The organism is Streptomyces sp. NPDC057565, assembly GCF_042801455.1.
In the GTDB taxonomy this organism is placed as follows: domain Bacteria; phylum Actinomycetota; class Actinomycetes; order Streptomycetales; family Streptomycetaceae; genus Streptomyces; species Streptomyces yanii.
The window spans coordinates 56,109-98,613 of the sequence record NZ_JBHVFU010000029.1 but is presented as its reverse complement, the minus strand read 5'-3'; the positions used below and the strand labels follow the sequence as shown (position 1 = coordinate 98,613).

Annotated in this window: 42 protein-coding genes and 2 pseudogenes (1 of these 44 running past the window's edge); 14 read left to right on the top strand and 30 right to left on the bottom strand. The window is 69.9% G+C overall.

The genetic code is table 11. The features are described from left to right. Positions 1-117: 117 nt before the first annotated feature. Together ACFU8W_RS33770 and ACFU8W_RS33765 are read right to left on the bottom strand one after the other, a co-directional pair. Positions 118-2,762, bottom strand: a pseudogene (locus ACFU8W_RS33770) (GNAT family N-acetyltransferase). A gap of 42 nt (positions 2,763-2,804) precedes the next feature. Next, entirely contained in the window at positions 2,805-3,131 is a 327-nt protein-coding gene (locus tag ACFU8W_RS33765) for a hypothetical protein (RefSeq protein WP_384045417.1), read from the bottom strand. Positions 3,132-3,315: 184 nt separating this feature from the next. On the opposite strand from ACFU8W_RS33765, the gene ACFU8W_RS33760 reads away from it, so the two are divergent. The 4 genes from ACFU8W_RS33760 to ACFU8W_RS33745 all read left to right on the top strand — a co-directional run bounded on the left by ACFU8W_RS33760 (position 3,316) and on the right by ACFU8W_RS33745 (position 5,298). After that, entirely contained in the window at positions 3,316-3,705 is a 390-nt protein-coding gene (locus tag ACFU8W_RS33760) for an Lrp/AsnC family transcriptional regulator (protein ID WP_384045414.1), read from the top strand. A gap of 96 nt (positions 3,706-3,801) precedes the next feature. Next, positions 3,802-4,311, top strand: a complete 510-nt coding sequence (locus ACFU8W_RS33755) for a DUF3995 domain-containing protein (RefSeq protein ID WP_384045409.1) — start codon at positions 3,802-3,804, stop codon at positions 4,309-4,311. After that, positions 4,301-4,807: an RNA polymerase sigma factor gene (locus ACFU8W_RS33750; protein ID WP_384045406.1), complete on the top strand. Its 507-nt coding sequence runs from the start codon at positions 4,301-4,303 to the stop codon at positions 4,805-4,807. The genes ACFU8W_RS33755 and ACFU8W_RS33750 overlap by 11 nt, the downstream gene beginning before the upstream one ends. Further along, positions 4,804-5,298 carry a hypothetical protein gene (locus ACFU8W_RS33745; protein ID WP_384045402.1) on the top strand — a complete coding sequence of 165 codons (495 nt, stop codon included), beginning with the start codon at positions 4,804-4,806 and terminating at the stop codon, positions 5,296-5,298. The genes ACFU8W_RS33750 and ACFU8W_RS33745 overlap by 4 nt, the downstream gene beginning before the upstream one ends. A gap of 4 nt (positions 5,299-5,302) precedes the next feature. On the opposite strand, the gene ACFU8W_RS33740 is transcribed toward ACFU8W_RS33745, so the two are convergent. The 6 genes from ACFU8W_RS33740 to ACFU8W_RS33715 form a co-directional block, all read right to left on the bottom strand. Further along, complete coding sequence (locus ACFU8W_RS33740) at positions 5,303-6,868, bottom strand: APC family permease (RefSeq protein ID WP_384045399.1); 1,566 nt, start codon at positions 6,866-6,868, stop codon at positions 5,303-5,305. A gap of 247 nt (positions 6,869-7,115) precedes the next feature. Then, positions 7,116-8,576 carry an aldehyde dehydrogenase family protein gene (locus ACFU8W_RS33735; RefSeq protein WP_384045396.1) on the bottom strand — a complete coding sequence of 487 codons (1,461 nt, stop codon included), beginning with the start codon at positions 8,574-8,576 and terminating at the stop codon, positions 7,116-7,118. Further along, positions 8,573-10,312, bottom strand: coding sequence for an amidohydrolase family protein (locus ACFU8W_RS33730; protein ID WP_384045393.1), 1,740 nt, complete (start codon positions 10,310-10,312; stop codon positions 8,573-8,575). Before ACFU8W_RS33730 ends, ACFU8W_RS33735 begins: the two co-directional genes overlap by 4 nt. A 218-nt stretch (positions 10,313-10,530) precedes the next feature. Continuing rightward, on the bottom strand, positions 10,531-11,652 hold the full coding sequence (locus ACFU8W_RS33725; RefSeq protein WP_345517600.1) for an LLM class flavin-dependent oxidoreductase: 1,122 nt from the start codon (positions 11,650-11,652) through the stop codon (positions 10,531-10,533). A 113-nt stretch (positions 11,653-11,765) separates the two neighbouring features. Continuing rightward, the gene (locus ACFU8W_RS33720; RefSeq protein ID WP_384045390.1) at positions 11,766-12,551 is read right to left on the bottom strand and encodes an SDR family NAD(P)-dependent oxidoreductase; all 786 of its coding nucleotides are present in this window, start codon (positions 12,549-12,551) and stop codon (positions 11,766-11,768) included. Positions 12,552-12,562: 11 nt separating this feature from the next. After that, complete coding sequence (locus ACFU8W_RS33715; RefSeq protein WP_384045387.1) at positions 12,563-13,510, bottom strand: LLM class F420-dependent oxidoreductase; 948 nt, start codon at positions 13,508-13,510, stop codon at positions 12,563-12,565. A 20-nt stretch (positions 13,511-13,530) separates the two neighbouring features. Here ACFU8W_RS33715 and ACFU8W_RS33710 point away from each other — a divergent pair. Next, positions 13,531-13,731, top strand: a pseudogene (locus tag ACFU8W_RS33710) (hypothetical protein); the annotation flags it as partial. Positions 13,732-13,805: 74 nt separating this feature from the next. On the opposite strand, the gene ACFU8W_RS33705 reads toward ACFU8W_RS33710, so the two are convergent. From ACFU8W_RS33705 to ACFU8W_RS33690, 4 genes are all read right to left on the bottom strand, one after another. Beyond that, entirely contained in the window at positions 13,806-14,567 is a 762-nt protein-coding gene (locus ACFU8W_RS33705; RefSeq protein ID WP_384045384.1) for a class I SAM-dependent methyltransferase, read from the bottom strand. A 321-nt stretch (positions 14,568-14,888) separates the two neighbouring features. Beyond that, positions 14,889-15,701 carry a M23 family metallopeptidase gene (locus ACFU8W_RS33700; protein WP_266984565.1) on the bottom strand — a complete coding sequence of 271 codons (813 nt, stop codon included), beginning with the start codon at positions 15,699-15,701 and terminating at the stop codon, positions 14,889-14,891. Between the two features lie 364 nt (positions 15,702-16,065). Beyond that, positions 16,066-17,988 (bottom strand): AMP-dependent synthetase/ligase, encoded by a 1,923-nt coding sequence (locus ACFU8W_RS33695; RefSeq protein WP_384045381.1) that lies wholly within the window; start codon positions 17,986-17,988, stop codon positions 16,066-16,068. Positions 17,989-18,137: 149 nt separating this feature from the next. Then, entirely contained in the window at positions 18,138-19,415 is a 1,278-nt protein-coding gene (locus ACFU8W_RS33690; protein WP_384045379.1) for an acetyl-CoA C-acetyltransferase, read from the bottom strand. 76 nt (positions 19,416-19,491) lie between these two features. Here ACFU8W_RS33690 and ACFU8W_RS33685 point away from each other — a divergent pair, with 76 nt between their 5' ends. Next, positions 19,492-20,820 carry a 3-oxoacyl-ACP reductase gene (locus ACFU8W_RS33685; protein WP_384045376.1) on the top strand — a complete coding sequence of 443 codons (1,329 nt, stop codon included), beginning with the start codon at positions 19,492-19,494 and terminating at the stop codon, positions 20,818-20,820. A 6-nt stretch (positions 20,821-20,826) separates the two neighbouring features. Beyond that, a complete protein-coding gene (locus ACFU8W_RS33680; protein WP_384045373.1) occupies positions 20,827-21,690 on the top strand; it encodes a MaoC/PaaZ C-terminal domain-containing protein in 864 nt (287 codons plus the stop codon). 10 nt (positions 21,691-21,700) lie between these two features. Here ACFU8W_RS33680 and ACFU8W_RS33675 read toward each other — a convergent pair whose 3' ends face one another. Further along, positions 21,701-22,336, bottom strand: a complete 636-nt coding sequence (locus ACFU8W_RS33675) for a TetR/AcrR family transcriptional regulator (protein WP_384045424.1) — start codon at positions 22,334-22,336, stop codon at positions 21,701-21,703. 242 nt (positions 22,337-22,578) lie between these two features. Between ACFU8W_RS33675 and ACFU8W_RS33670 the strand changes: the two genes are divergently transcribed. Continuing rightward, on the top strand, positions 22,579-23,769 hold the full coding sequence (locus ACFU8W_RS33670) for an alpha/beta hydrolase family protein (protein WP_384045370.1): 1,191 nt from the start codon (positions 22,579-22,581) through the stop codon (positions 23,767-23,769). A gap of 49 nt (positions 23,770-23,818) precedes the next feature. On the opposite strand, the gene ACFU8W_RS33665 is transcribed toward ACFU8W_RS33670, so the two are convergent. Next, positions 23,819-24,220 (bottom strand): MerR family transcriptional regulator, encoded by a 402-nt coding sequence (locus tag ACFU8W_RS33665; protein WP_384045367.1) that lies wholly within the window; start codon positions 24,218-24,220, stop codon positions 23,819-23,821. Between the two features lie 28 nt (positions 24,221-24,248). Here ACFU8W_RS33665 and ACFU8W_RS33660 point away from each other — a divergent pair, with 28 nt between their 5' ends. After that, on the top strand, positions 24,249-25,058 hold the full coding sequence (locus ACFU8W_RS33660; protein WP_384045364.1) for a methyltransferase domain-containing protein: 810 nt from the start codon (positions 24,249-24,251) through the stop codon (positions 25,056-25,058). An 84-nt stretch (positions 25,059-25,142) separates the two neighbouring features. Here ACFU8W_RS33660 and ACFU8W_RS33655 read toward each other — a convergent pair whose 3' ends face one another. The 5 genes from ACFU8W_RS33655 to ACFU8W_RS33635 all read right to left on the bottom strand — a co-directional run bounded on the left by ACFU8W_RS33655 (position 25,143) and on the right by ACFU8W_RS33635 (position 29,674). After that, entirely contained in the window at positions 25,143-26,492 is a 1,350-nt protein-coding gene (locus ACFU8W_RS33655) for a dicarboxylate/amino acid:cation symporter (RefSeq protein WP_384045361.1), read from the bottom strand. Positions 26,493-26,910: 418 nt separating this feature from the next. Next, positions 26,911-27,204, bottom strand: coding sequence for a DUF4229 domain-containing protein (locus ACFU8W_RS33650; RefSeq protein WP_345517588.1), 294 nt, complete (start codon positions 27,202-27,204; stop codon positions 26,911-26,913). A gap of 101 nt (positions 27,205-27,305) precedes the next feature. Then, positions 27,306-27,830, bottom strand: coding sequence for a GNAT family N-acetyltransferase (locus tag ACFU8W_RS33645; protein ID WP_345517587.1), 525 nt, complete (start codon positions 27,828-27,830; stop codon positions 27,306-27,308). 121 nt (positions 27,831-27,951) lie between these two features. Then, positions 27,952-29,115, bottom strand: a complete 1,164-nt coding sequence (gene mqnE / locus ACFU8W_RS33640) for an aminofutalosine synthase MqnE (protein ID WP_345517586.1) — start codon at positions 29,113-29,115, stop codon at positions 27,952-27,954. A 103-nt stretch (positions 29,116-29,218) separates the two neighbouring features. Continuing rightward, positions 29,219-29,674 carry an Lrp/AsnC family transcriptional regulator gene (locus tag ACFU8W_RS33635; RefSeq protein WP_037697429.1) on the bottom strand — a complete coding sequence of 152 codons (456 nt, stop codon included), beginning with the start codon at positions 29,672-29,674 and terminating at the stop codon, positions 29,219-29,221. A 132-nt stretch (positions 29,675-29,806) separates the two neighbouring features. On the opposite strand from ACFU8W_RS33635, the gene ACFU8W_RS33630 reads away from it, so the two are divergent. Then, positions 29,807-29,941, top strand: a complete 135-nt coding sequence (locus tag ACFU8W_RS33630; RefSeq protein WP_266984549.1) for a hypothetical protein — start codon at positions 29,807-29,809, stop codon at positions 29,939-29,941. Between the two features lie 23 nt (positions 29,942-29,964). On the opposite strand, the gene ACFU8W_RS33625 is transcribed toward ACFU8W_RS33630, so the two are convergent. Beyond that, positions 29,965-30,636 (bottom strand): UbiX family flavin prenyltransferase, encoded by a 672-nt coding sequence (locus tag ACFU8W_RS33625; RefSeq protein ID WP_345518421.1) that lies wholly within the window; start codon positions 30,634-30,636, stop codon positions 29,965-29,967. Between the two features lie 134 nt (positions 30,637-30,770). Between ACFU8W_RS33625 and ACFU8W_RS33620 the strand changes: the two genes are divergently transcribed. Then, positions 30,771-31,379: a rhomboid family intramembrane serine protease gene (locus ACFU8W_RS33620; RefSeq protein ID WP_345517585.1), complete on the top strand. Its 609-nt coding sequence runs from the start codon at positions 30,771-30,773 to the stop codon at positions 31,377-31,379. Here the strand turns inward: ACFU8W_RS33620 and mqnP are convergent. Continuing rightward, entirely contained in the window at positions 31,369-32,286 is a 918-nt protein-coding gene (gene mqnP / locus ACFU8W_RS33615; protein WP_384045354.1) for a menaquinone biosynthesis prenyltransferase MqnP, read from the bottom strand. The two genes, ACFU8W_RS33620 and mqnP, sit on opposite strands and share 11 nt — an antisense overlap. Further along, on the bottom strand, positions 32,283-33,740 hold the full coding sequence (locus ACFU8W_RS33610) for a menaquinone biosynthesis decarboxylase (protein WP_327245798.1): 1,458 nt from the start codon (positions 33,738-33,740) through the stop codon (positions 32,283-32,285). The genes mqnP and ACFU8W_RS33610 overlap by 4 nt, the downstream gene beginning before the upstream one ends. 89 nt (positions 33,741-33,829) lie before the next feature. Between ACFU8W_RS33610 and ACFU8W_RS33605 the strand changes: the two genes are divergently transcribed. The 3 genes from ACFU8W_RS33605 (at position 33,830) to ACFU8W_RS33595 (ending at position 35,420) form a co-directional block, all read left to right on the top strand. Continuing rightward, a complete protein-coding gene (locus ACFU8W_RS33605; protein ID WP_266984542.1) occupies positions 33,830-34,234 on the top strand; it encodes a PLD nuclease N-terminal domain-containing protein in 405 nt (134 codons plus the stop codon). Between the two features lie 181 nt (positions 34,235-34,415). Next, entirely contained in the window at positions 34,416-34,859 is a 444-nt protein-coding gene (locus tag ACFU8W_RS33600; RefSeq protein WP_384045350.1) for a nucleoside deaminase, read from the top strand. Positions 34,860-35,000: 141 nt separating this feature from the next. Further along, positions 35,001-35,420, top strand: coding sequence for a hypothetical protein (locus tag ACFU8W_RS33595; RefSeq protein WP_384045347.1), 420 nt, complete (start codon positions 35,001-35,003; stop codon positions 35,418-35,420). Here the strand turns inward: ACFU8W_RS33595 and ACFU8W_RS33590 are convergent. From ACFU8W_RS33590 to hemL, 8 genes are all read right to left on the bottom strand, one after another. Next, the gene (locus tag ACFU8W_RS33590; protein WP_384045344.1) at positions 35,387-35,926 is read right to left on the bottom strand and encodes an SRPBCC domain-containing protein; all 540 of its coding nucleotides are present in this window, start codon (positions 35,924-35,926) and stop codon (positions 35,387-35,389) included. The genes ACFU8W_RS33595 and ACFU8W_RS33590 overlap by 34 nt on opposite strands. A 52-nt stretch (positions 35,927-35,978) precedes the next feature. Then, positions 35,979-37,067, bottom strand: a complete 1,089-nt coding sequence (ccsB, locus tag ACFU8W_RS33585) for a c-type cytochrome biogenesis protein CcsB (protein ID WP_345517579.1) — start codon at positions 37,065-37,067, stop codon at positions 35,979-35,981. Beyond that, complete coding sequence (locus ACFU8W_RS33580; protein WP_384045341.1) at positions 37,064-38,809, bottom strand: cytochrome c biogenesis protein ResB; 1,746 nt, start codon at positions 38,807-38,809, stop codon at positions 37,064-37,066. Before ACFU8W_RS33580 ends, ccsB begins: the two co-directional genes overlap by 4 nt. Before the next feature lie 5 nt (positions 38,810-38,814). Continuing rightward, positions 38,815-39,537, bottom strand: a complete 723-nt coding sequence (locus tag ACFU8W_RS33575; RefSeq protein WP_345518419.1) for a cytochrome c biogenesis protein CcdA — start codon at positions 39,535-39,537, stop codon at positions 38,815-38,817. Positions 39,538-39,583: 46 nt separating this feature from the next. Beyond that, positions 39,584-40,195 (bottom strand): TlpA disulfide reductase family protein, encoded by a 612-nt coding sequence (locus ACFU8W_RS33570; RefSeq protein ID WP_345517577.1) that lies wholly within the window; start codon positions 40,193-40,195, stop codon positions 39,584-39,586. 67 nt (positions 40,196-40,262) lie between these two features. Then, complete coding sequence (locus tag ACFU8W_RS33565; RefSeq protein ID WP_384045337.1) at positions 40,263-41,510, bottom strand: hypothetical protein; 1,248 nt, start codon at positions 41,508-41,510, stop codon at positions 40,263-40,265. Between the two features lie 209 nt (positions 41,511-41,719). Beyond that, positions 41,720-42,433 carry a histidine phosphatase family protein gene (locus tag ACFU8W_RS33560; protein ID WP_384045334.1) on the bottom strand — a complete coding sequence of 238 codons (714 nt, stop codon included), beginning with the start codon at positions 42,431-42,433 and terminating at the stop codon, positions 41,720-41,722. Continuing rightward, positions 42,430-42,505: the 3' portion of a glutamate-1-semialdehyde 2,1-aminomutase gene (gene hemL / locus ACFU8W_RS33555; RefSeq protein WP_384045331.1), read on the bottom strand. It continues 1,232 nt past the right edge of the window; the window shows 76 of its 1,308 coding nt (coding positions 1,233-1,308); the start codon falls outside the window, past its right edge; it ends in the stop codon at positions 42,430-42,432. The genes ACFU8W_RS33560 and hemL overlap by 4 nt, the downstream gene beginning before the upstream one ends.

Genomic DNA, 42,505 nt, shown 5'->3' with positions numbered 1-42,505 from the left:
TCCTCATCCGCCAGAACCACCTCGACCGTCGGCCGACCCATACGCGCCATGAACCCAGCCTACTTCTGCAATGAAATAAAGACTCAAGACACTAGCTTGTTGTTCAACCTCGCAGCACTAGGCGGCCCGGCTCAGAAAGGCGAGCCGGGCCCGCTTCTCCGGCTTCTCGATCTCCGGGCCGAGCTCGAAGCCGGCCCGGACCAGCCGGGCGACCGCCTTCTCGTTGCGGGCGTCGGGCTCGGCGACGATCCGCCGGTGGGCGGGATCGCTGAAGACGTAGCCGATGAGTACGGAGAGCAGCACGCCGGTGAACCCCGGTTCGGTGGTGCCGGTGGGGCCGACCAGCAGGTGGACTCCGTGGTCGCCGGGCTGCACGTCGTAGCACTCGCCGAGCGGGTCGGCGTCCGGTTCGTACGTCTGGAAGAGGGCGACGGGTTCGCCGTCGCGGTGGACCAGATAGGCGTGGTGCGTGGTGAGCGAGTCAAGGAACTCGTAGGTCTCCAGGACCTGTTCACGGCTGTATTCGCCCATGCCCCAGAAACGGGCGCGTTCCTCGGTGACCCAGGTGTGGAGCAGGTCGAGGTCGCCTGCCGGGTCGACGGGGACGAGGCGGACGGAGCCGAAGCCGTCGGCCTCCCGCTCGTACACACGGGGCTCGGCGCTGGTCTCGGCGCTCATCTCGGGGTCTCCTCTTCTCGGTGCAGCAGGTTCCAGTCCGTGACGACGGGGACGAGTTCTCCCCGTACCCACAACGGGAGTTGATCGCGGTGGTGGGGGTCCCCCGGGACCCCGGACGCCCCGAGCGGGACCACCCACAAGCTGTCCTCGCGCCGCGCCAGGTCCCATACGTAGCGGGCGGCCGGGCCGCGGGCGCTGTGGTCGGTGACGCCGGGGACGCTGGACGTGGACAGGACGCAGTCGTGGTCGCCCGCGAGCCCCGGCCAGGTCTCTCCGGGGTGCGTGCCGGGCAGCGCCTGCCAGGGCGCGAGCCGGTGCACCTCGCCCCAGGGACGGGGTATTTCCTCACCCGCGACCTGCTCCACGGCGCCCGTGACCACCGCCAGCCGTTCCGCGTGCGTCAGCGGTCCGCCGGTCCCCGTCAGCAGCCCCTCCAGCGCGTACGCGATCCTCGGCACCGTCGCGAGCCAGGGGCGGAAGAGATCCGGGTACGGATCCGAGTGCGCCGACCCGTTCAGCGGAGCGAGCGCCGGGTGGGCGGCCAGCCGGTGCACGACCTCCGCGCGCAGCGCCGCGTACAGCGTGGCGTCCGTGCTGTCGGCGTCCATCCGCCGGTCCCAGCGCAGCAGCCGTTCGCGCAGCCGTACGGCCTGCGGGCCGGGCACCGACACCTCTTCCAGCAGCCCCAACAGGGGGCGGGCGGAGGCGAGATGGGTGTCCATGTGGATGTTCGCCATGTCCTTGGCGGTCCAGTGGGCCGATTCGTCGAGCAGTTCCCGTATCCGGTCGGCCCGGTGCGGGGGTGCGAACTCGATGCCGAGCGGGGCGGCGATCTCCCGCTGGTTGGCCATCACCGCCGCGCCGAGGACATCCGCGCGCGGCATCGGCGCGCGGCGGTCCCGCCAGGTGTATGCGGCGTCCCAGGCGGGCACCGTACGCAGCCGATTCTCGCGCGGGCGCACGGGTACGTGTCCGGCGACCCGGTGCAGGGTCGCGCCCGCCGTGTCCGCCGCCAGGACCACATTGACCGGCTCCACCCAGCGGTCGAGCGCGGTGTCGAGCTCGGCGACCGTGCGGGAGCGGAGCATCGCGGGCAGGGCGTCGAAGCCGAGCTCGCCGGTGACGCGGGGCGGGTGGCGGAGACTGACGGCTTCCTCGCCGGTGTCCGGGCCGCCGATGATCACGGGCCCGCGGCAGGTCTCCACGACCTCGACGGTCACGGCGTCGGCGCCCGCCACGTCGATGGTCTCGGTGTGGGCGGCGGCCGGTTCCCAGCCGTCGGGGCCGAGCGCCTCGACGTCACCGGCCGGTGTGCGCCGCAGCCGTTCCCGGTAGAGGTCCTGGTAGTCGGCCATGGCGTTGGTGATCGCCCAGGCGACGTGCCCGGTGTGGCCGAAGTGGGCCAGACCGGGCACGCCGGGGACCGCGAGGCCCACCACGTCGAACTCGGGGCAGGCGAGACGGATCTGCTGGTAGACGCCCGGGTCCTCGATGAACCGGTGCGGGTCGCCCGCGATGATCGGTGCCCCGGTGGCGGTGCGCTCAGGGGTGACGAGCCAGCCGTTGCTGCCGGAGGTACCGGGGCCGTCGGTGGCGAAGAGCTCGATGGCGTCGTCGCCCAGTCGGCGGGCGACCTCCTCGCGCCAGAGCTTGGTGGGAAAGCCCGCGAACAGGATGTGGGTGGAGAGCCAGACGCCGAGCGGGGTCCAGGGCCGCCAGGTTCCCGGCGCGAGGCCGACAGCGGCGAACTCGGGCGCCCTGTCCGCCCCTTCCGTCAGGCCCGCGTTGACGCCGTCGACGTACGACCGCACCCAGTCCGCAGTCCGCGGTGCGGCGCATTCCAGACGCTCGAAGCAGCGTCGGGCGGTGTCGTCCAGCCGGACCCGGCGGGCGAACCGGTCCCATTCGACGGCGTCCGTACCGAGGAACGCGGCGGTGGTGCCCTGCGCCCGGTGCCGTTCGACCTCGATCTGCCAGGCGCGGTCCAGAGCGGCGTTGCGGCCCTGGGCATGGGCGAGTTGACGGATTCCCGGCGCGCGCAGGTGGGGTATGCCCCAGTCGTCCCGGTAGACCTCGTTGCGCATGCCGTTCCCGCCCTTGCTCGACTCCCCCGCTCAGAATTTAGGTTAGCCTAACCTAAATCGGGGCCCTGAGTCGCTGGCGCACGGCCCGCCCGTCACGCCGCTCCGGCTGTCGGCGTCGGTCCTGCACCTTGGGCCGACGCCGGCCAGCGGGCCGACGACCGGGGCACGGGACTTCCAGCCCTCGGTGGCGTAATGGGCGATGCCTCCGGACGATTCGGGGAACATCGCGGCGAGCTCGGTGTAGATCCAGTTGGTGGCCGTGGCCAGCACCATGGAGACCGCCCACAGGACGATGGCGCCCCAGGCGCCGAGACCGCCGATCGACGCACCGAGCGAGGCGACGAGGGCGGCGGGCATCGTCAGCGACATGGCGAAACCGTCGTACCAGCGCATGCGTTTGGCGAGGGCGGGCTGCTCCTGCCCGGTGCCTGCGGTGTCCTCGGACGATCCAGACCCGTGCGGACCAGCCGCACCTCGAAGGCATGGTCGCCGTCCGGGGATCCGGCCGGTTCCGGGGCGGTGAAGCGTTCGGTGTGGACCGGGCCCGTGTGCAGTGCGCGCACGGCGTCGAGCAGGCCGCCGGGGCCGCACGCGTACACCGTCGCGTCCGGCGCCGCGGCGGATCGCCGCCTTCGCCGACCCGGGCCACCTGCGCACCGGCCGACTGGCGCTGCTCTTCCTCCGGGTCGCCCCCGCCCACCACGACGCGGTGGTGGCCGCACTCTGCCGTCACCCGGAGATCAGCCACGTCTCCACGATGCTGGGCAGAGCCGATGTCTTCGCCCAGGTTCTCGTCCAGGACGACAACGAGCTGTGGAGGTTCCTGCAGAACCAGGTGCGCCCGTTGGAAGGGGTCCTGGGCACCGAGGCGGTGCTCGAAGTGGCCGTCCACAAGCTGTGGTTCAACGGCCGGGTGCCGCTGTCACCGACCTCCGCGCCATGAATCGCCACGCATCGCACTGACTGGGGAACGAATCCCCGGTCCGGCTCCTCTGTGGGGTGACGCATCCCGTCACCCGTTCTTCGCAGAGGAGCCGTCATGCGCCCGACCCGCCCCACCGCCACCGCGCTCGCCACCGCCATCGCCACGGTCCTGACCACGGACGCCCTGCTGCACCTCTTCTGGTCCACCGGCGCCACCTGGCCCGCTCAGGACGTCACGACACTCTCGTACGCGGTACTGGGCGCCGACGTTCCGTTCACCCCGCCGGTCCTGCTTCCCCTGGCCACCATGCTGTTGACCGGATCCGCACTGGTCGTGGCCCGCGCCCGGCTCGGCCGCCGCACCCGCATCGGCCGTCTCCTGCAGGCCGCCACACTGGCCGTCGGCTGCGGTACGGCGGTCCGCGGACTGGCGGGCGTCGCCTGGGCGTTCGGCGTACGGGCGGGTCTCGACGAGGGGGCGGGAGACACGTTCTACTGGCTCAACCTGGCCCTGTACACGCCCCTGTGCCTGGCCATGGCCCTGGCCGCGTTCCGCCTGGCGGCAACGGACGGCTCCACGAAGAACGAGACCGCGACGGAGGAAGCCCCCGCCCGTGTCCGATGACCACGACCGCGCGGTGCTGCTGGTGCGCGCCGCCCAGCGCGGCGACACGATCGCCATGAACGAACTCCTCGACCTCCTCATCCCGTACGCGGGCCGCATCTGCACGCCCATCGCGCTCGCCGACGGACCGGACGCCGTGCAGGAGACCCTGGTCGCCGTCTTCCGCGGTCTGCGGACGCTGAAGGAACCGGCCGCGCTGTACGGCTGGGTGCGCGCGATCGCCTGCCGCGAAGCGGTCCGTGTCGCCCGCCGCGCCGCCCGCGCCGTCCCCGCCGACCTCACCTCGCTGCCCGGCCGCGGCGACCCGCAGCTGGCCGCCGACATCGACGACACCCTCGCCCGGCTCTCCCCCGAACACCGCGCGGTCCTGGTCCTGCGCGACATCGAGGGCTTCGACGAACAGTCCGCCGCCGCACTGCTCGGCCTGCGCGTAGGCACCGTGAAGTCACGTCTGCACCGGGCCCGGGACTCCTTCAGGAAGGCATGGTCGTCATGACCGACAACCACCCCGCCCCGGGCTCCGTCCCGCGGCCCGTCGAAGCCGCCCTCGACCCGGTCCGCCGCCTGCACGCCCTCGCGGCGGGTGTCCGCGGTGCCCGTGTCACCACCCGCGAGGTCGCCGCCCCGTACGACACGATCGCCCCGATCCTCGCGGACCTGGACGGCGAACTGGCCCGCCTGGTCCCGGACATGCGTGGCCTGCGCCTGACCCGCGCGGACGGCGACCGGATCGAGGCCGTGGCCGTGGGCCGCCTCGGCCTGCGGGCCCGTTTCGACGGCATCCGCCGCCCCGGCTGGGTATGGCTGCAGAGCCGCTTCCTCCTGATCGGCATGGCGGCCACCCCGTCCGCCACCGCCCCGGATCACACCCTGGTGGCGTTCACCGGCGGCGTACGCGTCCCGGGCCACGCGGCTCTGCTTCCCGTGGCCGTGGGGCGGGCGGGGCGACGGGTGCTGGAACGGCTGGAGGAGCGGGTGGTGGGGTGACCGCTCAGTCCTCGACGACGAGCGCCGGGGTCTCCTTCGTCAGCACCTCGCCGCGGAAGAACGAGGGGCTCCTGCGCTGCATCACCACCATCAGCACCACACCGAGCAGCAGCAGCCCCACACCGATCACGAACACCGAACCCACCCCGAGGACCGACGAGCCGGAACCGTACGCCGGGTCCCACATGTCGTAGAGGGTCTTGCCGAAGACGGCGGTGAGCAGGATGCCGCCGACCACCGGGAAGAGGCCCTTGAAGACCAGGTCGCGGGCGGAGCGGGTGAGTTCGGCGCGGAAGTACCAGGCGCAGGCGAACGCCGTCAGCGCGTAGTAGAAGCAGATCATGAGGCCGAGCGCGTAGATCGTGTCGACCAGGACGTGCTCGCTGACCAGGGTCATGACCGTGTAGAAGACACCGGTCGCGACGCCCGCCGTGACGGTTGCCCTCCCGGGCGTCTTGAAGCGCGGGTGGACCCGGGCGTACGAGGCGGGCAGGGCCTCGTACGTGGACATGGCCAGCACCGTGCGCGCCACGGGGATGAACGTGGTCTGGAGGCTCGCCGCAGCCGAGGCGAGGACGGCGACGAACAGCAGGATGCCGAGGCCAGGACCCATGATCGGGCCGGCCAGCGCGGCGAAGACGTTGTCGGAGGTGTCCGGGTTGGCCAGGCCGAGACCGGTGGTGCCGGAGCCGACGGCCATCTGGGCGGCGACGCCGGTCGCCAGGTAGGAGCCGACCAGGACGACCATCGCGATGAGTGCGGCGCGGCCGGGGGTCTTCTCGCTGCCGGTCGTCTCCTCGTTGGCGGTGAGGCAGGTGTCCCAGCCCCAGAACATGAAGATCGACAGCGACAGGCCCGCGGTGAAGGCGGCGAAGGACTGCACCGCGAACGGGTTCAGCCACGACCACGAGAAGTGGACCGACGACGCGAAGTCCCCGCTCGTCCCCTTCTGCACCGCCATCGCCACGAACAGGGCGAGGACCACGAGTTGGAGCCCCACCAGCGCGTACTGGATGCCCTTCGTGGCTGTCATCCCCCGATAGCTGATCGCCGTGGCGACCGCGATCAGGATGAGGCAGGTGAGGATGTGGACGGGCTTGTTGTCGTCCAGGGCGGCGATCGAGTCGCTGCCGGTGATCTCGCCCGCGAGCAGCCAGAAGTACGAGGTCGCCACGCCCGCCAGGTTCGACAGGACGATGATCGTGGCGATGACCAGCCCCCAGCCGCACATCCAGCCGACGCGCGGGCCGAATGCCTTCACCGTCCAGGTGAAGGAGGTACCGCAGTCCGGCATGACCTTGTTGAGTTCGCGATAGGCAAAGGCGACCAGCAGCATGGGCAGGAAGCCGGCCAGGAAGACGGCGGGCATCTGGACGCCGACCTCGCCCGCGGTGGAGCCGAGGGTGGACGTGAGGCAGTAGACGGGGGCGACGGTCGAGATGCCGATGACGGCGCTGCCCATCAGGCCGACGGAATTGCCGCCCAGGCCCTTGCCGCGAACACCGCCGTCGGCCGGGGCGGTGCCCCGTCCCGTGTCTCCGGCCTGCGGCCGCACGTCCAGCTGACTCATGAAAAGGACGGTATGCGCTGCGATATCCACATCCGGAGTGCGAGACTCCGGTGGGCCAACCTTGGATTGGGCGACCAATAACCACTAAACGCAGATGAATTAAACACGAGTACAGCAGATCGCCACTCAATCAATGGCTGGGGCTCGATCGAGTCATCGTGCGAGAACCGCAGCACTGTCCGGTTTATGTTGATTCGAAAATTTCCCACGGTTGTCCGTTATCCGGACAGCCGCCCCGCCCCGATGCTCAGCCGGGCCAGACGATCGCCTGGAGTTCGCTGTACGCATGCAGCGCGTACGAACCCACGTCGCGCCCCACCCCGCTCCTCTTGAACCCGCCGAACGGGGCCTCCATGTTCCGGCCGATCGTGTTCACCCCGACCCCGCCCGCGCGCAGCCGCCGCGCCACCCCGAAGGCCCGCGCCACGTCCCCGGACCAGACGTAGTCGATCAGTCCGTAGTCGCTGTCGTTGGCGAGTGCGATGCCCTCCTCCTCGTCGTCGAAGGGGACGACCACGACGACCGGGCCGAAGATCTCCTCACGGACGACCCGCATGTCGTTGGTGCAGTCGGCGAGGAGTGTCGGTGCGACATAGAAGCCGCGGTCGTGTCCTGCCGGTCGCTCGCCGCCCGTGACGACCCGGGCGCCCTCCTTCCGGCCCAGTTCGACGTACGACTCGATGCGGTCGCGGTGGGCGGCGGAGATGACCGGTCCGACGACCGTCCCCTTCGCCGCCGGGTCGCCGACCGGCAGATGACCTGCGTACGCGGTGAGCCTCTCGATCAGCGCGTCGTGGACGCCCCGCTGGACGAGGACGCGCGTCGGAGCCGTGCAGATCTGGCCGCTGTAGAAGGAGAACGTCGTGCCGATGCCCGCCGCCGCCGCGTCCAGGTCGGCGTCGTCGAGGACGACCGCGGCGCCCTTGCCGCCCAGCTCCATCAGCTGTCGCTTCATCCCGCGCCCGCACACTTCGGCGATGCGCTGTCCGACGGCCGTGGAGCCGGTGAAACTGACCATGTCGACGTCCGGGGAGTCGACGGCCGCCTCACCCGCCGCGGGGCCCGAACCGGTGACGACGTTGACGACGCCCGCCGGCACGCCCGCCTCCGCAAGCGCCTCGGCCATCCGGTAGACGGAGAGGGGGTCCTGCGGGGCGGGCTTCACGACGACCGTGTTGCCCATGGCGAGCGCGGGGGCGACCTTGCCGGCCGGATTGGCCCAGGGGTTGTTGTACGAGGTGATGCAGGTGACGACGCCGACCGGCTGGCGTACGGCGAGTGCGCCGAGGACGCCTGCCCTGCCCATCGGTCCGGCCTCGTTGATCTGCGGGGGGATCGCCTCCTCGACCGGTTCCAGGGCGCCCCTCGCATACCGCCGGAAGCGGGCGGCGCCGACGGCGACCTGCATGGACCGGGCCGTTCCCGTCGTCGCGCCGCTCTCCGCCCGCGCGAGTGCGGCGTTGGCGGCGAAGTCGCGCTGCATCAGATCGGCGGCGCGGTCGAGGATCGCCGCACGCTCCTCGGGGCGGGTGCGGGACCATGCGGGGAAGGCTCCGCGGGCCGCGGCGGCCGCCGCGTACACCTGCGCGCGGCTCGCCTCGGGTGCGAGACCGACGACGTCCTCCGTGGCCGGGTTGATCACCTCGTAGTGACCGTCGTCGGGTTCGGTCCACTCGCCGCCGATGAAGAGGCGCTGGGGTGTGGTCACTGGGTGCTCACCGTCCGGGTGTCGCGGCCGGAGCGGAGCACCGTGCCGGGGACCGCACCGGTCACCTTGTCGTCGCGCAGCGTCTCCACGCCGTTGACGCGGACCGACACGATGCCGATGGCCTTGGAGTCGAGGCGCGGGCTGTCGCCGGGCAGATCGTGTACGAGGGTGGCGGGCCCGGCGTCGATGCGTTCGGGGTCGAAGAGGACGAGGTCGGCGTGGAAGCCCTCCTGGATCCGGCCGCGGTCACGCAGCCCGAACAGCCGGGCGGGGTCGTCGGTGAGCATTCTGACGGCGGCGGCCAGGGAGACGAGTTTCCGGCCGCGCAGGCAGTCGCCGAGGAAGCGGGTGGTGTACGGGGCTCCGCACATCCGGTCCAGATGGGCGCCCGCGTCGGAGCCGCCGAGCATGACGTCCTCGTGTTCCCAGGTCTGCTGCCGCAGCGCCCAGGAGTCCGGGTCGTTGTCGGTGGGCATGGGCCACAGCACCGTACGGAGCCGGTCGGCGGCGCAGATCTCGACGAGGCAGTGGAAAGGGTCCTGGCCGCGCTCGGCAGCGATGTCACGGACGACGCGCCCGCTGAGCCCCTCGTTCGCCGCGCTGTACGTGTCGCCGATGACGTACCGGCCGAAGTCGGCGAGGCGGCGGAAAACTCCTGCCTCCTTGCTGTCCGCGCGGCGGAGCATCTCGGCGCGGGTGCCTGCGTCGCGGAGCCGTTCGATCCGCTCGGGGACGGGGAGGGAGAGGATCTCGCCCCAGCCGGGGATGAGATTGAGGGCGCAGAAGGTGCCGAGCGACATGTTCATGGGGGTGAGGATCGGCATGGTGAGGGCGACGATCCGGCCGCCCGCGCGGCGGGCCCGTTCGCTGGGAACGAGCTGGCGCGGTACCCGTTCGGGGACGGCGGCGTCGATGGTGAGGACGTTCCAGTTCAGGGGGCGTCCGGCGGTCGCGGTCATGTCGACGAGGAGGTCGATCTCGTCGTCGGAGAACTGGTCGAGGCAGCCCGCGACGATCGCTTCGAGCTGGGTGCCTTCGTGTTCGCCGACGGCTCGGGAGAGCGCGAGGAGTTCTTCGGGGAGGGCGTGCCGGGAGGCGACGGGCCTGCCGTCGCCGTCGGAGTGGGTGGCGGACTGGGTGGTGGAGAGCCCCCACGCGCCGGCCTCCATGGCGTCGTGGAGGAGGCGCAGCATCGCGTCGAGCTGGGCCGGGGTGGGCTGTCCGCCCACAGCGTCGGCACCCATGACGTGCCGTCGCAGGGCGCAGTGACCCACCATGAACCCGGCGTTGACCGCGATGCGTCCTTCGAGGGCGTCGAGGTACTCGCGGAAGCTGGACCAGGACCAGTCGACGCCTTCCTCCAACGCCTTGAGGGCCATGCCCTCGACCTTGGACATCATGCGGCGCGTGTAGTCGGCGTCCTCGGGACGGTCGGGGTGGAGGGGGGCGAGGGTGAAGCCGCAGTTGCCGCCGGCGACGGTGGTGACGCCGTGGTTCATGGAGGGGGTGGCGTACGGGTCCCAGAAGAGCTGGGCGTCGTAGTGGGTGTGGGGGTCGACGAAGCCGGGGGCGAGCACGAGTCCGGTGGCGTCCTCCGAGGTCACGGCCTCCTCGATGAGGGTGCCGGGCTCGGCGATGACGGCGATGCGGCCGTCGCGGATGCCGAGGTCGGCGGTGTACGAGGGAGCGCCGGTGCCGTCCACGACGGTCGCTCCGCGGATGAGGTGGTCGAGCATGACGGGTTCCCTTCTGCCGTGGGTGTGCAGCCGGGGTGCGTACGACCGCGGTACGCACCCCGGCTCGCGGAGCGACGGTCCGGGAAGACGCCGCTCGTGTGGGGGCGGGGATGGTCCTGCGGGGCTGTCCCCCACCCGCCCCCTCCCGCAACCAGGGGAGGAGCCCCGGTTCCGGGAAGGGGCGGGTGCGCGAACGGGCCCGCCGCAGGCGCCCTGGGCTACGCCGCCTCGCGGAACCGCGTCGTGCGGTGCACCGGATCCGTATCGATCTTCGGAATCACGTGCTCACCGATCAGCCGGATCGAGTTCATCGTGTCCTCGGGACTGATTCCGATCGGCAGCCCGAAACTCAGCTGATCCGCCCCCGCCTGCTCCCACCGCTTGCACTGCCGCAGCACCTCGTCCGGATCCCCGCAGATCATCAGCTCCTCGGCGATCAGCAGCTCGATGATCTCCTCGCTGTACTCGGGCAGCAGCTCCGGCCACTGCGGAATGCCCTCGGGCCGCGGGAACGTGTCGTGGTAGCGGAACAGCAGCGACTGGAGGTAGTTCAGCCCGCCGCCGACCGCGATCTCGACCGCCTTGGCGTGCGTCTCGGCGCAGATGGCCGTGGACGTCACCATGACGTTGTCGTTGACGAAGCCACCGACCGGCTCCGCGTCCTTGACGGCCGTCTTGTACGACTCGACGACCCACTCCATGTCCGAGACCTTCTGCACGCTGAAGCCCAGCACACCGAGGCCCTTCCGCCCCGCCATGGCGTACGAGGAGGGCGACCCCGCCGCGTACCACATCGCCGGATGGGACGTCCCGTACGGCTTCGGCAGGATTTTGCGGGGCGGCAGTGACCAGTGCTTGCCCTGGAAACCGACGTACTCGTCCTGGAGCCACATCTTGGGGAACTCGGCGATGGTCTCTTCCCAGAGTTCCTTGGTGTGGTTCATGTCGGTGATGCCCGGCATGAACCCGAGGATCTCGTGGCTGCCGGCCCCGCGCCCCGAGCCGAACTCGAAGCGGCCTTCCGACAGATGGTCGAGCATGGCGACCTTCTCGGCGACCTTCACGGGGTGGTTGACGGGGGCGAGGGGATTGAAGATGCCGGATCCGAGGTGGATCCGTTCCGTGGCGTGCGCGAGGTACCCCAGGTACACGTCGTTGGCCGAGAGATGCGAGTACTCCTCCAGGAAGTGGTGCTCGGAGGCCCAGGCGTACTTGAAACCGGACCTGTCCGCCTGGATGACGTACTCGGTCTCCTCGATCAGCGCCTTGTGCTCTGCCTCGGGGTCGGCCTCGGCGCGCGCGGCGGGCACGTACCCCTGTACAAACAGCCCGAATTCCAAGGAGGTTCACCGTCCTCAATCATTTCTGACACACCGTCAGATTGTGATGCGACCGACTGTTCCACCGGCCGCCCGACCCGTCAATACCTGACGCATCGCCAGCTCCCCTGCCCTCAGAACAGACTCACCCCGGCCAGCCACCCGCCGTCGATGACGAACGGCTGCCCGGTGATGTACGAGGAGTCCTCCGAGGTCAGGAAGAGCGCCAGGGCCGCGACCTCCTCCGGCTGCCCGATCCGCCCCAGCGGCACGAGCTTCCTGTAGAGCTCCGCCACCGCCGCCCGGGATTCCTCCGGGTCCGCGGTCGGATCGAGTGCGGCCGGGTTCGTCATCGCCGTGTCCACGGCCCCCGGGCACACCGCGTTGACCCGTATCCCCCTGCCCGCGAGCTCCACCGCCGCGACCCTGGTCAGCCCGAGCACGGCATGCTTGGTCGCGGCGTACGCGCCGACGAAGGCCATGCCGGTGAGCCCGGTGTACGAGGCGGTGTTGACGATCGTCCCGCCGCCCGCGGCCTCGATCTCCGGCGCGATGTTCTTGATCCCCAGGAACGCGCCCACCTGATTGACCTGCACCACCTGCTGGAACTCCTCCAGAGGGGTGGTCACCAGTTCGTTGAACCGGAGAATCCCCGCGTTGTTGACCAGGCCGTCGATCTTCCCGAAGGCGTCCCTGGCGGCGGCGACCGCGCCCTGCCACTCCTCCTCCCGGCTCACATCGAGATGCACGAACCGGGCGACCCCCTCCCCCAGCTCCTTCGCCAGCGCCTCCCCCTGGTCGTCGAGCACATCGGCGATCACCACCCGAGCACCCTCCGCGACGAAGAGCCGCGCCTCCTGCTCGCCCTGCCCGCGTGCGGCGCCGCTGATGAGGACGGTGCGCCCATCCAGCTTGCCCATGTCCGTACTCCTTACTGCTGGTCGAGGTATGGAGCGACATCGGCGGCGAACGCCGCCATCTGATCGGTCAGTTCGCCGCGGCTCCGGCTGCGGAACCGCACCTGGATCTGGTGCACCCCCATCGCCCCGTACGCGCGCAGCGACTCGGCGACGGCCTCCGGCTTCCCGCTGAGCGTGCGCCGCCCCACGGCCCACGCCGGTTCCCCCACGTACAGCGGCTCGGTGATGGCGCCGACGACCAGCGGCGCCTCGATACCGGCCTCCTCCCGCAATGCCCGCACCCTGGTGATCTGCTGCGGCAGCCGGTCCCTGGGATCCCCCTGCGGCAGCCACCCGTCACCCCGCAGCGCGGCCCGGCGCACGGCGGCGGGCGAGGAACCGCCCACCCAGACCGGAACCCGCTCCTGCGCGGGCCGCGGCCGCTGCCCGAGCCCGCTGAACGAGAACCGTTCTCCGGCGAACTCCGGGTACTCCTCCGGCCCGAGCGCCGCCTTCAGCGCGTCGACGGTCTCGTCGAGCACGGCCCCGCGCCCGTCGAAGTCCGCCCCGAGCGCCTCGAACTCCTCCCGCACATGCCCGGCCCCGACCCCGAGGATCAGCCGACCGCCGGACAGATGGTCGAGCGTGGCGTACTGCTTGGCGGTGGCGAGCGGATGACGCAGCCCGACGACGGCGACATGACTCATCAGCAGGACCCGCTCGGTGATCCCGGCGAGAAAGGCGAGGGTGGCCACCGGGTCGTACCAGACGGTGCTCATGACATCGGCGAGCCGCCGGGGAATCGCGACGTGGTCGCAGCTCGCCAGATAGGCGAAGCCGGTGCGGTCGGCGGTGCGGGCGATCTCGGCGAGATCACCGGGCCCGGCCGAGGCCTCCCACGCTTCCGCATAGATGGTGCTCTGCGACTGGACCGGGAGCTGCATCCCGTACGACAGCCGCCCGGTGGGCAGTATCGGCACCGGGTCGCCTCCCTTCCTCCGTGTCCCGCCCCGACGGAACTGACGCTTCGTCATGTGTCGAGGCGGGTGCCATCGTCGTACCTGACGATGCATCAGACAAGAGAGGGGGGAGAAGAACAGCGGATCCGTCACTCCGGCCGGTCGTGGACGGCGTGCCGCGCGTCGTCGAGGCGGTCGAGCGCCTGACCTCGGCAGGTGCGACGGTGGCGCGCGAGCACGACATGGACGGACCCGCTCACGTGGAGGTGGCCGAGCCGGAAGGCAACGAGTTCTGCGTGCTCCGAGTCCCGCTCCGTCACTCCGTGCGTGATCCACCGGGCGATGTCTGCACATCGCGGCGGAACAGGGCCGTCCACAGGAACGGTTCACCGAAGTACGGGGACTCGGGCGCTTCGTCGTGCATGCGGCGCAGTTCGACCTCCGTCAGACCGGAGAAGATCCGGCGCAGGGAATCCGGTGTGTAGGCGAGCCCGCCGTGGAGGCCCTTCTGGCGGTAGAACTCCGCGTCCGGGAGTTCGGAGCCCATTGCTCCGGCTGCGAAGCAGGTGAGGGCCAGATGGCCGCCCGGGGCGAGGGCGCGGTCGAGCAGGGCGAGGTAGCTGACGCGGCGGTGCGGCGGCAGATGATGGAAGCAGCCGGAGTCGTAAATCAGGTCGTACGGTCCGTCCAATTCGGCCTCGGTGAGGGCGAAGGCGTCACCGCAGCGGAACCGGATGTCGGCACCGGCTTCGCGGGCGCGCTCCTTCGCCCAGGAGATGGCTGCCGGGGAGAGGTCGACGGCGTCCACCTGAAAGCCCAGGGAGGCGAGATGGAGGGCGTTGCGCCCCGGACCGCACCCGAGGTCGAGCGCACGGCCCGGCGTGATCAGGGATCGGTCGAGGTACGAGACCAGGTTCTCGTCCGGCTTCGCCACGAAGAACGGCACGGGCTTCGAACGGTCGGTGTAGAAACCGTCCCACCAGCCGGCCCCGTCCGCCGTCCAGCGATCGGCCTCCGGCGCGAACAGGCCGTCCAGCAGCTTCAATACGTCGTCGACCGTGCGTATGTTCCGGTCCATCGGATCCCCTTTCACGATGGGGAAACGATAGGGCTGCGCACCGTAAAAGCCCAGCTCAGAGGCGATCGCGCGGAGTCTCGGACGGCCGTCCGAGAGGCTGCGCGGGGCTGCCGCACCATCACCCCTGCGGCCATGGCCGCAGCGTTGCCCACACCCCCGCCGGAGGCCGTCAAGGCGGCATTCCCGATGACGCTCGCGCACGTTTCCGGACTGAATTTGCGCGCGGACTCCGTGTGCTGTCCCGCCCCGCGCACACCCTTGTCCCGGCGGTCCTGCCCGCCCCCTCCCGGGGAACGGGCGGGACCACCCACCGGACCGGGGTCAGCAGTTCGGAATGACCGTGCCGTTGTTGTCGCGCGCCTCGTCGTTGCCCCAGCGTGAGAGGTAGTACGCGGAGACGTACGCGCCGCGACCGTTCTTGCCCGCGTAGACCGTGTCCAGGTCGGTCTTCAGCCACCAGTGGTTGTAGGCACTGCCCGAGCCGACCTGGGCACCCCACACCTTGCAGTAGACGTAGTTCGTGCCCGCGTTCAGTACGCCCTGTGCGTCAACGGTGTTGGCTGCGGCGTAGCCCGTCGCGTTGGCGAACGTGTCCACCCAGTACTTCCCGCCACCACAACCGTTGTCGCTCGTCAGGTACTTGCTGTAGTACGAGCCGGGGTACGGGGCCAGCGACTGGCCGTTGATCGCGATGGTCTGACCGACACCGTTGTACAGCTGCTCGTAGTGGATGTGGGCGCCGGAGCTGTTGCCGGTCGTGCCCGTCACGCCGATCTGCCGGCCCTGGGAGACCGAGGCGCCGTCGGCGACGGAGTACGAGGAGAGGTGGAAGTAGTAGGTCTGCCACCCGCCGCCGTGGTCGATCACGATGTAGTTGCCCGCGCCGCTGGGCTGGGAGTAGCGGTGTGCGGTCCCGCCCGACGAGGCGAGGACCGGGGTCCCGGCGGTGGCCCCGCCGTCCGTGCGGACGAAGTCGAGCGCCGATCTGACCTCCGCCGAATGGTGGCTGTAGGTCCAGGTCTGGCCGCAGGGGAACGGTGCCTTGAAGTTCGGCGCCGCTGCGGCGGGAGTCGCGGTGAGCAGTCCTGCGAGCAGAGCCACGAGGGCCAGCAGGGCGATACGTAGGGATCGCATACGTCCTCCGAGTCGAATCCGGGCGTGGAGTGCGGTGCGGGGCATCAATCCGGGTTGAACGGGCTCAAGAGTGCCGGAGTTTCAGCCTCCCCCATAGACCCACCGGGCCCGGAGGACGTATGCGTGGGGCCCTAAGAGGAGCTCACAAAATGGGAGTCCGATCAGCTCGCGGCGTCTGGTGCGTGCGATCGCAAGGCGCTGGAAGGTCCTCGGACGGGGTCTCCCCTGCTCGAACGAAGCCGAGAGCTCGGGGAAGGAGCTACTAGGGCATTTCGGCAACGCAGCGAGCGTGCGTGCCAGGCGTCGCGAGCCGGGCGCCCATTTTGTGAGCTCCTCTAAGTCGCGAACGGGCGGCAGCGGTGGCCTACTTCCGGTACAGCGCCTCGATCTCCGCCGCGAAGTCCCGTGCGATGGCGTCCCGCTTCAGCTTCAGCGACGGCGTCAGATGCCCGCGCTCCTCCGTGAAGTCCACCGGCAGCACGGCGAACTTACGGATCGACTCGGCGCGTGAGACCAGGCGGTTGGCCTCGTCGACCGCCCGCTGAAGCGCGGCGTGAAGCTCCTCGTCCGCCACCAGTTCGCTGAGCGGCACACCCTGCTTCTTGCGCATCTGCCGCCAGTGCGCGAGCCCGTCCGCCTCCAGGGTGATCAGGGCGGTGACGAAGGAGCGGTTGTCGCCGACCACCATGCACTGGCTGACCAGCGGGTGCGCGCGCAGCCAGTCCTCCAGTGGGGCGGGAGTGACGTTCTTGCCGCCCGACGTGATGATGATGTCCTTCTTGCGACCCGTGATCGTGAGGTAGCCGTCCTCGTCGAGGGCGCCCAGGTCACCGGTGGGGAACCAGCCGCCGTCCAGCGCGGGGACCGCCGCACCGCGTTCGTTGTCCCAGTAGCCGGTGAACACCTGACCGCCGCTGAGCAGCACCTCGCCGTCGTCCGCGATCCGTACGGCGGTGCCCGGCAGCGGCCAGCCGACCGTGCCGAGTCGTGGCCTGAGCGGCGGGGTGACGGTGGCGGCAGCGGTGGTCTCCGTCAGCCCGTACCCCTCGAAGATCTCGATGCCCGCGCCCGAGTAGAACGCGGCGAGCCGCCGGCCCAGCGGGGAGCCGCCGCAGATCGCGTACCGGACGTGGCCGCCGAGCGCGGCCCGTATCCGCCGGTAGACCAGCGGGTCGTACAGCGCACGGGCTGCTCGCAGCCCCCAGCCCGGTCCGGGTCCGGTGCCGTGTTCGGCGGCCTCGACGGCCTGCCCGTACCGCTGGGCGATCCGCGCGGCTCGGTCGAACGACGAGGCGCGGCCCATCTTCTCGGCGGTGGCCCGGCCGGTGTTGTAAACCTTCTCCAGCACATACGGGATGGCCAGCAGGAAGGAGGGCCGGAAGCCCGCCAGGTCGGCGAGGAGGTCCTCGGTCCGGATGGACGGGGCGTGGCCGAGGCGGACCCGGGCGCGCAGACAGCCGATCGCGACCATCCGCCCGAAGACGTGCGACAGGGGCAGGAAGAGCAACGTCGAGGCGGGGTACTTGCTGACCGACTTGAAGACGGGGTGAAGGAGTTCGATGGCGTTGTCGACCTCGGCGAAGAAGTTGCCGTGGGTCAGGACGCAGCCCTTGGGGCGCCCTGTGGTGCCCGAGGTGTAGATGAGGGTGGCGGGTGTCCCGGGTTCCAGGGTGGACCGGCGGGCGGCGACGGCGTCGTCGGGGACGTCCTTGCCGAGCGTCTTCAGCCGGCCGAGGGCGCCGGTGCCGAACTGCCAGAGGTGGGTGAGATCGCCGAGTTGCTTGCGCTCCTGGCTGATCATCCGGCCCTGTTCCGCCGTCTCGACGGCGCAGGCGACGGCGCCGGAGTCCTGGAGGATCCAGCGGGCCTGGAAGGCGGAGGAGGTCGGGTAGATGGGGACGGTGACAAGTCCGGCGGCCCATCCGGCGAAGTCGAGCAGCGTCCATTCGTACGTCGTACGGGCCATGATCGCGATCCGGTCGCCGACCCGCAGGCCCTCCGCGATCAGTCCCTTGGCGACGGCATGCACCTCGTCGGCGAACTGCGCCGCCGTCACGTCCTGCCAGCTGCCGTCGGGTTGCTTGCGACTGAGGACGGCGTCGGCCGGTGCCTCACGGGCGTTGTCGAAGGGGATCTCGGCGAGCGAGCCGCGCCGTACGGGCGGCGCGAACGCGGGTACGGAGACCTGGCGCACGGAACCGTCCGCCGCCCTGATCTTCGTCGGCTCGACCAGGGCGGGTGCGGGGGACGTCACGGCGGGTGCGGTGGCGGAAGCGGGCGTGGACACGAGCGGCTCCTCGACTCGGGGGCGGGCGGTGCGCCGGTTCTGTCCGGCGACCGTCTCGTCCCCGGTCGCCGAACGGTCTTGCACAGATCCTCAGCCGCGCCGGACGACCTGACGCCGGGCGGGCTCGATACGTCAGGGCGTCACGGGCGTCACAGGCGTTCCAGGATCGCGGTGACTCCCTGGCCGCCCGCGGCGCAGATCGAGATCAGCCCGCGGCCCGGCGCTCCCCGTTCCGCCAGCAGTTTGGCAAGCGTGGCGACGATCCGTGCCCCGGTCGCCGCGAACGGGTGCCCGGTGGCGAGGGACGATCCGGCCACGTTCAGCTTCTCCCGGTCGACCGGGGCGAGCCCCTGCTTCTCCCAGGCGGCCAGGGTGGCAAGCACCTGGGAGGCGAAGGCTTCGTGGATCTCGAAGAGATCGAAGTCCTCGATACCCAGCCCGGCACGCTCCAGCATCCGCGGTACGGCGTACGCGGGTGCCATCAGGAGTCCGTCCTCACCGCTCACGTGGTCGACGGCGGCGGTCTCGTACAGCGACAGGTACGCGAGCGGCTCCAGCCCGCGCGTCCGCGCCCACTCCTCGCTCGCCAGCAGCACGGTGGCGGCGCCGTCCGTGAGCGGGGTCGAGTTGCCCGCGGTCATCGTCGCGTCCGGGTGGTCGGCACCGAACACCGGCCGCAGCGCGGCAAGTTTCTCGACGGTGGAGCCGGGGCGGAGGTTCTGGTCGCGGGCGAGCCCGAGGTGGGGAACGACGAGGTCGTCCAGGAAGCCCCGCTCGTACGCGGCGGCGAGCCGCTGGTGGCTGGTGGCGGCGAGGAGGTCCTGGTCGGCGCGGCCGATGTCCCACTGGCGCGCGGTGATCGCCGCGTGGTCGCCCATCGAGAGTCCGGTGCGGGGTTCGGCGTTGCGCGGGACGTCCGGCACGAGGTGCCGGGGACGTATGCCCGCAAGTGCCCTGACCCGCCCGCCGGTCGACTTCGCCCGCCGGGCCGCCAGCAGCAGCCTGCGCAGGTGGTCGTTGACGCCGAGTGGCGCGTCGCTCGTGGTGTCGGTGCCACCCGCGATCGCGGAGTCGACCGCACCGAGCGTGATCTTGCCCGCGGCCGCGATGACGGCCTGGAGACCGGTGCCGCAGGCCTGCTGGATGTCGTACGCGGGGGTGCGCGGGTCGAGCGCCGAGCCGAGGACGGTCTCGCGGGCCAGGTTGAAGTCCCGGCTGTGCTTGAGGACGGCGCCCGCCACGAACTCGCCGACCTGCTGCCCCTGGAGCCCGAACCGCTCGACGAGTCCGTTCAGCGCGGCGGTGAGCATGTCCTGGTTGGAGGCCTGCGCGTACGGGCCGTCGGAGCGCGCGAACGGGATGCGGCTGCCGCCGATGACCGCGACCCGGCGCGGCTGCGGGAGAGCGAGGGGGATCAACTCGACCAACTCATCTCGACCAGCTCCTGACCCTTGAGTAACCTTACTCTGGAGTAAATCTACGACCGAGCAGGGAGTCTGGACAATGGCCGACCGCTATCTGCACGTCACCGGCACAGCGCCCGGCCGATTTCTCACCCGGAAGCTCGGCCTGCCGCAGCCCGCGCGGCTGCGCCGCTGGACGCCGGAGACCCAGTCGCTGGACGGCCCGCTCCTGCACCTCACCGCCGGGGACTCCTCGGTCGCGGAGGAGCTCGCCGCGCTCCTCGCCGCGACCGGCCTCCCGGTGACGGACCGCGCCGGGACGGCCGCCCGCCCGGCGGGAATCGTCCTGGACGCGACGGCAGTTGCCACCGCCTCCGGGCTCGGGGACGTGCACGCGGCGCTGCATCCCGTCATACGCTCGTCGGCGCCGGGTGGACGGATCGTGGTCCTCGGGGTGCGGCCGTCGGCCGACGACCATCACCAGGCGGCAGCGCAGCAGGCCCTCGAGGGGTTCGTACGCTCGCTCGGCAAGGAGATCGGCAGGGGCACCACCGTCCAGCTGCTCCGGATCACGCCGGGTGCGGTCGCCTCGGCCGAATCCACGCTCCGCTTCCTGCTCTCACCCCGGTCCGCGTACGTCAGCGGCCAGGTCGTCGAACTCACCGGCGCCGCGCCCGACCCGGTCACCGACTGGGCCGCGCCGCTCACCGGGCGCACCGCCCTGGTCACCGGTGCGGCGCGCGGTATCGGCGCCTCCGTCGCCTCGGTCCTGGCACGGGACGGCGCGCAGGTCATCTGCCTGGACATCCCGCAGTCCGCCGACGAGTTGAAGCGCACCGCCGAACGGCTCGGCGCGACCGCCCTGCCCCTGGACATCACCGCGTACGACGCCGCCGAACGGATCGCCGCCACGGCCCCCGACGGCCTGGACATCCTCGTCCACAACGCGGGCATCACCCGCGACCGGCGGCTCGCGAACATGCCCGCCGACCGCTGGGCCCCGGTCATCGAGGTCAACCTCGACAGCGTGCTGCGCACCACGGACGCCCTGCTCACGTCAGGCACCGTCAACCGGGGCGGCCGGATCGTCGCCACCGCGTCCATCGCCGGTATCGCGGGCAACAACGGGCAGACGAACTACGCGGCGAGCAAGGCGGGCATCATCGGCCTGGTCCGCTCCCTGGCCCCGCGCGCCGCCGCCGACCACGGCGTCACGGTCAACGCGGTCGCCCCCGGCTTCATCGAGACGAAGATGACCGCCGCGGTTCCCCTCTTCATCCGGGAGGCGGGCCGTCGCATGAACTCGCTCTCGCAGGGCGGTCTTCCGGTGGATGTCGCCGAGACGACCGCATGGTTCGCCCAGCCCGCGTCGACGGCCGTCAACGGCCAGATCGTGCGGGTCTGCGGCCAGAGCCTGCTGGGGGCGTGACGTCCGATGACAGCTGCCGCCCCTTCCCGGACCCTGACGGCCTCACTCGTGCGGGGCGCGCTCACGTCCCCGTTCAAGCGCGCCGGCCGGTCCGGCGCCGGGCTCACCGCCGACCGGCTGACGGCCGAAAACGTCCCCGTCGCCCCCGACGCCCTCGCCTCGTACAGCAGGATCTGCGGCTTCCGCGAGTCGGGCACGCTGCCGCTGACGTACCCCCATGTGCTGGGCTTCCCCCTCGCGATGCGGCTGATGACCGGGCACAAGTTCCCGCTGCCGGTCGTCGGGCTGGTCCACACCTGGATCGAGATCACCCGGCACCGGGCGTCACCGGCCACCAACCCGCTCGAACTGACCGTCTACGCAGACGTGTTGACGCCGCACCGCCGCGGCACCGAAGTCACGATGGTGACGGAGGCGCGCTCGCACAATGAGCTGGTCTGGGAATCGCGCAGCGGCTATCTGTCCCGCCACTCGACCACAACCGCTGCCGCTTCCACGGCTGCCGGCGCGGCGCCTGCCACCGAGCTCCCCGCCGTCGCCGAGTGGCGGCTCCCCGGCGATCTGGGACGTCGCTACGGGGCGGCGTCCGGTGACCGGAACCCCATCCATCTGTACCCGCTGACCGCCCGGCTGTTCGGCTTCCCGAGGGCCATCGCGCACGGCATGTGGACGGTCGCCCGCTGCCTGGCCGAAGCCGACGATCCGGGCCGGATCCGGTCCGTACGCGCCGACTTCAAGGCGCCGGTCCTGCTCCCGGCGACGGTGACGTACGCGGCGGACGACTCGGGCTCCGCCTTCCAGCTCCGCAGCGGCAGTCGGATCCACCTCACGGGGGCGACGACGCGGGACGGCGGGGGACCGGCTTCGTGACCGGCCGCCGCTACCTCTGACCGGCGGACTTGTTCGGCGGCAGCCACGGGCGGCCGCGCATGAGGTTCTCCAGACCCGCCCAGGCGAAGTTCATCAGCGTGGCCGCGGCCTCCTTCGCAGAAACGCCCGGGGTGTCGTTCGCCCAGCCGGCGAGCGACTCGGCGGCCCCCACGAGGGCCTGCGCCAGTCCCGCCACATCGCGGTCCGGAAGTGCCGGATCGTGGTGGGCCTCACGGGCCGCGGCACCGATCAGACCCGTCACGAACGCAACGATCTCGTCGCGCATCACCATGACCTCGGTGGCGAACGGTTCCCCGTGCGTACGCGCCTGCCGGTGCAGCACCGCCCAGCCGTCCGGGTTCTCCGCGGTGTGCGTGAAGAATGCCCGCAACCCGTCCCACAGCTGCCGATCCGCCGGAAGCCCCGGCTCCACCCCCGATCGCACCGCTGCGACCAGCGCTTTCGCCTCGCGCTTGATGCAGGCGGTGAAGAGCTCCTCCTTGGAATTCAGATACAGATAGACCAGCGGCTTGGACACCCCGGCCAGCTCCGCGATCTCGTCCATCGAAGCGGCCCGGTATCCGCGCTGCCCGAACGTCTGTACCGCGGCGTCCATCATCTGCTGCTCGCGCACGGCACGCGGCATCCGTTTGCTCTTCACAGCACCCACGTCCGACTTCCTCCCGCCCCCACTGTCCTACTCCTCGGTAAGAGTACGGCGCGGGCCCCTGGCCCGTCGTACGAAGAGGACTTCCGCGGCCGCCGAGTGGCCGGTTATACCCCCGACGAAAGTCAGGTCTTCCGGAGCCCGGGATCACCCTGTGGTGGGACAGCGGTTCCCCCCTGCGCGCGATGTTCCGGCACGGCCGGATCCGTAGCGTCTTCACCATGATCAGTCCTCGCAGCCGGGCCACGGCCACGGCGATCGCCCTGGCCGTCCTGCTCGCCGCACCCTCGACCGCCTCAGCCGCCCCGGGTCCCGGAACCCGTCCCGATGCGACCCCTGCGGCACACGCCGCCACCGGACCTTCGCTGGAAGTTCCCCGGCCGACCGGGCCCTACGCGACAGGCCGGGACACCCTGCATCTGACCGACGGGAGTCGCCCGGACCCCTGGGTCCCCGTCTCGGGCGCCCGGCAGTTGATGGTGTCGGTCCACTACCCGGCCCTTCCCGGCAGCGGCACGACGACCGCGCCGTACATGACCACGGACGAAGCCCGGCTGATGCTGGCGTCCCGAGGTCTGGAGGACGTGATCCCCGCGACCACGGTCAGCGCCACCCTCACCCACTCCCGCCTGGCCGCCCGCCCGGCACACGGCCGGTTCCCGCTGGTGGTGCTCTCCCCCGGCTTCGGCACTCCGCGGACGACACTCACCGGTCTGGCCGAGGACCTGGCCAGCCGTGGATACGTCGTCGCGACGGTCGACCACGCCTACGAGTCGACCGGCACCACCTTCCCCGGCGGGCGCCTGCTCACCTGCGCCGCCTGCGAACAGACCGCGACGACGGGCATGGCAGCCGTGGCCACGGGGCGGGCCAAGGACCTCTCCTTCGTGCTGGACCGGCTGACCGGCCGTCACCCTGCCTGGCGTCACGCCCACATGATCGACCCGCACCGGATCGGCATGGCCGGTCATTCCATCGGCGGCAACGCGACCGCCTCGACCATGGCCGCCGACCACCGCGTGCGCGCCGGGGTCGACATGGACGGCACCTTCTTCGACCCGGTCCCTGCCGGCGGACTCGACGGCAGACCGTTCCTGATGCTCGGCACCGCCTCCGACCACCACCCCGGCGGTGAGGACGAGAGCTGGGACGAGGGCTGGGCGCAGCTGGACGGCTGGAAGCGCTGGCTGACCGTCACCGAATCCGGCCACTTCACCTTCACCGATGTCCCTGTGCTGGGAGGCCAGTTGGGCATAGTCGACCCCGAAGCACCGCTCTCCGGCGAACGCTCGATACGGATCACCCGGGACTATGTCGCGGCCTTCTTCGATCTCCATCTGCGGGGCACGCCCCAACCGCTCCTGGACGGCCCGACACCGGACAACCCCGAGGTCGGGTTCCAGCAGCCGTGACCCGCCCCGGACGGGAAAGGGCACGTCGCGTCGCACGCGCACGTGGCGCTCAGAGCCCGAGTGCCACGTGCGTGCGGTAGTGGGGGCACCGGGTGAAGTCGTCGTGCTCGCAGTCCAGCGCGCACTCGACCAGGTCCAGCGAGGCCTGCACGGCGGCGATACGGGTGCGCAGCCGCGCCGCCTCACCGACGAGCACCGCCCGACGCTCGGCGGGGTCCGCGGCGGAGACCAGAACCCGGATCGCATCCAGGCCGAGACCCGCCCGCTTGGCCCGGACGACGACCGCGACCCGGGTGAGGTCGTCCGCACCGTAACGCCGTCTTCCCGCACCGTCCCGCGCGGGCGTCACGAGCCCCACCGCTTCCCAGTGCCGCAGCACATGTGTGGGCAGCCCGAAGCGCGCCGCCGCGTCCCCGATGCTCAGCAGAGTCCCCGCCTCGCTTGACTTCATGCCGACATTAAGTCGCAGCCTGGCGGCCATGGACAAGCCCCGGACCACACCCTCGGCCGCACCCGTGCCGACACCCCTGGCCACAGCTCCCACCACCGCGTCCGCCATGCCTCTCGTCGCGCTCCTCGATGCGGCCGAGCGGATCCCGGGCGCCGCCGCGCTCCGGCACCACAGCTACGAACTGCTCCGGGCAGGAGCGGACACCACCGTCGTCGACATCGGCTGCGGGACCGGAATCGCGGTCGCCGAGCTGTCCGCGCGCGGCGCCCGGGCCATCGGCGCGGACCTCGACGCGCGGATGGTCGCCGTCGCCCGGGATCGGCTCCCCGGCGCGGACATCCGGAGGGCGGACGCGTACGCCCTCCCCTTCCCCGATCACTCCCTGCACGGCTACCGCGCCGACAAGGTGCTCCACGCCCTCACCGACCCCGCTGCCGCCCTGCGCGAGGCGCGGCGCGTACTGATCCCCGGCGGGCGGGCCGTCCTCATCGGGCAGGACTGGGACACCTTCGTCATCGACTCCGACGACCCCGCACTCACCCGTGCCCTCGTGCACGCGCGGGCCGACACCGTACCGAGCCCCCGGGCCGCCCGCCGCCAGCGGAATCTGCTGCTGGGCGCAGGGTTCGAGGACGTCGTGGCGGAGGTGCGTACGGCAGTCCTCACCGACGCCTCGGCGCTGGCGATGCTCACCGGACTGGCAGAGGCGGCCAGGGACACGGGCGCCCTCACCGCCGCGGAGGCCTCGGCCTGGACCGCGGACCAGCGCGCACGCGCCCGAACCGGGCGGCTGTTCCTCGCCCTCCCCCTCTTCGTCGCGGCGGGCACCGCTCCCTGAGGTGCCGGCCCGCGCGCACAACGGCGAGCGCCCCCGGTCCGTCGACGGACGGACCGGGGGCGCTCGGCGGAAACTGTGGTCGTACTACGCGGCGACCGGCACGCTCACCTGCTGCTCCGCGTCGCGCACCTCGATGCCGTCGATCGGGGAGGACGAGGCCGAGTGGTACGCGTCGAGGTCGAGGATCTTCTCGCGGGCCGACACGATCACCGGCACCAGTGCCTGGCCGGCCACGTTGGTGGCCGTGCGCATCATGTCCAGGATCGGGTCGATGGCCATCAGCAGACCCACACCCTCCAGCGGCAGACCCAGCGTCGACAGCGTGAGAGTCAGCATGACCGTCGCACCGGTGAGACCGGCGGTGGCCGCCGAGCCGATCACCGAGACGAACGCGATCAGGATGTAGTCACCGACACCCAGCTGCACGTCGAAGATCTGGGCGATGAAGATCGCCGCCAGCGCCGGGTAGATCGCGGCGCAGCCGTCCATCTTCGTGGTCGCCCCGAACGGGACGCTGAAGCTCGCGTACTCCTTCGGGACGCCGAGACGCTCGGTGACCTTCTGGGTGACCGGCATCGTGCCGACCGAGGAGCGGGAGACGAAGGCCAGCTGGATCGCGGGCCAGGCGCCCTTGAAGAACTGAACCGGGTTGACCTTGGCGACGGTGGCGAGCAGCAGCGGGTACACGCCGAACAGCACCAGGGCGCAGCCGATGTAGACGTCGGCGGTGAACGTCGCGTACTTGCCGATCAGGTCCCAGCCGTAGTCGGCGATCGCATAGCCGATGAGGCCGATGGTGCCGATGGGGGCCAGGCGGATGACCCACCACAGGGCCTTCTGGAGGAGCTCCAGGATCGACTCGCTCAGAGTGAGGATCGGCTGGGCCTTCTCGCCGAGCTGGAGCGCGGCGATACCGGCGACGGCGGCCATGAAGACGATCTGCAGGACGTTCAGCTCGGTGAACGGGGTGATCACGTTCTCCGGGATGATGCCGGTCAGGAAGTCGAGCCAGGAGCCCGCACCCTCCGGCAGCTTGCCGTCCTTCGGGGTCAGACCGGTGCCCGAACCCGGGTTGGTGATCAGGCCGATCGCAAGGCCGATGGCGACCGCGATCAGCGAGGTGATCATGAACCAGAGCAGCGTGCGGGTGGCCAGCCGGGCGGCGTTGTTGACCTTGCGCAGGTTGGTGATCGACACCAGGATCGCGAAGAAGACGAGGGGCGCGACGGCCAGCTTCAGCAGCTGGACGAAGATGTGGCCGACCTTGTCGAGCGTGGTGTAGAGCCAGTTGATGTCCTGGCTGCGGGCGAGCCACCCGAGCAGCACACCGAGGACGAGACCGGCGACGATCTGGGCCCAGAACGGGACCTTGGGTATACGGAAACCGGAGCCGGACGGCTTGCCGGCGGTGGCGGACGCGGGATTCGCGGACACGGACACACTCCTGATGTGACGCATCGGGGCGCACGGGAACGAAACGGGGGGACGGGGGTGCGGCGCCCGCGTCAGGGGCGGCGCCGCTGCATGGTGCCGGTTCGACGTAGCGGCTAACAGACCGCGGACATACAGCGGCAGAGATCGACATGCAGGCACGCCACGAGCGGAATGCTCGTCGAACGGCGGGGGCGCACAGCTGTCTTCATGTCGAACACGTTAACACTTGAACTTTGAGAACCTCAAAGGTCTTCTTTGGGGAAACCATGACCCGCCCGGCCCCGGGGAACGGCGAAACCCCAGTACATGAGCGAGAAGCTCGGTACTGGGGTTCCGAAGAAAATCTTTGCGGGTGTGAGGAACCTTACGTATTCCTTACCTGGCCCTCACGCGGCCCTCACGGGCTCCACGCGCCTCGCTACGCGACGCCGTCCTCCTGGTCCTGGTTCGCCGCCAGCCGCGCCTTGGCACGGTCGATCCTGGGGGCGATCTGCGCGGACATCTCGTCGCGCTGCTTGCGCAGCAGGACGTAGCTGAGGGGCGCGGAGAGAAGCAGGGCCAGCAGGATGATCCACATGACATTGGATCCGCCGAGCCCGGAGGGCAGCAGACCGTAGGTGACAGCCACGGCGACGACGGCGAGGCAGCCGACGAAGATGCTGAGGCGCATCAGGGTGTACCGGATCGTTGCGCTCGGCTTGGCAGCGGACACGGCTGGCCTTCTCTCTGGGTACGGCAATCCTGCCCGACCAGTGAAGCATGCCCCGAAATCGTTCGCTTCGGCGGGCAGGAACAGTCGGAGGATCCCTGTGGTCAGTCCAGCGGGAGCAGCATGATGATGTCGTCGCGGTCGTCCCCGTCGGCGACCCGGATCGCACCCGGCACCCGTCCGACCTCCTTGTAACCGCACGACATGTAGAAACGGTCGGCGCCGGTGCCGCCCCGGCAGGTCAGCCGGATCGCCTCGATGCCCTCGAACCCGCGGGCCGCCTCCGCCACGGCGGACATCAGACCGCGGCCGTAGCCCTTGCCCTGGTGCCGGGGGTGGACCATCACCGTGTAGATCCAGAGCCAGTGGGTCATCAGCCGGTGCGTGTTGTGGGTGAGGAAGGCGGTGGCGGCGACGGCACCCTCCTCGTCGTACCCGACCAGCAGCCGGGTGCGCCCCTCGGCCATCGAGACGAGATGCTTGACCAGCTCGGGCCGGATCTCCTCGGTGGTGACGGGCGGTATGAAGCCGACGGCTCCGCCCGCGTTGGAGACATCGACCCAGAGCGCGATGATGCCGTCCCGCAGCGTGCCGTCGAACTTGGGGTCGAGCTCAAAAGTAAGTGCCATGACGGCAGATTAGCTATTACCGAATGAGTGGCCCAAGAACCGTCCAGTACGCGAGAAAGCCCCGGCCGGGGACGGCGGCCGGGGCTTTCGCACGGAGCGGTACGCAGGGACGCGCCGGGCGTCAGACGCGCATCGGCTGCGGCGCCTCGCGACGGTCCGCGTCCGGCCCCGGGTACTCGCGGATGATCTCGTACCGGGTGTTGCGCTCGACGGGGCGGAAGCCCGCGTCCCGGATCAGGTCCAGCAGGTCGTCACGGCCGAGCTTGTTCGGCGTGCCGTAGTTGTCCGCGTCGTGCGTGATCTTGTACTCGACGACCGAGCCGTCCATGTCGTCCGCGCCGTGCTGCAGCGCGAGCTGGGCGGTCTGCACGCCGTGCATCACCCAGAAGACCTTGACGTGCGGGACGTTGTCGAAGAGCAGACGCGAGACCGCGAAGGTCTTCAGCGCCTCGGCGCCGGTCGCCATCGTCGTCCGCGCCTGGAGCTTGTTGCGGACCTTGCCGTCCTTCATGTCCACGAAGTCGTGCTGGTAGCGGAGCGGGATGAAGACCTGGAAGCCACCGGTCTCGTCCTGCAGCTCGCGCAGTCGCAGCACATGGTCGACGCGGTGACGCGGCTCCTCGATGTGCCCGTACAGCATCGTCGCCGGGGTCTTCAGACCCTTCTCGTGCGCGAGGCGGTGGATGCGCGACCAGTCTTCCCAGTGGGTGTCGTGGTCCACGATGTGCTGGCGGACCTCCCAGTCGAAGATCTCCGCGCCGCCACCGGTCAGCGACTCCAGACCGGCCTCGATCAGCTCGTCGAGGATCTCGGAGGCGGAGAGCCCGGAGATGGTCTCGAAGTGGTGGATCTCGGTGGCGGTGAACGCCTTGAGGGAGACCTGCGGCAGGGCTTCCTTCAGCGCGCTGAGGGAGCGCGGGTAGTAGCGCCACGGGAGAGTGGGGTGCAGCCCGTTGACGATGTGCAGCTCGGTGAGATTCTCGCCCTCCATCGCCTTCGCGAGGCGGACGGCCTCCTCGATGCGCATCGTGTACGCGTCCTTCTCGCCCGGCTTGCGCTGGAACGAGCAGTACGCGCACGAGGCGGTGCACACGTTCGTCATGTTGAGGTGCCGGTTGACGTTGAAGTGCACGACGTCACCGTTCTTGCGCGTGCGCACCTCGTGGGCAAGGCCGCCGAGCCAGGCCAGGTCGTCCGACTCGTAGAGGGCGATGCCGTCCTCACGGGTCAGCCGCTCCCCTGCGCGGACCTTCTCCTCCAGCTCGCGCTTGAGCCCAACATCCATGCGGCTGCCTCCCAGATGTCTCTGACGTGCTGTGCGTTCCACCGGATTCCACCGTGACACCGGCAGAAACCCCCGGTCACCCGGGGGCTCCACCACGTTACGCCTACGACTCCTCGGGGAGTTCCCCGACCCGGTTCTCCCACTTGGTGGAGAGCACGATCGTCGTACGGGTCCGGGAGACGCCCTTCGTGCCGCTGAGCCGGCGGATGGTCCTTTCCAGGCCGTCGACGTCACCGACCCGCACCTTGAGCATGAACGAGTCGTCGCCCGCGATGAACCAGCAGTCCTCGATCTCCGCGAGGTCCTTGAGCCGGCGCGCGACGTCCTCGTGGTCGGCAGCGTCGGAGAGCGAGATGCCGATCAGGGCCGTGACCCCGAGCCCGAGCGAGGCGGCGTCGACGGTGGCGCGGTACCCGGTGATGACACCGGCGGTTTCCAGCCGGTTGATGCGGTCGGTGACGCTGGGCCCGGAGAGCCCGACGAGCCGTCCCAGCTCGGCGTACGAGGCCCTGCCGTTCTCCCTCAGGGCCTGGATGAGCTGCCTGTCCACCGCGTCCATATGACTGAAACCTTCCATTGTTCAGCAGTACCGCGAGTCTACGTGTAGAATCTAAGGCATACAGAGCCCACGCCCTGTAAATCTTTCAGATATTCCAAGAAGTGCTTTCGAATCCTCAGGAGTGAGAACACCGTGTACACGATCGAGATGGCCTACGCCCGGATGCGCGAGCTGCAGGACCTGGCCAACCGCTCGCGTGCCCACCAGCCCGCCGCCGCGCACCGGATCGACAAGACCCGCACCCCGCGCGCCCCGAAGAAGCGCTGAGTCCCGCCGGGGCGAACCCGGCCTCAGTCGCGGGAGCCACCGAGCTTCCCCTCCCACCGGCGGTAGAGCTGGTGCGGCACCCCTGCCGCGTCCAGCACCCGCCCCGCGACGAAGTCCACCAGATCCTGGATGTGCGTCGCGCCCGCATAGAACGCCGGAGAGGCGGGCAGCACCACGGCGCCCGCCTCGTCCAGGGTCACCAGATGCTTCAGCGTCTGACCGTTCAGCGGAGTCTCGCGCACCGCGACAACGAGCTTCCGCCGCTCCTTGAGCGTCACGCTCGCGGCCCGCTGCAGCAGATCCTTCGAGAGCCCGAGCGCCACTCCGGCCACACAGGCCGTAGAGGCGGGAACGATCAGCATCCCCTTCGCCGGGTACGACCCCGAGGACGGCCCGGCCGCGAGATCGCCGGCCGCCCAGTGCTGTACGCCGTCGAGCTCCGCATCGCCCACCTCGAAGGTGTGCGGCTTCCCGTCCGCGCCGCGGGCCAGCCAGCTCCGCAGATCCTCCTGCCAGCGTGCGTCGCGGAAGGCGATCCCGGTCTCGTCCAGCAGCGTCAGCCGCGAGGCCCGGCTCACCACCAGGTCGACGCTCTCGCCCGCGGCCAGCAGACCACGCAGCACGGCGGCGGCGAATGGTGTACCTGAAGCGCCCGAAACCCCGACAATCCAAGGCTGCCGCTGCTGCTGACTCACTGAAGTCCCGGATTCCACGCCCCCGAGCCTATCCGGCGCAGAAGTTGCGGAACCGAGCGAGGGGCTCCGTGCGTTCCGACAGATGAAGGACAGGCCGTCGACGGCCATGGACAGGCCAAGGACAGGGGGCGGCCATGACCGGTACCCGTACAGGCACCTCCGCGCGGGCGATGACGGCCGGCGCACTGATGCTGGGCTGGATCACACTGCTGTGGGTGCTCGAAGGCATCGACACGGCGACCGGCCAAGCGCTCGACACCTACGGCATCACCCCGCGCGAGCCGGCCGAACTCCTCGACATCGTGCCCGCCGCGTTCCTGCACAGCGGGTGGGAGCATGTCGCCTCCAACACCGTCCCGCTGCTGATCCTCGGCTTCATCGCCGCCCTCGGCGGGATACGCCGGTTCGCCGCCGTCGTCCTGACCGTCATCGTCGTCAGCGGCCTCGGCGTCTGGCTGACCGCGCCACCGCACACCGTCACGCTCGGCGCGTCCGGCGTGGTCTTCGGCCTCTTCGGCTATCTGCTGGTCCGCGGCTTCGTCGACCGGAGGCCGCTCGACATCGTGGTGGGCGTCGTGATCGCCGCGGTCTACGGCTCGCTGCTGTGGGGAGTCCTGCCGACCGACTCCGGGATCAGCTGGCAGGGGCATCTGTTCGGGCTGGCCGGAGGGGTGGGCGCGGCGTTCGCGTTCCGCCGCCCGCGCCGTAACCCCCGCCCCGTACCCCCCGCCTTTACGGTGTGAGGCCGCGCACCAGCAGGTCCAGCAGGGCACATGCGAACAGCGCGATCCCGATGAATCCGTTGACGGAGAAGAACGCCCGGTTCAGCCGGGACAGATCGTGCGGCCGCACCACGCGGTGCTCGTACACGAACGCCACGGCGACGATCACCATGCCGACCCAGTAGAACAACGCCGCATCCGTCGCCAGACCGAACCAGACCAGCAGCCCGGTCGTCACCGCATGGCAGACCCGTGCCCCCCACAGCGCGGCCGGGATCCCGAAGCGGGCCGGGACCGAGAGCACACCGTGCGCGCGGTCCGCCTGGACGTCCTGGCAGGCGAAGATCAGATCAAAGCCACCGATCCAGACGCCGACCGCGAGACCGAGTATCACCGCGTCCCACGACCAGCTGCCGGTGACCGCCAGCCAGGCACCGATGGGCCCTATGGCCTGCGCGATGCCGAGGATGGCGTGCGGGTAGTGGGTGAACCGCTTGCCGTACGGATAGACGACCATCGGCACGACGGCGATCGGCGCGAGCGCCAGGCACAGCGGGTTCAGCAGCGCGGCGGCGCCGAGGAAGACGACGACCGCGACGAGCGCGCCCGTCCACGCCGACTTCACGGAGACGGCACCGGTGACCAGCTCACGGCCGGCGGTACGCGGATTACGGGCGTCGATCTCGCGGTCGATGATCCGGTTCGCGGCCATGGCGAATGTCCGCAGCCCGACCATCGCGACGGTGACGAGCAGCAGGCGCACCCAGTGGATGTTCTCGTCGAGATGGAACATCGCGGTCAGCGAGGCGATGTAGGCGAAGGGCAGCGCGAAGACCGAGTGTTCGATCATCACGAGCCGCAAGAACGCCTTGACCCTGCCGGTCGGTTGCGCGGGCCCGGGGCCCAGCGTCGCTTCGGCCGCACTCACAGCCCGTACTCCTTCCACCGGCGGTCGACCTTCGCCGCCGTCTCCGGGTCGGACTCGACCATGTCCGGCCAGCCCCCGTCCCGGGTGTAGCCCTCCTCGGGCCACTTCTTCGTCGCGTCGATGCCCGCCTTGCCGCCCCAGAACTGCTGGTAGGAGGCGTGGTCGAGATGATCGACCGGGCCTTCGGTGACGGTGAGGTCCCGGGCGTAGTCGGTGTTGCCGAGCGCCCGCCAGGCGACCTCGTGCAGATCGTGGACGTCGCAGTCGGAGTCCACGACGACGATCAGTTTGGTCAGCGACATCATGTGCGCGCCCCAGATGGCACTCATCACCTTCTGGGCGTGCTTCGGATACTTCTTGTCGATCGAGACGATCGCACAGTTGTGGAAGCCGCCCGCCTCCGGCAGGTGGTAGTCCACGATGTCCGGCACGATGATCTTGAGCAGGGGCAGGAAGAACCGCTCGGTGGCCCGCCCTAGCGGCCCGTCCTCGGTCGGCGGCCGGCCCACCACGATCGACTGGAGCAGCGGACGCTTCCGCATGGTCACGCAGTCGATGGTCAGCGCGGGGAACGGTTCCTGCGGCGTGTAGAACCCGGTGTGGTCGCCGAACGGCCCCTCGGGAAGCATCTTCCCGGGCTCCAGCCACCCCTCGATGACGACCTCCGCCTGCGCCGGGACCTGCAACGGCACGGTCTTGCAGTCGACCATCTCGATCCGCTTGCCCTGGATGAACCCGGCGAACAGGTACTCGTCGATGTCCCCGGGCAGCGGGGCGGTGGACGCGTACGTCACCGCGGGCGGCGCACCGAACGCGATCGCGACGGGCAGCCGCTCCCCACGCTTGGCGGCGACCTGGTAGTGGTTGCGGCTGTCCTTGTGGATCTGCCAGTGCATCCCGATGGTGCGCCGGTCGTGGCGCTGGAGCCGGTAGAGCCCCAGGTTCCGTACGCCGGTCTCCGGGTGCTTGGTGTGGGTGAGCCCCAGGTTGAAGAAGGAGCCGCCGTCCTCGGGCCAGGTGAAGAGTGCGGGCAGCCGGTCCAGGTCCACGTCGTCGCCGGTGAGGACGACCTCCTGCACGGGGGCGCTGTCCGACTTCACCTTCTTCGGCGGCACGTGCACCATCGAGCCGAGCTTGCCGAACGCCTCGCGCACTCCGACGAAGCCGTGCGGCAGCTCCGGCTTCAGCAGGCCGCCGATCTTGTCGCTGATATCGGCGTACGACTTCAGCCCGAGCGCCTTCAGCAGCCGCCGGTCGGTCCCGAAGACATTCATGGCCAGGGGCATCGATGAGCCCTTGACGTTCTCGAAGAGCAGCGCGGGCCCGCCCGCCTTGTTCACCCGGTCGACGATCTCGCCGACCTCCAGGTAGGGGTCGACCTCGGCCTTGATGCGCTTGAGCTCGCCCTCGCGCTCCAGCGCCCGGAGGAGGGAACGAAGATCGTCGTAAGCCATGCGGTCCAGTATCGGCCACGGGCTACCCTGGGCCCGTCACCGGGGCGGGACAGTGCCCCGCCATCTCTCCGTGGGGGGACCCTTCCACCATGTTCCGGGCCTTGATCTATCTCCTGCCTCTGGCGCTGACGATCTACGCGTTCATCGACTGTCTGAACACCCCGGAGGACGAGGCCAAGCACCTGCCGAAGATCGCCTGGGTCTTCATCATCCTGCTCTTCTGGATCGTCGGCCCGATCGTGTGGCTGGCCGCCGGCAAGCTGCGCCAGGTGCCCGCCGGAGGCCGTACACCCTCCGAATGGCACCGCAATCACCGCCACGAGTGGGTGGCGCCGGACGACAATCCGGATTTCCTGAAGGCGCTGAAGGAAGAGAACAAGAAGGACGAGTCGCTCCTCAAGGACTGGGAGGCCGATCTGCGCCGCCGCGAGGAGGAGCTCAAGCGCCGGGAGAGCGGAGCCGGTCCCGAGGAGTCCGCTCCGCCCGCCTCGTAGCGCAAAGGCTCACGGATGCAACAGCCGGCCCGGCCGGCCCCGCAGGGGCAGCCGTGCTGTCCGCTCCTGCGGGGCCTGGCGCTTCGAGGGCCGCGTGCACCACGCGGATGAGCGGCGGTCCGGGAACAGCGGCCGGCCGGGGGCGCCGCCCCCGCGCACCGACCACCAGGACAGGACGCGCATGAACGACAGGACCATGCTCGCCACCGCCCTCGCGGAGGCCCGCGCCGGCCTCGCCGAGGGCGGCATCCCCATCGGCGCGGCCCTCTACGCCGCGGACGGCACGCTCCTCGGCCGGGGCCACAACCGCCGCGTGCAGGACGGAGATCCGTCCATGCACGCGGAGACCGCCGCCTTCCGCGCGGCCGGCCGGCAGCGTTCGTACCGCGGCACGACCATGGTCACCACGCTCTCGCCCTGCTGGTACTGCAGCGGCCTGGTCCGCCAGTTCGGCATCTCCCGGGTGGTCATCGGCGAGGCCGCCACCTTCCACGGCGGCCACGACTGGCTGGCCGAGCACGGCGTCCAGGTCGTGCTGCTGGACGACCCCGAATGCATCACCCTGATGCGGGAGTTCATCCGCGACCATCCCGACCTCTGGAACGAGGACATCGGTACCGAATAGCGCTCGAAAATCCTCATTCCCCTCCAACACCCGCCCGATATCCTGAAGTTGACGGTGTGGCAGTTCGGGCAGGCGTCGGCACTGGGGGTGCTGTGGACAGAGAACTGTACGGACGCGAAGCGATCTTCGGCAACGACGGACTTGCGGCGCGTCCGACAGGTCTCACCCCTGGACCTGCTGGAGGTGGTCGGGAAGAAACCGGTGGGTCCGATCGGCCCGACCGGTTACGCCGATCTGACCGACGGTCAGGTGATCATCGCGCACGACGCGATGGCGACGGCCGTGCACGCCATCCGGCAGGCCACTCCGGACCGCGAACGGCTGCCGCAGCCGGCTGACGTGGGTGAGCAGTGGCCGCGGGTGAAGGCGTCGCTGCGGGTGTCGGGGGCCGGCGGCTGGATCTGTCTGGACAACCACGGCAACCCGTACAACAAGGCGGTGCCGGTGGTGGAACTGGTCCCCTCCGGACAGGCGACCGTCTCCCAGCGGTTCGTGGCGATCGCCTGGCCGGAGGGGAAGCCCCCGTCTCAGAACTGCTTGCCGCCGTCCTCCGCGCCGTAGCTCTCACGCAGCTCCCGCCACCGGGCCGGCGTCCACCGTGACCAGTCGGCCCGATGCCCGTCCAGGGCGTCCACCAGGTACTCGAAGTGGTTGTGCCAGCCCGCCAGACAGTCCAGCCGCAGCGCGTCGTCGCCATGGAACTCGTTACTGAAGCGCAGGAGCACGTGTTCGCCGCGCGGCGGCTCCAGGTGGAAGCGGATCCGGCCGTGCACCCCTTCGAGGGTGTATTCGGCGACGCGCTCGACGTCCCAGGCGGTGACGGTGCCGGAGGCGACCGTGGCGTTCCCGTCCGCGTCGGTGTTCAGCCAGCGCAGTGTGATCGCCCCGCCGATGCGCGGCTCGAACGGGTCGGCGGCGGCGAGCCAGCCCCGCAGCCCCTCGGAACTGGCAACGGCTGCCCACACCCGTGGGACGGGGTGGGGCAGCCGGAGCGTGAACCGCAGGAGGTGGCGGTCACCGTGGGTCTCGGCGGTACCACGTTCGATCACGGGGAGTGCATCGGTCATGGTTCCAGCGTGGCCCGGTGGGGCGCGTTCCGCACCCGTACGCGGGAACGGTTCAGACGCCGGCGTACGAGTGCTTGCCGGTGACGAAGATGTTCACGCCGTAGTAGTTGAAGAGCCAGCAGCCGAACGCGATCAGCGCCAGGTAGGCGGCCTTGCGGCCCTTCCAGCCTGCGGTGGCGCGGGCGTGCAGGTAGCAGGCGTACGCGACCCAGGTGATGAAGGACCAGACCTCCTTGGGGTCCCAGCCCCAGTAGCGGCCCCAGGCGTCGCCCGCCCAGATCGCGCCGGCGATGATCGTGAACGTCCAGAGCGGGAAGACGGCGGCGTTGATGCGGTACGAGAACTTGTCGAGGGTCGCCGCGGCGGGCAGCCGGGACAGCACGGACTGGGCGAAGGAGCCGGGCTCGGTGCCGTTCGCCAGCTTGCTCTCGTAGCTGTCGCGGAACAGGTAGAGCAGCGTGGCGACCGCACCGATGTAGAAGACGGCGCCGCAGATGATGGCGGTGGAGACGTGGATCCACAGCCAGTACGAGTGCAGGGCGGGCACCAGCTGGTCGCTGGAGGTGTACAGCACCGTGGTCGCGATGCCGAGATCCAGCAGGACGGTGGTGACCAGCAGCAGGCCCATCCAGCGGACGTTCTTCTTCAGCGCCATCAGGATCAGGTACGCGGCGACGGCCACCGTGGAGAAGGTGATCGAGAACTCGTACATGTTGCCCCAGGGGGCACGCTGCACGGACATCGCGCGGGCGATGACACCGCCGGCCTGGACGAGGAAGGCGACGACGGTCATGGAGACCGCGATCCGCCCGTACAGGTCGCCCTTGAACGTGCCACCGGCGGCGCCGGGGCCGTCCGGGACGTCCCGCGAGCCGGCGGCCGACCTCGTGATGATCTTCGGCCGGTCCAGTACGGCGGTGGCGCCACCCTTCTGCGCGACCTGGACCTGGATCTTTGCCGAGGAGGCGGCGGCCCCGTCCCCGGTCAGCGCTGCGGCGGTGCGGCCGACCTTGCTGCGGCTGCCGAACACCCACTCCGCGATGTGCGCGAAGAAGGCCAGGGTGTAGACGGCCATCGACGAATAGATCAGCACATTGCTGGTGTGTGCCAGATTCTCGTTGGTTGCGGCGGCGAGATTCACTTCTCAGCCCCTTCGGCAGGTTCTTCGGAAAGTGCTTCGGCAGATGCGTCGTCGGGCGCGGTGGGCGCCATGTCATGGAGTGTGACCGCGAGATCGGCCAGCTCCTCGGGAAGCTTCGCGGACTCGCTGCGGCCCAGCCCCGCCATCTCCACGACGGTGACGCCGTCCGCTCCCCGTACAGCCCGGATCCAGACCCGGCGCCGCTGGATGAACAGCGAACCGGCCAGACCGGCGATGGCCGCGATGGCTCCGGTGAGCGCCCAGCCGCTGGCGGGCTGCTGCGAGATCTGGAAGCTGGCCCACTGCTCGATGCCTTCGAAGGTGATCGATCCGGCGCCGTCCGGCAGCTTCATCGTCTCGCCGGGCAGCAGCCGCTGCTTCAGCTTGTCGCCCTTGCTGTCCTTGAACGCCTCCATCTTCGAGGTGTTCAGCTGGTACACGTTCTGCGGCAGTCCGGAGTCGACGCCGAGGCTGCCGTGGTACCCGTTGAGGGCCAGTACCGGGAAGTCCGCGGCCGGGAACTGGGAGAACATCGTCCCCTTGCCGTTGCCCGCGAACGTCGGCACGAAGAACGCCTGGAAGCCCAGCTGGTCCCTCTTGCCGGTCCCGTCCTTGTAGCCGTCCATCACCTTGATCGCACCGGTCGAGGTGACATTCGAGTCGATCGGCAGCAGCGGCACGGCGGCCTTGTAGACCTCCTTGCCCCTGCCGTCCTTGACGGAGACGACCGGGGCGTAGCCGTGCCCGATCAGATAGACCTTGGAGCCGTCGACCACCAACGGCTCGTTGACCTTGATGACCGTCTTCTTCGGCTTGCCGTACGCACCCTCGGCGTACGTGATGTGGGCCTCGTACTTGCGGGGGGTACCGATCTGCGGGCCCTTGCGTTCGTACGTGCCGACGAATTTGTCGAGGGTGAAGCTGAACGGGGCGAGCGAGTCGGTGTCGTACAGCGAACCGGACTTGAAGTCGTCGTACTGCGTCAGCGTGTTGGAGAAGCCGTCGCCCTGGACGATCAGCTTGCCGCCCTCGGACTTGAAGAGCTGCCCGGTGGCGAAGGCCACCAGCATGACGATCAGCGCGATGTGGAACACCAGGTTCCCGGCCTCGCGCAGATAGCCCTTCTCCGCAGCGACCGCATCACCGTCCACGTGCGCCCGGAAGCGCCGCTTGCGCATTATCGCGAGCGCGGTCTCGCGGACCTGCTCGGGTTCGGCGTCGGTGCGCCACGTCGTGTAGGCGGGCAGTCGGGTCAGCCTCTTGGGGGCGCCCGGCGGCCGGCTGCGCAGCTGGCCGACGAACTGGCCGGTGCGCGGCACGATGCAGCCGATGAGGGAGACGAACAGCAGGATGTAGATCGCGGAGAACCACACCGAGCTGTAGACGTCGAAGAACTGGAGCTTCTCGTAGATCGGCGTGACGGTGGTGTGGGCTTCCTTGAAGGTCTGCACCTTCAGCTCGTCCACGCTGTTCTGCGGGATCAGCGAGCCGGGGATGGCCCCGAGCGAGAGCAGGAAGAGCAGGATCAGCGCGACCCGCATCGAGGTGAGCTGGCGCCAGAACCAGCGCGCCCAGCCGATGACGCCCATGGCGGGCAGCGTGGCCAGGGCCTCTTCGCGCGGGGTGGTGGAGAGCTGCGAGCCGGCCGCGCCGAGCTCGGCCGCGTTCTCCCGCTCCTGCCGGCTCTCGTGCTCACGCTCGTTCGCGCGCTCTTCGGCCGCGTTGGTATTGGTGTTGCTCATGGAACTCAGATCCCCACCGTGAAGCCGTTGGACCAGCCCTGCAATTCCTGCATCATGCTGCTCCACACACCGGTCAGCAGGAGCAGCCCGGTCACGATCATCATGACGCCGCCGATCCGCATGACCCATGCGTAGTGGCGCTTGACCCAGCCGAACGCGCCAAGCGCCTTGCGGAAGGCGACCGCGGCGAGCACGAAGGGCACACCGAGCCCGAGGCAGTAGGCGATGGTCAGTATCGCCCCGCGTCCGGCGGTGCCCTGGTCCATCGCGAGGATGCTCACCGAGCTGAGCGTCGGACCGAGGCACGGGGTCCAGCCGATCCCGAAGAGGGCGCCCAGCAGCGGTGCGCCCGCCAGCCCGGTCACCGGCCTCCTGTGGATACGGAATTCGCGCTGGGTCATCCACGGCATCAGGCCCATGAAGAAGATCCCCATCAGGATCATCAGCACACCGAGGACCTTGGAGAGCGTGGTGCTGTGCGCCTGGAGCGTCTGGCCGAAGAAGCCGAAGAGCGCGCCGCCGGAGACGAACACGGCGGTGAAGCCGAGCACGAAGAGCGAGGCTCCCGCGACCATGCGCCCCCGCCTGGCCTGCGCCAGATCGGTGCCGCTGACGCCGGTGACGTACGAGAGATAGCCGGGCACGAGAGGCAGGACGCACGGCGAGAAGAACGAGACGAGCCCGCCGAGTACGGCAATGGGCAGGGCGACGAACAGCGCCCCGTTCATCACGGTCTCGTTCTGCCCCGGAAGTGCGGCAAGGGTGAGCACGGAATCACTTCTCCGCGATCAGCGGGTCGATCATCTTGTGGAGCTTGACGTCGTCGAGGGCGACGAGGGTGCGGGCCGCAATCTTCCCGTCCCGGTCGATGACCACGGTCGAAGGAATGGCCTGCGGGTTCAGCGTGCCCTTGGGGAAGCGCAGGATGAGCTTCCCGATCGGGTCGAACAAGCTCGGGTAGGTGATGCTGTTGTCCTTCTCGAAGTTCACCGCCGGGCCCTTCTCGGCGTCCCGGGTGTTGATCCCGATGAACTGGACACCCTGGCTCGCGGTCTCCTTCGACACCTTCGCGAAGTGCTTGGCCTCCAGCCGACAGGGGCCGCACCACGAGCCCCATACGTTCAGCACGACGACCTTGCCCTTGTAGTCGGCGACGTCGAGGGGCTTGCCGTCCAGTGTCGTTCCGTCGAGCTTCGGCGCTTCCTGGCGGTCCGCCCTGGCCACGGTGGAGATTCCGCCACTGCCCGTGACGAAGTGCGAATTGCCGCCACCACCGGCCTTGTTGCCGTCGCCGCCGCAGGCGGTCAGGGTCAGCGCCAGTGCGGCGGCCGCTGCGGGGGCGGCGAGCAGGGTGAAGCGGCGTCGGGGTGCGCGGCCAGAGCTCATGTGAAAAGTTTCGCATGACTGTTTCGGGGATCTTGCGCACCCCCCTCGGTGCCCGTAAAGCCCGTTGTCAGGCCCGTTTAAAGAAGGAGTTCCAGCCACCGTCGGGCGACTGGCCGACCTCCAGCGTACGGAGCTTCGCGAGCACGGCCGGATCCTGGACGTCGAGCCAGTCGACGAACTGCCGGAAGGAGACGAGCCGCACATCCGGCTTCCCCGCGATCCTCTTGAGGGTCTCCTCGGCCGCATCCATATAGATGCCGCCGTTCCACTCCTCGAAGTGGTTGCCGATGTAGAAGGGTGCGCGATTCGACCCGTACGCACGGTTGAATGCGGCGAGGTACGACTGAGTGGCCTGGGTGCGCCATTCCGGATAGCGCGACGGCATTCCCCGGGTGGTGTTCCGTGACTGGTTCGCCAGGATGTTGTAGTCCATCGACAGCACTTCGAAGGTGTGCCCGGGGAACGGCATGCCCTGCAGCGGAAGGTCCCATATGCCCTGGCGCTTCGTGGGCCAGATCTGGGTGCCGCCGGGCGAGCTCGCGTCGTAGCGCCAGCCCAGTCGGCGCGCGGCGGGCAGCAGATTGTTCTGGCCGAGCAGACAGGGGGTGCGGCCGCCGACGAGTTCCTTGCGGTAGTCGAAGGGCAGCGGGTCGAGATCGGTCCAGCCGGTGTTGGTGCGCCATTCGGTGACGAAGGAGACGGCCTGATCGATTTCGCTCCGCCACTGATCGGCCGTCCAGTCGGCGACCGATCCGGACCCGGCACAGAAGTGCCCGTTGAAGTGCGTGCCGATCTCATGCCCCTCGAGCCAGGCCCGACGAATGTTCTTCAGCGTCTCCCTTATATGGCCGTCGGTGAGATAGCCGATGTCGGAGGCGCCGATTTCGTTGTTCGGCGGTCGGTACCGGAATTTCTTCGACTCGGGCAGCAGATAGAGCCCGGAGAGGAAGAAGGTCATCGACGCGTCGTGCTCCTTGGCGAGTTCGAGAAAACGCGGAAACAGCCCTGTGCCGAGCTCGCCCGCCCCGTCCCAGGAAAAGATCACGAACTGCGGCGGGGTCTCTCCGGGTTCGAGCGGGACCGGCGCGGAAGGCTGGTGCGGCTGCTTCCCGGTGTCCGCGGTGGAACCGTCACCGATCTCCCTGGCGTCCTTCTCCCCGCCGCCCTTGGCTTTCCCGTCCGCCCCCGCGTCCCCCCTGCCGGGGCGTGGCCGCCCCGCCGTGGAGCGGTCGGACGAGCCGCAACCCGCCACCCCGATCGCAGCCGCAGCCCCAAGTCCCGCTCCGAGCAAACTCCTTCGGCTGATGTCGCGCATGACGTCCCCATCTGCGGTCGTTCTGACTCAAGTCCGTACAAACTGGCGAAGGCTTAGATGGACAAAACAACGCGACGGTTCCGCCGATTATCATAAGTTTCTTTACGTGACCAGACCCCACTCCTGACCTGACCTTGTTCCTGACCCGAACGCACCACGGGCCCCGGCCGACACATCGGCAGGGGCCCGTGCGGGTCGAGAGGTCCCGGCTACGCGCCGAACGCCTTGGACTTCCCCTTCGCCGGCTTCGCACCGGCCAGCAGGTGCGCGGGAACCAGATCGCGGGCCGGCTCGGTGTAGCCGACCGAGACGATCTTGTCGCCCTGATACGTGAAGCTGGTCAGCGAGGCCAGCGTGCACTGCCGCTTGCGCGGGTCGTGCCAGAGCCGCCGTCGCTCGACGAAGCTCCGGACGATCCAGATCGGCAGCTGGTGGCTGACGCAGACCGCCTCGTGCCCGCGGGCCGCGTCGCGCGCGGCGTCGAGGGCGCCCATCATCCGTACGACCTGCTCGATGTACGGCTCGCCCCAGGACGGGCGGAAGGGGTTGGTGAGGTGCTTCCAGTTGTCCGGCTTGCGCAGCGCACCGTCGCCGACCCCGAAGGTCTTGCCCTCGAAGACATTGGCCGCCTCGATCAGCCGCTCGTCGGTGGCCAGGTCCACGCCGTGCGACTTGGCGATCGGCGTCGCCGTCTCCTGGGCGCGCTCCAGCGGGGAGGCGACGACATGGGTGATGTCGCGCTTCTCCAGGTGCTCGGCCACCCGGTCGGCCATCTGCCGGCCGAGCTCGGAGAGGTGGTAGCCGGGACGGCGTCCGTAGAGCACGCCCTCGGGGTTGTGCACCTCCCCGTGCCGCATCAGATGGACGACCGTGATGTCCTTGCGCGCAGTGTCTGCGGAGCCGGTACTGCTGGTCTCGCTCATGCGGTGGCCTCCGAGGCGGCGCGGGCAGCGGCGGGCAGGGCGGCGGCGATCCGCTCGACGGCCTGCGTGTCG

Bases quoted from the DNA above. Each gene is read 5' to 3' on its own strand.
- ACFU8W_RS33765 (WP_384045417.1), bottom strand. From the start codon at position 3,131: ATGTCGCTGACGATGCCCGCCGCCCTCGTCGCCTCGCTCGGTGCGTCG.
- ACFU8W_RS33755 (WP_384045409.1), top strand. From the start codon at position 3,802: ATGCGCCCGACCCGCCCCACCGCCACCGCGCTCGCCACCGCCATCGCC.
- ACFU8W_RS33745 (WP_384045402.1), top strand. From the start codon at position 4,804: ATGACCGACAACCACCCCGCCCCGGGCTCCGTCCCGCGGCCCGTCGAA.
- ACFU8W_RS33740 (WP_384045399.1), bottom strand. From the start codon at position 6,868: ATGAGTCAGCTGGACGTGCGGCCGCAGGCCGGAGACACGGGACGGGGC.
- ACFU8W_RS33730 (WP_384045393.1), bottom strand. From the start codon at position 10,312: ATGCTCGACCACCTCATCCGCGGAGCGACCGTCGTGGACGGCACCGGC.
- ACFU8W_RS33720 (WP_384045390.1), bottom strand. From the start codon at position 12,551: ATGGGCAAGCTGGATGGGCGCACCGTCCTCATCAGCGGCGCCGCACGC.
- ACFU8W_RS33705 (WP_384045384.1), bottom strand. From the start codon at position 14,567: ATGGACCGGAACATACGCACGGTCGACGACGTATTGAAGCTGCTGGAC.
- ACFU8W_RS33700 (WP_266984565.1), bottom strand. From the start codon at position 15,701: ATGCGATCCCTACGTATCGCCCTGCTGGCCCTCGTGGCTCTGCTCGCA.
- ACFU8W_RS33685 (WP_384045376.1), top strand. From the start codon at position 19,492: ATGGCCGACCGCTATCTGCACGTCACCGGCACAGCGCCCGGCCGATTT.
- ACFU8W_RS33680 (WP_384045373.1), top strand. From the start codon at position 20,827: ATGACAGCTGCCGCCCCTTCCCGGACCCTGACGGCCTCACTCGTGCGG.
- ACFU8W_RS33675 (WP_384045424.1), bottom strand. From the start codon at position 22,336: ATGCCGCGTGCCGTGCGCGAGCAGCAGATGATGGACGCCGCGGTACAG.
- ACFU8W_RS33670 (WP_384045370.1), top strand. From the start codon at position 22,579: ATGATCAGTCCTCGCAGCCGGGCCACGGCCACGGCGATCGCCCTGGCC.
- ACFU8W_RS33665 (WP_384045367.1), bottom strand. From the start codon at position 24,220: ATGAAGTCAAGCGAGGCGGGGACTCTGCTGAGCATCGGGGACGCGGCG.
- ACFU8W_RS33660 (WP_384045364.1), top strand. From the start codon at position 24,249: ATGGACAAGCCCCGGACCACACCCTCGGCCGCACCCGTGCCGACACCC.
- ACFU8W_RS33645 (WP_345517587.1), bottom strand. From the start codon at position 27,830: ATGGCACTTACTTTTGAGCTCGACCCCAAGTTCGACGGCACGCTGCGG.
- mqnE (WP_345517586.1), bottom strand. From the start codon at position 29,115: ATGGATGTTGGGCTCAAGCGCGAGCTGGAGGAGAAGGTCCGCGCAGGG.
- ACFU8W_RS33635 (WP_037697429.1), bottom strand. From the start codon at position 29,674: ATGGACGCGGTGGACAGGCAGCTCATCCAGGCCCTGAGGGAGAACGGC.
- ACFU8W_RS33620 (WP_345517585.1), top strand. From the start codon at position 30,771: ATGACCGGTACCCGTACAGGCACCTCCGCGCGGGCGATGACGGCCGGC.
- ACFU8W_RS33610 (WP_327245798.1), bottom strand. From the start codon at position 33,740: ATGGCTTACGACGATCTTCGTTCCCTCCTCCGGGCGCTGGAGCGCGAG.
- ACFU8W_RS33605 (WP_266984542.1), top strand. From the start codon at position 33,830: ATGTTCCGGGCCTTGATCTATCTCCTGCCTCTGGCGCTGACGATCTAC.
- ACFU8W_RS33600 (WP_384045350.1), top strand. From the start codon at position 34,416: ATGAACGACAGGACCATGCTCGCCACCGCCCTCGCGGAGGCCCGCGCC.
- ACFU8W_RS33590 (WP_384045344.1), bottom strand. From the start codon at position 35,926: ATGACCGATGCACTCCCCGTGATCGAACGTGGTACCGCCGAGACCCAC.
- ACFU8W_RS33580 (WP_384045341.1), bottom strand. From the start codon at position 38,809: ATGAGCAACACCAATACCAACGCGGCCGAAGAGCGCGCGAACGAGCGT.
- ACFU8W_RS33575 (WP_345518419.1), bottom strand. From the start codon at position 39,537: ATGAACGGGGCGCTGTTCGTCGCCCTGCCCATTGCCGTACTCGGCGGG.
- ACFU8W_RS33570 (WP_345517577.1), bottom strand. From the start codon at position 40,195: ATGAGCTCTGGCCGCGCACCCCGACGCCGCTTCACCCTGCTCGCCGCC.
- ACFU8W_RS33565 (WP_384045337.1), bottom strand. From the start codon at position 41,510: ATGCGCGACATCAGCCGAAGGAGTTTGCTCGGAGCGGGACTTGGGGCT.
- ACFU8W_RS33560 (WP_384045334.1), bottom strand. From the start codon at position 42,433: ATGAGCGAGACCAGCAGTACCGGCTCCGCAGACACTGCGCGCAAGGAC.